Source organism: Campylobacter sp. JH23, from assembly GCF_017846595.1.
GTDB lineage: Bacteria > Campylobacterota > Campylobacteria > Campylobacterales > Campylobacteraceae > Campylobacter_D > Campylobacter_D coli.
Window position 1 is genome coordinate 1 of record NZ_JAEQBP010000009.1, and the last position, 45,754, is coordinate 45,754.

Annotated in this window: 52 protein-coding genes, 1 tRNA gene and 1 pseudogene; 37 read left to right on the forward strand and 17 right to left on the reverse strand. The window is 30.8% G+C overall.

Features of this window, described 5'->3' with window-relative positions:
* Nucleotides 1-124, forward strand: a pseudogene (locus KAR88_RS08320) (methyl-accepting chemotaxis protein); the annotation flags it as partial.
* Between the two features lie 117 nt (nt 125-241).
* Here the strand turns inward: KAR88_RS08320 and fliI are convergent.
* Nucleotides 242-1,627 (reverse strand): flagellar protein export ATPase FliI, encoded by a 1,386-nt coding sequence (gene fliI / locus KAR88_RS08325; RefSeq protein WP_002798073.1) that lies wholly within the window; start codon nt 1,625-1,627, stop codon nt 242-244.
* A complete protein-coding gene (gene folE, locus KAR88_RS08330) occupies nt 1,627-2,199 on the reverse strand; it encodes a GTP cyclohydrolase I FolE (protein ID WP_002792738.1) in 573 nt (190 codons plus the stop codon). The genes fliI and folE overlap by 1 nt, the downstream gene beginning before the upstream one ends.
* Before the next feature lie 120 nt (nt 2,200-2,319).
* On the opposite strand from folE, the gene tig reads away from it, so the two are divergent.
* From tig to purN, 7 genes are read left to right on the forward strand one after another with little or no spacing between them, the layout of a single operon-like run.
* A complete protein-coding gene (tig, locus tag KAR88_RS08335) occupies nt 2,320-3,645 on the forward strand; it encodes a trigger factor (protein WP_192801269.1) in 1,326 nt (441 codons plus the stop codon).
* Complete coding sequence (gene clpP, locus KAR88_RS08340) at nt 3,645-4,229, forward strand: ATP-dependent Clp endopeptidase proteolytic subunit ClpP (protein ID WP_002783575.1); 585 nt, start codon at nt 3,645-3,647, stop codon at nt 4,227-4,229. The genes tig and clpP overlap by 1 nt, the downstream gene beginning before the upstream one ends.
* Nucleotides 4,230-4,256: 27 nt before the next feature.
* The gene (gene def, locus KAR88_RS08345) at nt 4,257-4,784 is read left to right on the forward strand and encodes a peptide deformylase (RefSeq protein WP_002778535.1); all 528 of its coding nucleotides are present in this window, start codon (nt 4,257-4,259) and stop codon (nt 4,782-4,784) included.
* Complete coding sequence (locus KAR88_RS08350; RefSeq protein WP_002778536.1) at nt 4,781-6,286, forward strand: YifB family Mg chelatase-like AAA ATPase; 1,506 nt, start codon at nt 4,781-4,783, stop codon at nt 6,284-6,286. The genes def and KAR88_RS08350 overlap by 4 nt, the downstream gene beginning before the upstream one ends.
* A gap of 1 nt (nt 6,287) precedes the next feature.
* The gene (locus tag KAR88_RS08355) at nt 6,288-6,986 is read left to right on the forward strand and encodes an NYN domain-containing protein (RefSeq protein WP_002778537.1); all 699 of its coding nucleotides are present in this window, start codon (nt 6,288-6,290) and stop codon (nt 6,984-6,986) included.
* Entirely contained in the window at nt 6,970-8,340 is a 1,371-nt protein-coding gene (locus tag KAR88_RS08360) for a bifunctional ADP-dependent NAD(P)H-hydrate dehydratase/NAD(P)H-hydrate epimerase (protein WP_002783577.1), read from the forward strand. The genes KAR88_RS08355 and KAR88_RS08360 overlap by 17 nt, the downstream gene beginning before the upstream one ends.
* Nucleotides 8,331-8,906: a phosphoribosylglycinamide formyltransferase gene (gene purN / locus KAR88_RS08365; protein WP_002778539.1), complete on the forward strand. Its 576-nt coding sequence runs from the start codon at nt 8,331-8,333 to the stop codon at nt 8,904-8,906. Before KAR88_RS08360 ends, purN begins: the two co-directional genes overlap by 10 nt.
* 137 nt (nt 8,907-9,043) lie before the next feature.
* Here purN and KAR88_RS08370 read toward each other — a convergent pair whose 3' ends face one another.
* Together KAR88_RS08370 and KAR88_RS08375 are read right to left on the reverse strand one after the other, a co-directional pair.
* Nucleotides 9,044-9,280, reverse strand: a complete 237-nt coding sequence (locus KAR88_RS08370; RefSeq protein WP_002778540.1) for a hypothetical protein — start codon at nt 9,278-9,280, stop codon at nt 9,044-9,046.
* 165 nt (nt 9,281-9,445) lie between these two features.
* Nucleotides 9,446-10,162: an ankyrin repeat domain-containing protein gene (locus KAR88_RS08375; RefSeq protein ID WP_002778541.1), complete on the reverse strand. Its 717-nt coding sequence runs from the start codon at nt 10,160-10,162 to the stop codon at nt 9,446-9,448.
* Nucleotides 10,163-10,302: 140 nt separating this feature from the next.
* Here KAR88_RS08375 and KAR88_RS08380 point away from each other — a divergent pair, with 140 nt between their 5' ends.
* From KAR88_RS08380 to KAR88_RS08390, 3 genes are read left to right on the forward strand one after another with little or no spacing between them, the layout of a single operon-like run.
* Nucleotides 10,303-11,043, forward strand: coding sequence for a TerC family protein (locus tag KAR88_RS08380; RefSeq protein WP_002778542.1), 741 nt, complete (start codon nt 10,303-10,305; stop codon nt 11,041-11,043).
* 49 nt (nt 11,044-11,092) lie between these two features.
* Complete coding sequence (locus KAR88_RS08385) at nt 11,093-11,302, forward strand: alkylphosphonate utilization protein (protein ID WP_002780086.1); 210 nt, start codon at nt 11,093-11,095, stop codon at nt 11,300-11,302.
* A gap of 8 nt (nt 11,303-11,310) precedes the next feature.
* Nucleotides 11,311-12,495, forward strand: coding sequence for a serine/threonine protein phosphatase (locus tag KAR88_RS08390; protein WP_002790604.1), 1,185 nt, complete (start codon nt 11,311-11,313; stop codon nt 12,493-12,495).
* 11 nt (nt 12,496-12,506) lie between these two features.
* Here the strand turns inward: KAR88_RS08390 and KAR88_RS08395 are convergent, their stop codons facing one another.
* Complete coding sequence (locus KAR88_RS08395) at nt 12,507-13,868, reverse strand: hemolysin family protein (protein WP_192801268.1); 1,362 nt, start codon at nt 13,866-13,868, stop codon at nt 12,507-12,509.
* 117 nt (nt 13,869-13,985) lie between these two features.
* Between KAR88_RS08395 and KAR88_RS08400 the strand changes: the two genes are divergently transcribed.
* Nucleotides 13,986-15,113, forward strand: a complete 1,128-nt coding sequence (locus KAR88_RS08400) for an MFS transporter (protein ID WP_002793771.1) — start codon at nt 13,986-13,988, stop codon at nt 15,111-15,113.
* Here KAR88_RS08400 and KAR88_RS08405 read toward each other — a convergent pair.
* From KAR88_RS08405 to KAR88_RS08430, 6 genes are read right to left on the reverse strand one after another with little or no spacing between them, the layout of a single operon-like run.
* Complete coding sequence (locus KAR88_RS08405; protein WP_002778553.1) at nt 15,104-16,324, reverse strand: putative transporter; 1,221 nt, start codon at nt 16,322-16,324, stop codon at nt 15,104-15,106. The two genes, KAR88_RS08400 and KAR88_RS08405, sit on opposite strands and share 10 nt — an antisense overlap.
* A 55-nt stretch (nt 16,325-16,379) precedes the next feature.
* Nucleotides 16,380-17,126 carry an energy transducer TonB gene (locus tag KAR88_RS08410; protein WP_002785466.1) on the reverse strand — a complete coding sequence of 249 codons (747 nt, stop codon included), beginning with the start codon at nt 17,124-17,126 and terminating at the stop codon, nt 16,380-16,382.
* 2 nt (nt 17,127-17,128) lie between these two features.
* Nucleotides 17,129-17,539, reverse strand: coding sequence for a biopolymer transporter ExbD (locus tag KAR88_RS08415; RefSeq protein ID WP_192801267.1), 411 nt, complete (start codon nt 17,537-17,539; stop codon nt 17,129-17,131).
* Nucleotides 17,526-18,287, reverse strand: a complete 762-nt coding sequence (locus KAR88_RS08420; RefSeq protein ID WP_002826911.1) for a MotA/TolQ/ExbB proton channel family protein — start codon at nt 18,285-18,287, stop codon at nt 17,526-17,528. Before KAR88_RS08420 ends, KAR88_RS08415 begins: the two co-directional genes overlap by 14 nt.
* A gap of 12 nt (nt 18,288-18,299) precedes the next feature.
* Nucleotides 18,300-20,576: a TonB-dependent receptor gene (locus KAR88_RS08425; protein WP_002788768.1), complete on the reverse strand. Its 2,277-nt coding sequence runs from the start codon at nt 20,574-20,576 to the stop codon at nt 18,300-18,302.
* 9 nt (nt 20,577-20,585) lie between these two features.
* Nucleotides 20,586-21,428 (reverse strand): ChaN family lipoprotein, encoded by an 843-nt coding sequence (locus KAR88_RS08430; protein WP_002826909.1) that lies wholly within the window; start codon nt 21,426-21,428, stop codon nt 20,586-20,588.
* Between the two features lie 244 nt (nt 21,429-21,672).
* Between KAR88_RS08430 and KAR88_RS08435 the strand changes: the two genes are divergently transcribed.
* The 5 genes from KAR88_RS08435 to KAR88_RS08455 are packed head-to-tail and all read left to right on the forward strand — an operon-like array spanning nt 21,673 to nt 26,549.
* Nucleotides 21,673-21,795, forward strand: coding sequence for a hypothetical protein (locus KAR88_RS08435; protein WP_002778566.1), 123 nt, complete (start codon nt 21,673-21,675; stop codon nt 21,793-21,795).
* Entirely contained in the window at nt 21,796-22,800 is a 1,005-nt protein-coding gene (locus tag KAR88_RS08440; protein ID WP_002778568.1) for a Fe(3+) ABC transporter substrate-binding protein, read from the forward strand.
* Nucleotides 22,800-24,416 carry an iron ABC transporter permease gene (locus KAR88_RS08445; RefSeq protein ID WP_002778571.1) on the forward strand — a complete coding sequence of 539 codons (1,617 nt, stop codon included), beginning with the start codon at nt 22,800-22,802 and terminating at the stop codon, nt 24,414-24,416. The genes KAR88_RS08440 and KAR88_RS08445 overlap by 1 nt, the downstream gene beginning before the upstream one ends.
* A complete protein-coding gene (locus KAR88_RS08450; protein WP_072212050.1) occupies nt 24,400-25,308 on the forward strand; it encodes an ABC transporter ATP-binding protein in 909 nt (302 codons plus the stop codon). The genes KAR88_RS08445 and KAR88_RS08450 overlap by 17 nt, the downstream gene beginning before the upstream one ends.
* Nucleotides 25,309-25,343: 35 nt before the next feature.
* Nucleotides 25,344-26,549, forward strand: a complete 1,206-nt coding sequence (locus KAR88_RS08455) for a saccharopine dehydrogenase family protein (protein WP_002778575.1) — start codon at nt 25,344-25,346, stop codon at nt 26,547-26,549.
* 26 nt (nt 26,550-26,575) lie between these two features.
* On the opposite strand, the gene sodB is transcribed toward KAR88_RS08455, so the two are convergent.
* The 4 genes from sodB to KAR88_RS08475 all read right to left on the reverse strand — a co-directional run bounded on the left by sodB (nt 26,576) and on the right by KAR88_RS08475 (nt 28,410).
* Nucleotides 26,576-27,238, reverse strand: a complete 663-nt coding sequence (gene sodB, locus KAR88_RS08460; protein WP_002778576.1) for a superoxide dismutase [Fe] — start codon at nt 27,236-27,238, stop codon at nt 26,576-26,578.
* Nucleotides 27,239-27,343: 105 nt separating this feature from the next.
* A complete protein-coding gene (locus tag KAR88_RS08465) occupies nt 27,344-27,610 on the reverse strand; it encodes a hypothetical protein (protein ID WP_002833342.1) in 267 nt (88 codons plus the stop codon).
* Nucleotides 27,611-27,767: 157 nt separating this feature from the next.
* Nucleotides 27,768-28,175 carry a membrane protein gene (locus tag KAR88_RS08470; RefSeq protein ID WP_002778581.1) on the reverse strand — a complete coding sequence of 136 codons (408 nt, stop codon included), beginning with the start codon at nt 28,173-28,175 and terminating at the stop codon, nt 27,768-27,770.
* A 160-nt stretch (nt 28,176-28,335) separates the two neighbouring features.
* Nucleotides 28,336-28,410, reverse strand: a tRNA-Glu gene (locus KAR88_RS08475).
* Nucleotides 28,411-28,582: 172 nt separating this feature from the next.
* Between KAR88_RS08475 and KAR88_RS08480 the strand changes: the two genes are divergently transcribed.
* Entirely contained in the window at nt 28,583-29,146 is a 564-nt protein-coding gene (locus KAR88_RS08480) for a manganese efflux pump MntP family protein (protein ID WP_002778585.1), read from the forward strand.
* On the opposite strand, the gene miaA is transcribed toward KAR88_RS08480, so the two are convergent.
* Nucleotides 29,132-30,001 carry a tRNA (adenosine(37)-N6)-dimethylallyltransferase MiaA gene (miaA, locus tag KAR88_RS08485; protein ID WP_002781500.1) on the reverse strand — a complete coding sequence of 290 codons (870 nt, stop codon included), beginning with the start codon at nt 29,999-30,001 and terminating at the stop codon, nt 29,132-29,134. The two genes, KAR88_RS08480 and miaA, sit on opposite strands and share 15 nt — an antisense overlap.
* Before the next feature lie 71 nt (nt 30,002-30,072).
* Between miaA and mqnP the strand changes: the two genes are divergently transcribed.
* The 19 genes from mqnP to trxB all read left to right on the forward strand — a co-directional run bounded on the left by mqnP (nt 30,073) and on the right by trxB (nt 43,538).
* Nucleotides 30,073-30,957, forward strand: a complete 885-nt coding sequence (gene mqnP / locus KAR88_RS08490) for a menaquinone biosynthesis prenyltransferase MqnP (protein WP_002778589.1) — start codon at nt 30,073-30,075, stop codon at nt 30,955-30,957.
* Nucleotides 30,948-31,448, forward strand: a complete 501-nt coding sequence (locus tag KAR88_RS08495; RefSeq protein ID WP_002778591.1) for a hypothetical protein — start codon at nt 30,948-30,950, stop codon at nt 31,446-31,448. Before mqnP ends, KAR88_RS08495 begins: the two co-directional genes overlap by 10 nt.
* Nucleotides 31,441-31,959 (forward strand): hypothetical protein, encoded by a 519-nt coding sequence (locus KAR88_RS08500; protein WP_002778593.1) that lies wholly within the window; start codon nt 31,441-31,443, stop codon nt 31,957-31,959. The genes KAR88_RS08495 and KAR88_RS08500 overlap by 8 nt, the downstream gene beginning before the upstream one ends.
* Before the next feature lie 15 nt (nt 31,960-31,974).
* Nucleotides 31,975-32,937, forward strand: a complete 963-nt coding sequence (gene moaA / locus KAR88_RS08505) for a GTP 3',8-cyclase MoaA (RefSeq protein ID WP_002778595.1) — start codon at nt 31,975-31,977, stop codon at nt 32,935-32,937.
* A gap of 2 nt (nt 32,938-32,939) precedes the next feature.
* Nucleotides 32,940-33,683 (forward strand): 7-carboxy-7-deazaguanine synthase QueE, encoded by a 744-nt coding sequence (locus KAR88_RS08510; RefSeq protein WP_002781502.1) that lies wholly within the window; start codon nt 32,940-32,942, stop codon nt 33,681-33,683.
* Nucleotides 33,680-34,261 (forward strand): 6-carboxytetrahydropterin synthase, encoded by a 582-nt coding sequence (locus KAR88_RS08515; protein ID WP_002778599.1) that lies wholly within the window; start codon nt 33,680-33,682, stop codon nt 34,259-34,261. The genes KAR88_RS08510 and KAR88_RS08515 overlap by 4 nt, the downstream gene beginning before the upstream one ends.
* On the forward strand, nt 34,261-34,683 hold the full coding sequence (locus KAR88_RS08520) for a c-type cytochrome (RefSeq protein ID WP_002778601.1): 423 nt from the start codon (nt 34,261-34,263) through the stop codon (nt 34,681-34,683). The genes KAR88_RS08515 and KAR88_RS08520 overlap by 1 nt, the downstream gene beginning before the upstream one ends.
* Nucleotides 34,684-35,091, forward strand: a complete 408-nt coding sequence (locus KAR88_RS08525) for a hypothetical protein (protein ID WP_002778609.1) — start codon at nt 34,684-34,686, stop codon at nt 35,089-35,091.
* Nucleotides 35,092-35,745 (forward strand): 16S rRNA (uracil(1498)-N(3))-methyltransferase, encoded by a 654-nt coding sequence (locus KAR88_RS08530; protein WP_002781505.1) that lies wholly within the window; start codon nt 35,092-35,094, stop codon nt 35,743-35,745. It abuts the gene before it with no gap.
* A 78-nt stretch (nt 35,746-35,823) separates the two neighbouring features.
* Nucleotides 35,824-36,024 (forward strand): 50S ribosomal protein L31, encoded by a 201-nt coding sequence (gene rpmE / locus KAR88_RS08535; protein ID WP_002778612.1) that lies wholly within the window; start codon nt 35,824-35,826, stop codon nt 36,022-36,024.
* A 2-nt stretch (nt 36,025-36,026) separates the two neighbouring features.
* Complete coding sequence (rsmI, locus tag KAR88_RS08540; RefSeq protein WP_002778615.1) at nt 36,027-36,851, forward strand: 16S rRNA (cytidine(1402)-2'-O)-methyltransferase; 825 nt, start codon at nt 36,027-36,029, stop codon at nt 36,849-36,851.
* Between the two features lie 12 nt (nt 36,852-36,863).
* Nucleotides 36,864-37,547, forward strand: a complete 684-nt coding sequence (rlmB, locus tag KAR88_RS08545; RefSeq protein ID WP_002778617.1) for a 23S rRNA (guanosine(2251)-2'-O)-methyltransferase RlmB — start codon at nt 36,864-36,866, stop codon at nt 37,545-37,547.
* Nucleotides 37,540-38,487, forward strand: coding sequence for a membrane protein (locus KAR88_RS08550; RefSeq protein WP_002781509.1), 948 nt, complete (start codon nt 37,540-37,542; stop codon nt 38,485-38,487). Before rlmB ends, KAR88_RS08550 begins: the two co-directional genes overlap by 8 nt.
* Nucleotides 38,481-39,287, forward strand: a complete 807-nt coding sequence (locus KAR88_RS08555; protein WP_002778620.1) for a hypothetical protein — start codon at nt 38,481-38,483, stop codon at nt 39,285-39,287. The genes KAR88_RS08550 and KAR88_RS08555 overlap by 7 nt, the downstream gene beginning before the upstream one ends.
* Nucleotides 39,288-39,299: 12 nt before the next feature.
* Nucleotides 39,300-40,505: an LL-diaminopimelate aminotransferase gene (locus KAR88_RS08560; RefSeq protein ID WP_002790597.1), complete on the forward strand. Its 1,206-nt coding sequence runs from the start codon at nt 39,300-39,302 to the stop codon at nt 40,503-40,505.
* 1 nt (nt 40,506) lies between these two features.
* Nucleotides 40,507-41,757, forward strand: a complete 1,251-nt coding sequence (locus tag KAR88_RS08565) for a homoserine dehydrogenase (RefSeq protein ID WP_192801266.1) — start codon at nt 40,507-40,509, stop codon at nt 41,755-41,757.
* The gene (locus tag KAR88_RS08570) at nt 41,757-42,095 is read left to right on the forward strand and encodes a YraN family protein (RefSeq protein WP_002831454.1); all 339 of its coding nucleotides are present in this window, start codon (nt 41,757-41,759) and stop codon (nt 42,093-42,095) included. Before KAR88_RS08565 ends, KAR88_RS08570 begins: the two co-directional genes overlap by 1 nt.
* A 54-nt stretch (nt 42,096-42,149) precedes the next feature.
* Nucleotides 42,150-42,464 carry a thioredoxin gene (gene trxA / locus KAR88_RS08575; protein ID WP_002778629.1) on the forward strand — a complete coding sequence of 105 codons (315 nt, stop codon included), beginning with the start codon at nt 42,150-42,152 and terminating at the stop codon, nt 42,462-42,464.
* A gap of 135 nt (nt 42,465-42,599) precedes the next feature.
* Nucleotides 42,600-43,538, forward strand: a complete 939-nt coding sequence (trxB, locus tag KAR88_RS08580) for a thioredoxin-disulfide reductase (protein WP_002785476.1) — start codon at nt 42,600-42,602, stop codon at nt 43,536-43,538.
* Between the two features lie 124 nt (nt 43,539-43,662).
* Here the strand turns inward: trxB and KAR88_RS08585 are convergent, their stop codons facing one another.
* Nucleotides 43,663-45,444, reverse strand: a complete 1,782-nt coding sequence (locus KAR88_RS08585) for a PhoX family phosphatase (RefSeq protein ID WP_023362246.1) — start codon at nt 45,442-45,444, stop codon at nt 43,663-43,665.
* Between the last annotated feature and the right edge of the window lie 310 nt (nt 45,445-45,754).

Here is a 45,754-nt window from a genome sequence, read left to right on the forward strand (position 1 = left end):
AGCTCAAATTGATCAAACCACTAAGGATAATGTAGAGATTGCTAATGAATCAGCTATTATTTCTAGTACAGTAAGTGATATAGCTAATAACATACTTGAAGATGTGAAAAAGAAAAGGTTTTGATTAGAAATTGATGTGTAAAATTTAGATTGATATGCAAGTATCAATCTAAAGATTTTGATTTGTTGATGAAATTTACATTTCTATATTTATTGAAATTATTTTTAATACAAAAAAAGATTATTTAAGATTAGGATTAGGTAGTGTTGCGTTAGAACTTCCCATATTGATATTTTGCTGCACTGCACTAGGGGCAACATTAGCATCAATTTGACTTAAAAGTCTTATAGTTTCTTCAAATTCAAAGCTTTCTTCGGGATTTTGTCCTAAAAATTTTTGCATAAATTCCTTTTTAGCTATAGCTTCATCAAGCTCCTTATCACTACCCTTTTGATAAGCACCGATACGAAGTAATACTTCATTTTCTTTCAAAAGCGAATTTAAGCGTTTAAATTTTCTAGCCCAAAGTTTGTGTTCAGGACTTATGATATCGCCCATTACCCTTGAGGCTGAATTTTGTATATTAATAGGAGGATAAATTCCAAAATCCGTAAGCTCACGACTTAAAACAATATGCCCATCTAAGATAGAACGACTTTGATCGGCGATAGGATCACTCATATCATCTCCATCAACCAAAACAGTAAAAAACGCCGTTATGGTTCCTTTACCTTCTTCTTTTCCCGTTCTTTCCATGAGCTGAGGCAAAAGACTTAAAACACTTGGAGGATAGCCTTTTGTAGTAGGAGGTTCGCCAAGGGCAAGTCCTATCTCTCTTTGTGCCATGGCAAACCGCGTTACGCTATCCATGATAAAAAGTACATCTTTGCCTTGTTCTTTAAAATATTCGGCCACGCTCATAGCGCAAAATGCTCCATATTTTCGCATTAAAGCACTATCATCACTTGTTGCAACGATAATTACCGTATCATCAAGCTTTCCACCTAAATTTTTTTGTATAAATTCAGGAATTTCGCGCCCTCTTTCGCCTATAAGTGCGACTACTTTGATAGGAGCTTTTGAATTTTTAACTATCATACCCATAAGAGTAGATTTTCCTACGCCACTTCCTGCAAAAATGCCTAATTTTTGCCCCACGCCACAAGTTAAAAGCGCGTCTATGGTTTTAACTCCCACAGGAAAAACCTCTTCTATAAGTCCTCTTTTCATCGCATCAATAGGTGCACGCATGATAGGCATATATTTAGTCGCCTCTATAGCACCCTTGCCATCTTTAGGGCGCATAAAAGGATCCACCACTCTTCCTAAAAGCTCATCACTAACGCCTATTTGCATTCCTGCATCACTTATAAAAGCGCGGTCGCCTATTTTAAAACCTTCTATGAAAGAAAAAGGACTTAGATAGCTAAATTGCTCTTTAATTTCAACAACCATAGCTAAGGTGTTTAAATTTTCATTTTCATTTGAAACAAGTTTAATGATGTCACCCACACCCGTTTTAAGTCCTCGAATTTCTATACTTGTAGTAGAAATTTTAGTGATCTCTCCAAAAACAGCACTTAAATTTTCTTTGCCAAGCTTAGAACGAAGTTTTTCTAAATTCATTAAAAACGAACTTGCTTAGGAGAATTAATGAGTGAAAAAAATTCTTCGCGTGTTTTTTCATTTTTTAAAAAAAGTCCACGAAGAGCCGAAGTGGTAGTAGTAGAATTTGCTTTTTGTACCCCACGCATTTCTACACACATATGTCTTGCTTCTATAACCACACCAACACCTTTTGCACCAACATTTTCCATCAAAGCTTCAGCAATTTGTTCGGTAAGTTGTTCTTGAATTTGAAGTCTTCTCGCATATACTTCTACAAGACGTGGAATTTTGCTAAGCCCAACCACTTTTTGGTCAGGGATATAAGCCACATGCACGCGGCCAAAAAAAGGTAAAAGATGGTGCTCGCAAAGACTGTAAAATTCTATATCACGCACTAGAACCATTTCGTTATTTGAGCTTTCAAATAAAGCATTATTTAGTATTTCCTTGACATTTTTTTTATATCCACTTGTTAAAAACTCATAAGCTTTAAAAACACGATTAGGCGTCTTTACGAGTCCTTCTCTAGTTGGATTTTCCCCCATAATTTCAAGCATAGTTTTTACGCAATTTTTAAATTTTTCTTGCAAATTATTCTCCGTATTTTTTTCTTGGCTCATTTTAACATAAAATGCTTTAAAATTTTATGCAACTAATAAGGAAAAATTTGCTATGATTAAAGCAAATTTTATTTTATAAGGAAAAATGTTATGGAAGTAAAAGCAAAGCAATTAGACTCTGTTAATGCGACTGCTAGTGTAAAAATTCCTTCAGGGATGATTAAAAGCGAAGTAGAAAATTTAGCTAAAAAAGCTTCTAAAAATGTAAAAATGGACGGCTTTAGACCAGGAAAAGTTCCTGTTGCTGCTGTACTTAAAAGATATCAAAAAGAATTGACTCAAGATGCGGAACAAAATCTTTTTAAATCTGCTGTTGATAGCGCTTTAAAAGAATTAAAAAAAGAAGCAAAAGAACTTGTAGGTGAGCCATATTTTGAAAAATTTGATCGTAAAGATGGAGAAATTGTTGCTGAATTAGCTCTTTCTTTTAAGCCTGAATTTAAACTCGATGGCTATGAAAAATTGATTCCTGAGTATCAAACTCCAAAAGTAACTAAAAAAGAAATCGATGAGAAAAAAGAAGAATTATTAAAACGCTTTGCTACTCCTGAAGCTATTAAAACCAAAAGAGCTTTAAAAGAAGGTGATTTTGCAAAATTTGATTTTGAGGGTTTTGTAGATGGGAAAGCTTTTGATGGAGGTAAAGCTGAAAATTATGTTTTAGAAATAGGTTCTAAACAATTCATACCAGGTTTTGAAGAAGGTATGGTAGGAATGAAAAGCGGAGAAGAAAAAGATGTAAAAGTAACTTTTCCTAAAGAATACGGCGCAGCACATTTAGCAGGAAAAGATGCGGTATTTAAAGTAAAATTGCACGAAATTCAAGAATTAAAATTGCCTGAGCTCGATGAAGGAATGTTAAAAAATCTTTTACAAAATGAAGAAAAACCAACAGTTGAACTTTTGGATGAAAAACTTAAAGAGCGAATCAAAAACGAAAAACTTTTCAAGCTTGTAAATGATGAGCTAAAAGCTAAATTTGCTGATGCTTTGATTGAAAAATATAATTTTGATTTACCTAAAGGCATAGTAGAACAAGAAACTGATATGCAGATGCGTGCGGCTTTTAATACTTTTAGCGAAAAAGAAATTGAAGAACTTAAAGCAAGTAAAGAAAAATATCAAGAAAAACGCGATTCTTTCAAAGAAGAAGCGCAAAAAAGCGTAAAACTTACTTTTATCATTGATGAGCTTGCAAAACTTCGTAAGATTGAAGTAAATGATCAAGAATTGATTCAAGCGATTTATTTTGAAGCTTATCGTTATGGAATGAATCCAAAAGAACATTTAGAAAATTATAAAAAACAAGGGGCTTTACCTGCAGTAAAAATGGCTTTGATCGAAGAAAAACTTTTCAGCGATATTTTTATGCCAAAAACCGATAAAGCAAGTAAAAAAGAGAAAGAAGATAAATAATGTACATACCTTATGTAATCGAAAAAACAAGCCGCGGTGAAAGAAGTTATGATATTTATTCGCGTCTTTTAAAAGATAGAATTATTATGCTAAGTGGCGAAATTCATGATGAACTTGCCGCTTCTATCGTAGCACAGCTTCTTTTTTTAGAAGCTGAAGATCCACAAAAAGATATATATCTTTATATCAATTCTCCAGGTGGTGTGATCACAAGCGGTTTTAGTATCTATGATACTATGAATTATATCAAGCCTGATGTTTGTACGATTTGCATAGGTCAAGCTGCATCTATGGGTGCATTTTTATTGAGTTGTGGAACAGAAGGCAAGCGTTTTGCTTTGCCTAATTCACGCATCATGATACATCAGCCTTTAGGTGGTGCAAGAGGACAAGCTACGGATATAGAAATTCAAGCCAAAGAAATTTTAAGATTAAAAGCTATACTTAATGATATCTTGGCAAAAAATACTAAGCAAAAAGTCGCTAAAATAGTAAAAGACACAGAAAGAGATTTTTTCATGTCAGCACAAGAAGCTAAAGAGTATGGTTTGATCGATAAGGTTTTAGAAAAAAGTTTTAAATGAGTAAAATCATTTAAATAAAGGTTGTTTATGGTTAGAAAAATTATCACTTATCCTAATTCTAGACTTTTTTTAAATTCTGAACCTGTAAAGCAATTTGATCAAGAACTTCATACCCTGCTTGATGATATGTATGATACTATGATTGCTAGTCAAGGAGTGGGTTTGGCTGCTATACAAGTAGATATCCCACTTCGTGCATTGATCGTAAATATTTTAGATGAAAATGAAGAGCAGAAAAAAGAAGACTTACTAGAAATTATAAATCCGCAAATCATTCCTTTAGGTGAAGAAAAAATCACCTGCACTGAGGGTTGTTTAAGCGTGCCTGACTTCTTTGAAGAAGTGGAGCGTTATAATCATATCTTGCTTAAATATCAAGATCGCTTTGGAAATTTTAAAGAATTAGAAGCTCAAGGATTTTTAGCTGTGGCCATCCAGCATGAAAATGATCATCTTAATGGTCATTTATTTATAGAAAAGATTTCTTTTTTAAAAAGACAAAAATTTGATAAAGAATTTAAAAAGAAACTTAAAAATCAAAAAAAATCTAAATGAAAAAATTAAAATGTGTAAGCTTTGATGAGAATTTAGATATCATCGATGTAGAGTCTACATTTACAAGAGGCTTACCTAATTTAAGCATAGTCGGACTTGCAAATATTGCAATTAAAGAAAGTATCGAGCGTATCAAAGCCACACTTTTAACTTGCAATTTTTCATTTCCTGCTAAAAAAATCACCATCAATCTTAGCCCTTCAGGAATTCCAAAAAAAGGTTCTCATTTTGATTTAGTTATCGCTACGCTTATATTGTTGCAAAATGAAGACTTTGATGATTTTTTTGTGGTAGGCGAGCTTGGTCTTGATGGAAGTATCAAAAGCACCAATGAGCTTTTTTCTTTACTTTTATTTTTATCCACAAAGGTAAAAAGTGCAAAAGTTGTAGTCCCAAAAAATATAGCTCTAAAAGCTTCTATGATACCCAATCTAGAAATTTATGGACTTGAGCATTTAAATGAAGTGATTGAATTTTTTAAAGAAAAAAACTATGAGAAATTCAAATTCACCCAAAGCCATCCTTTATTTGCAAATCCTTTGATTATAGAAAATGAAATTTTTATTAAAAATCATCATTTTGAACTTGATTTTAAAGATATCAAAGGACAAGAAAAAGCTAAAAGAGCTTGTTTGATAGCAGCACTAGGTATGCACAATATACTTTTTGAAGGAAGTCCAGGAAGTGGCAAAAGTATGTGTGCAAAACGCCTTGTTGAAATCATGCCTCCACAAAGTTTAAATGAGGTTTTAATGCAAAATGCTTATATGTCTTTAAATTCTAAAGATTGCGAATTTACGCAAAAAAGAGCCTTAAGACACCCTCATCATACCTCTACAAGAGCTAGTATTTTTGGTGGTGGAGCAAAAAATGCGAAGATAGGTGAAATCGCTCTAGCTAATGGTGGAGTTTTATTTTTTGATGAATTTCCTCATTTTAACAAACAGATTATCGAAAGTCTAAGAGAACCTCTAGAAGATCATAAAATTCATATTTCAAGAGTCAATTCAAAAACCACTTATGAAACCAAATTCAGTTTTGTTGCCGCTCAAAATCCTTGTCCTTGTGGAAATTTATTTTCTAAAAATCTGTCTTGCGTTTGTAGTGAAAATGAGATTAAAAGGTATAAAAATCACATTTCAGCCCCTATTATGGATAGAATTGATCTTTATGTAGCTATGGATGAGATCAGCAAAGATGATAAGTCAAGTATAAATTCAAAAGAAATGAGTGAAAGAATTTTAAAGGCTTTTATCTTTGGCAAAAAACGCGGCCAAAAAGAATTTAATGGCAAATTAAATGATACAGAATTGCAAAAATTTTGTATTTTAGAAAAAGATGCCAAGGATACTTTGGATTTAGCCATTTCGCGTTATAATCTTTCACAAAGAGCTTTAAATAAAATTTTAAAAGTTTCAAGATCTATTGCAGATTTTGAAGAAAAAGAACTTCTTAGTAAAAATCATATTTTAGAAGCTTTGAGTTTTAGGATGAGGAGTTAAATTGGAAAATAAAAGCATAGCTATTTTTATCGATGCGGAAAATATACCCGCAAAATACGCAAAAAGTATTTTTGATATCGCTTCGGATTATGGTGAAATAATTATCAAGCGTATTTATGGAGATTGGACTCAAAAAAATATTCAAGCTTGGAAAGAGCAAATTGCTGAGTATTCTTTAATCGCTATGCAGCAGTTTAATTTCGCAGCAAATAAAAATTCAAGTGATATGTATTTAATCACTGAAATTATGAGTATATTTTATGAGAAAGATATTGATATTTTTGTCATTGTTTCTAGCGATAGTGACTATACCTCGCTCATTCAAAAGCTAAGAGAAAACAAAAAACAAGTTATAGGAATGGGTCTTGAAAAGTCTATAAAATCTTATGTAAACGCTTTTAGTGAGTTTTTTTACCTTGATCAAGATGAAAACAAAAAAGAAGATATTTTAAGCAAGGATTATTTAAGAGCTTTGATCAATATCACAGAACAACTCATCGATGAAAAAGGACGCGCCGAATACGCGCAAATTCGCACCAATATGAACCGCAAATATTCTGATTTTAATCCGCAAAATTATGGCTTTAAAAATTTTCGTGCTTTAATTCAGAAATTTTTACCCAAAATGAAAAAATTTGAAGAAGAGCGAGAAAAAAATATTTATTTTCTGGTGAAAAAAGATTATGAAAACTATTACTGATGATATTAAAACTTTAGAACAAAATGCTATAAATAAAGGCTTAGATGAGCTTATTTTAATGGAAAACGCAGGATTAAATTTAGCTAAGCTTATTAAAAAAGAAGCAAAAAAAATTCGCAAACAATACAAGATAAAGAAAGTAAAAATACTTTTTTTATTGGGCGGAGGCAATAACGCTGCTGATGGCCTAGTAGCTTTAAGAAATTTAAAGCATGCAAAAGCTTATAAACTAGGCTTTAAAGAAAATGAAATTTTTAAAAAACAAGAGCAAATTTTAAAAAATTTTGGTTTTAAATTTGCAAAAAAAGAGCCTAAATTTAAAAAATTTCATATTATTGTTGATTGTATCTTAGGCACAGGAACAAACCGCGAAGTAGATGAAAAAACAAAAGAAATTTTAGAAAAGGTAAATCAAAGTAAAGCTTTAAAAATAGCTTGTGACATACCTACAAATTTGGGTTTTACTCCTTGTTTTAAAGCTGATATCACGCAGTGTATGGGAGCTTTAAAAGAAATTTTGCTTGAGGATTTTGCTAAAGAATTTGTAGGCAAAATCAAACTCGCAAACCTAGGTATTAATGCTAAAAAATTTAGTCTTGATTCCAAAGCTTTTTTACTTGAAGAAAAAGATTTAAAAACCATAGAAAGAAATACAAGCTCCAATAAAGGAAATTTCGGTCATATCTATATAATAGCTAGTGCAAGTGCAGGAACCCTAGCAGGACTTGGAGCTTTAAATTTTGGCAGTGGGCTTGTATCCTTAGTCGCAAAAAAAAGTTTTTCACCTCTTTTAATGCTAAAAGAAAAGATTGAAAACAATGCAAGTGCCATTGCCTTAGGTATGGGACTTGAAAATTTAGATATTTTAAAAGATGAGATTTTGCAAAATATTCCTTTGGTTTTGGATGCAAATTGCTTTTTAAGTGAAGCTGTGCTTTGGTATCTAAGTAGAAAAGATGTAGTCATCACCCCACATCCAAAAGAATTTATAAGACTTTATAAAATGTGTTTTGATGAGGATTTAAGTATAGAAGATTTGCAAAGAAATCGCTTTTTTTATGCTAAAAAATTTGCACAAAATTATGATTGTGTTCTTGTTTTAAAGGGTGCAAATCCTATCATCATACAAAAAGAAAAAATCTTTGTTGTAAATCTGGGAAATGAAGCTTTAGCAAAAGGCGGAAGTGGCGATGTTTTAAGCGGTATGATAGCTACGCTTTTAGGGGTAAAATTCAGCGCTTTGGAAGCGGCTAAAAATGCTTGTTTAGCACACGCTCTTGTGGCTAAAAAATATAAATTTAACAAAAACAGCTTTGATGCAATAAAACTTATAAAAGGATTAAAATGCTTGTAAAATTAGCGGTACTTTTTAGTGGAAATGGAAGTAATTTACAAAATATCTTAGAAAAACTTCATAAAAAAACTATAGGTAAAAACACTTATGAAGTCGTGCTTTGTCTTTGCAATAAAAAAGATGCTTATGGGATACAAAGAGCTAAAAACTTTGACCTTGAAAGCGTGATCATTGAACACAAAGATTATAAAAACAGAGAAGAATTTGACGAAATTTTGGTAAAAAAAATCAAAGAAAGCGGAGCAGATCTTACTATCTTGGCTGGATTTATGCGAATTTTAAGCCCTGTTTTTACAAAAAATATCAAAGCAATTAATCTTCATCCATCTTTACTACCCCTTTTTAAAGGAGCTCATGCTATCAAAGAAAGCTATGAAAGCGATATGAAAGTAGCTGGAGTGAGTGTGCATTGGGTAAATGAAGAATTAGATGGAGGGAAAATCATCGCTCAAAAGGCTTTTGAAAAACAAAATTTAACCTTTGAAGAATTTGAAGCAAAAATTCATGGCCTAGAGCATGAAATTTTACCCTTAAGTGTAGTAGAAATTTTTGAAAATTGTCATTAAGTTAAGATATTTTATCGCTAAATTTTAGAAAATTAAATTTACTTGAGTGTTTTATCGGTATTTACTTTTAAAATTTTTTAAAGCATATAAAAAATCTCTAATATCGCTTACTTGATCTGTTACCCATTCATCTACACTCATTTTTTCATCATCTTCATCATCTTCATATCCCTCCTCATCTTCATCATATCCATAAAGTGAGGATCATCATAAAGCTCAATTTCCCAATCACTTAACTCACATTCTACATCATCAATGAAATTTTTAAGAGTTGCACCTTCAAAATCTTTTTTATCGTATTCTAAAACAGTGATTAGATTAGGCGGTAAGGTAACTTTATATTGTTCATCAACTTTTAAATTACCATTTTCCACTAGATTTTTATATTCGTAGCTTAAAACATTGCCTATAAAAGCTCTTGCTTCATGTTTTTTTAAGCCATCTATGGCACCTTTTAATAACTATCATTTTTAAGATAGTATTCAAATATTTGTTGCATATCTTCATCTAATAAATTTTTATTTTCCATTGTTGCTCCTTTAATTTTTTTGTAGGTTTTCTTTTTCCTTATCCTTTCTTATAGCTTCATTTAATAAATCACAATATTCATTACGATCTTCATAATCCTTATAAAAGATATTAAATTTCTTTTCAAGTTGATCGGAAGTCATTGCACCTGCAGCTTTTAAAAGTTTTCTATTTCTAGCTCCTTCGGCTTGATCTAAAGGTGTCGTTAAATAGGGAACAAAATTAACATTAGCTCCAAGCTCTATTAGAAGTTGCACGGTTCTGTAATTTCCTGACTCTTTCACTGCTTCAAATAAGGGTGTATCCTGATATTTATAGATTGATTCAAACTCATATTCTTCCATATCCACATTAGCCCCTCCTTTGATGGCAAGCTCTAGAAATTTATAATCATTATTACTAGCCCAAAAATGTATAGGAGACCAGCCTGTATCTTCGCGATACACTTCAAATTTAGCTCCATGATTTGCTAGGTATTGGATAATTTGGGGGTTTGGATTTCTAACTTTTAGGATATACCTATAGATTAAAGCTTCTTTGTAAATGCTAGGATTATCTTCCATATATCTTACTACAATATATTTATCATTAGCTTCTTTGATATATTTCATATCTGCAAAGCGAAAATTATATTTAGGATCTTTTAGACTTAAGCCATACTCATCAAATAAATAATCTAAAATAGAAAAATCATTATTATTTGCTCCACAAGTGCGAGCTGCTCTCATAACTCATAGCCTTAATATCTTCTAATGTTTTCATTGTTTTTCCTTGTAAAAATTTAATTATATGTTATATCAAAATATTTAATATTTGCTTTGAAGTTATAAAATTACACTTTAAAAAATTTCAAATTTTAAGGAAGCTTATGTTCGAGTGGATTTTTAGTGCTGAAATGTGGATCGCTCTAGCGACTTTGATTGGCTTAGAGATTGTTTTAGGGATAGATAATATCATTTTTATCGCTATTTTGGTAGGAAGACTCCCTAAGGAAAAAAGACAAAGAGCAAGAATTTTTGGTTTAAGTTTGGCGATGATTACGCGTTTGTTATTGCTCCTTTCTTTATTTTGGATTATGAAACTTACAACTCCGCTTTTTAGCGTATTTTCACAAGAAATTTCAGGAAGGGATATTATTTTGATCTTAGGTGGATTATTTTTGATAGCAAAATCCACACTAGAAATTCATCATGATATCGATAATGCCGGAGAAAAAAGCGATGAAGAGGTTTTAAAAGAGGGAGCTAAAAGAGGATTTTTTAGCATATTGATACAAATTGCTGTTTTAGATATTGTTTTTTCACTCGACTCGGTTATTACTGCTGTAGGTATGGTTAATAATATAGAAATTATGATGATTGCAGTGGTTGTAGCTGTTTTTGTAATGATGCTTGCAAGCAAAAGTATCTCAAATTTCGTTGATGATAATCCAACGATTAAGATTTTAGCTCTAGCATTTTTGATTTTAGTTGGTGTAACTTTAGTTGCCGAAGGTTTGGATTTTCATATTTCAAAAACTTATGTATATTTTGCTATGGCTTTTTCTTTGGGTGTAGAATCCATCAATATCTATATCAAAAAGAAGCGCTTAGCTCAAGAAAAATCTTAGAAAATGATGATAAAATATACAATGATATAAAAATTTAAAAAGGAAAAAAATGCCTAAAGATGCAAATGGAACAGAATTAAATGCTGGAGATAGCGTAAGCGTGATAAAAGATTTAAAAGTTAAAGGTGCTAGCACTACTTTAAAACGCGGAACAACGATAAAAAATATCAAACTTACTTCTAAAGAAAATGAAATTGAAGCTAAAGTAGATAAATTTGGCGTTATTGTACTAAAGACTGAATTTTTAAAGAAAATTTAGGAAAGAATTTGCGTATTTTACTTATTTTAAGGGGGAATTACTACGCAGGACAAGAAGAATTTATCAAAGAAAATCGCTTAAAAGATTACACTCTTGATCTAAATTCTTTGCGTTTGCTTTCAGGAAGTGTAAGTAAAATCGTAAGTAAATATAAAAATTTAAATCTAAAAAATGATGAAGAATTATATAAAATTTTACTTCAATTTTTAGAAATGCGTATGCAAAAAGGTGAATTTTGCATCATTAACGCTTATAATGAAACCCTTAAGGTTTATAAAGAACTAGCTAAGCAATATCGCTATGATATTTATATTATAGATTTTAAAAGCTCTTTAGAAGAATGTCTTAGAAAAAACGAGCAAAAAGCCAAAGAGCGTGGCTATATAGTCTCACAATCACTTTTAAAAAAAACCCATCACCTGCTTGAAAGAATTCCTAAAAAATATACGATTTTAAATCCTAATGATTGGAAAAAATGCCTTTATCAAATGCCTAATCTTAGTAAGTATAGGAAAATTCACCACATAGGCGATATTCAAGGCTGCTTTAGCATCTTAAAAGAATATCTACAAGAGCTCGAAGATGATGAATGCTATATCTTTTTAGGGGATTATATCGATAGAGGCATAGAAAATGGCAAGGTCTTAAAATTCTTGCTTAAAATTTGTGAAAGAGAGAATGTATATTTACTTGAAGGAAATCACGAAAGACATTTGATAAAATGGGCCAATGGAGAACTATCAAGCTCTAAAGAATTTAACGAAAATACACTCAAAGATTTTAGAAAAGAAAAACTCACGCCTAGGGATGCTAGAAAGTTTTATCCTTACTTAAAAGAATGTCTGTACTATAAATTTCATGAAAAACAAGTTTTTTGCTCGCATGGCGGGGTAAATCTTTTACCTTCTAAGGCTTATCAAATAAGCTTTATGCCAAGTTATGATTTTATTTATGGCGTAGGAAATTATGAAGAGAGTCAAAAAGTAGCAAGTCAGTTTTGTGAATTTACAAAAGACAATGTTTATCAAATCTTTGGACATAGAAACCGCACAAAATTGCCTGTGCAAATAGAAAAAAGAGTATTTTTGTGCGAAGGTAAAGTAGATGATGGGGGACATTTGCGTATAGTAACTTTAGACAAAAAAGGTTTTGAGTGTATAGAACTTAAAAATAAAGTTTATAGAAAGAAATAAGCCAAAAAGGCTTATTCTTCATCTTTGTTGGTTTTTTTAACCACCTTAACACGCTCTATAGAATTACCATCCATTTTTTTAACTTCATAGTAACAAAGCTCATCTTCAATGCGATCACCCGCTACGGGCAAGCGCCCCAGAAGATTAAACACATAGCCACCTATCGTTACTTGCTCTAAATCCTCATCATAGCTTATCAAAAGCATTTCTTCAACGGTTTCTATATCGCAACGACCTTGGAATTCATAGATGTTTTCAGCAAGTTTTTTATAGCTGTCTTCCTCATTTTCACTTTTAATCTCACCGATAATTTCTTCCATGATATCTTCCATGGTTAAAATTCCAGCTGTTCCACCGTATTCATCAATCACAAGTGCAGTGTGAGAACGCTCTTTATTCATCATCACAAGAACTTTTGAAATGCTAATATTTTCAGGAACTAAAATCAAAGGCTTAACAAAAGTATCTAAATTTTCACTCTTATCACTAAGCTCATTTTGCACTATATCTCGTATATGTATCATACCTAAAATAGTATCTTTAGAACCATCTATATATGGAAAACGCGTATGCTTATGATCGCAAATGATTTGTATATTTTCAGCATAAGTTTTTTGTTTATTTAGACAAATCATATCTTTACGAGGCGTCATCACTTCTTTTGCAACAGTATCTGAAAAATCAACCGCATTGCGGATAATTTCAGTTTCAAATTCATCCAAAACACCGCCTTTTTGGCTTTCACTTGCTATGATTTTAATCTCTTCTTCACTATGAGTTAACTCGCTTTCTTTGGCAGGCTTGATGCCAAAAAGCTTCAAAGTCATGGCCGCAAGAAAATCGAAAATTTTAATACAAGGCAAGAAAAGTATCCAAAACCAATGAAGAGGCCTTGCTACCCAAAGCACAGCTTTATCTGCAATAGCAATTGCAATGCTTTTTGGAACAAGCTCGCCTAAAACCACATGCAAAAGAGTGATGATACTAAAGGCGATAATAAAAGCTATAGTATGGATAATAACTCCATTAAATCCAAGATTTGCAAGAGGAATTTCCAACATTTTTGCTATAGCAGGCTCACCTATCCAACCAAGGGCTAGCGAACTTAAAGTAATTCCTAGCTGACAAGCACTAAGATAGGTATCAAGTCTTGAAGTAACTTCTAGTGCTTTTTTAGCACCTACTTTTTTTTCCTTAACCATTTCTTCAAGTTTTGAACGACGCACTTTAACAATACTAAATTCAGACAAAACGAAAAAGCCATTTAAAAGCACTAAAGCTAGTGCAATGACAACCATAAGTATAGAATATCCTGCATCAAAAGACGCTGTAGGTAAAGTTTGGTTTAAATCTAAAACCTGACTGGGGTCCAATAAAAGCTCCTTATAAATAAAATATTTAATTATACACAATTAAAAGTAAAATTTTAGCTTAAAAATGGTTTTTAAGCTAAAATTAATTTGCATTGGAGTTTAATTTAAAGCATGAAAATGCTTAAAATTCTGATTATTTTTTGTGCTACATTAACCCTATCTATTGTCTATGCTCCGCAACCTATAGCACCCTTATTGTCTAATTATTTTCATGTAAATTTGCACCAAATTTCTTGGATAATCAGTGTTACGCTTATTCCCTTAGCAATCGCACCTTTGGTTTATGGTTATTTACTTGAAATTTTTTCCTTAAAGAAAATTCTTGTTGTTTCTTTGTTTTTATGTTCTATTTTTGGTATTATTGGAAACTTAAACGATAATTTTTATTTTTTTCTATTTCTTAGATTTTTACAAGCTCTTTGTATACCTGCTATACTGACAGCACTTCTTACCTTGCTTAGTCGTTTAGAAAGCGACAATATACAAAAAAACATAGCCATTTATGTAGGTGCTACAACTTTTGGTGGTTTTGTTGGGAGGGTTTTTGGAAGTTTTTTGAGCGATCTTTTTTCTTGGCATTTTGCCTTAAATTTTTTTAGTATTTTAATGATGGTTTGTGCTTTTTTATTTTTGTTTTTTAAAGAGCATCCTATAAGCTTAAACACTCAAACTTCCTTGAGGGATTTTTTACCCTTTATCAAAGAACTTAGATTTATGGTGATATTATTTTGTGTTTTTACTATCTTTTTCTCTTTTCAAAGCATAGTAAGTTTTTTACCTTTTCATCTTAAAGAAAGTATAAAAGATATCACTCAAACACAAATTGGACTTGTTTATTTGGGATTTTTAACCGGAGTAATAAGCTCACTACTTATAGGTAAAACCATAGAAATTTTAGGCTCAAAAATTCGCACAGCTATATTTGGGTTTTTGGTTTTTATAGCGGGTTGTTTTTGTATGATAGTAGGGAATTTTTATTTTGCCTTTTTTGCTATGTTTGTATTTTGTAGCGGAATGTTTATAAGTCATTGTATATTTTCAGGGATTTTAAATTCGATTGCGGATAAAAAGGGCTTGGCTAATGGAATTTATTTGACATTTTATTATAGTGGGGGTGCTTTGGGTTCTGTATTGCCAAGTTTTTATTATGAAAGTTTTGGCTGGGAATTTTTATGTATTTTCACAGCCTTTTTACTTTTCATCGCTTTGATAATTTTTAGCAAATTTAGACATTTTTATAAATGATTTTTGTTTTTATTTTTCGCGTATTCGATATTTTTTTCAAATTCTTTTAAACGCTTATGTATACTTCTAAGTTGGGTGATAGTTGTCCAATTTGTGATAAAAACACTAAAAGAACTTCTTACTTGATCAAAAGCATTATTAATTTGCATTACAATACCAAGTCCTATAGCTCCCGCAAAAAGTCCTGGAGCCATGATTAAAAATGGAACGATAACTATCATTTGCTCAAATAAAATTAACCAAATATTAAAATATCCATAGTGCAAAAAAAGTCTTTTATAATTGAATTTAAGTCCTGTAAAAAGCTCTATCATGGTTTCATTTTTAGCGTATTCTTTGCGGTTATCTTCAGCATAAACAAGCTCTTTTCTAAAAGCTGCTTCGGCTTTTTGATTGTTGTATTCAAGTCCTGGAAGTTTAATTCCTACAAACCACGATACGATTAATCCTCCTAAAGAAATCAAAAGTGCAACATAAACAAGCAAACCATCGATGTTTTTTAAAAAATAAAAGCTAGAATTCTCACTTAAATTTGCAAATAAAGCCTTGCTTACAACATCGCTTAAAGTCCATAAAATCGGTATAAAAGCTACAAGAGTCATTAAAGCTCTTATAAAACTAAGTCCTAAGCTTTCTACAATTTTAGAAAAATTATAAGTATCTTCTTGAATTCTTTGCGAACTTCCTTCTATGTTATCATCTTTATTTTTCCAAAATTTCAAATAAGAAAAAGTCATAGCTTCACGCCACTTAAAGGCGTAAACACTAGCAAAATAAATATTAATCGTTGCAATTAAAACATAAGGAATAGCAATAGCTAAAAATACTAAAATCAAAGCATAAAAATCACTCGCAGAATAGCTTTCTTTTTCAATCATAGCCCTAGAATTAAAAAAATATTCCAATAAACTTTGATAATAATAAAGTGCGCCTTTATTGATAAAATTAGCTTTTTGGAAATTTTCTTGTGCTTTTTGATTGGCCTCTTGGATTAAACTTGCATTGTTTTCAAATTTCTCTTCCGCCTTTTGCGTTGTATTAGAATCTAAAAGCTCTATTTTTGGTTTTTGTAAAACATTATAAAAATCACTATACCATGAATTGATCGCAACATTTAAGCTTGTTTGCATATATAAGAAAAATAAAAGCAAAAAAAGCCCCAAATAAGCCCATAAAGCCCATTTTTTACTTGCAAAAAACGAAGAAAACATACCACCGCCTTAATCTCAAAACGAAAATTTTAATCAATTTTATTTAATCAAGAGTTTATTTTTTACCTAAATAGTCTTTAATATTGTAATCAATAGGCATAACAAAACTGATTTTTTCACCATCTTTCAACATTTCTTTAGGTGGTTTTGGCAAGGGAGAAGCTCTTTTAAATAAACTTAAAACTTCATCATTAAGCACTGCATAAGGGCAGGATTTTTTAAGCTCTTTACTTAAGACATTTCCACTTTCATCAATGCTTACGCGAATTCTTACAACACCTTCTTGCTTTTGCATTATCGCTTCTTGAGGATATTTTTTAAATTTAGCCAAATGAGCCATAAGCAAGGCTTGATAGCTTTTAATTTGTTCTTTAGCATTGCCACTTACTATAGTCTGTGTTTTATCTTCATTACTTTGTAGCGGAGCACTGAGCGATTCATTTTTAAATTTTGAATTTTCACTTGCATTAGCTATTTCTTTTTGGGCTTGATTTTCATCTTGTTTTTCTATCTTTTTTTGAGCTTTTAATACAGCATTTTTATCTTGGGAGTTAAGACTCATTTTTTCATCTTGTTTTTTGTTTTTATCTTGAGAATTGCTCTTTTTTTGATCGATTGAAACTTCTTTTAATTCTCCAATAGGAAGCTCTGATACCATCATAATGGAAGTAAATTCCACTCCTTGTTTAAAATCAACACCGCTTGATTTTTCTTGAGTATAGAAAGAAAAAAGAAAAAACATTAATACCAAAGCATGCAATATTAAACTCGACACCAATCCAAAAATCATACCAGATTTCATAATTAATCCACCTTCTTACTTGAAAGGGCTATTTTTCCATAGCCATTCTCTTTTAATTTTTGCATTACTTGCATAATATCTTCATACTTTACACTTTTATCAATATGAAAATAAATAATTTCTTCTTTATTACCTTTGGTTTTTATATCTAAAGCATTTGCAAGATTTTCTAGGCTTAATTTATCATCATTAATAGCCAAAGTATTATCGGTATTTAAATAAAGTATGATGGGATTTTTAAGCTTATCCTCTGCTTGCTGCGAACTCTTAGGCAGTTCTATCTTAATAGAACTTGTAATAAGAGGAGTAACAGCTATAAAAACGATCAATAATACAAGCATAATATCTATAAAAGGAGTTATATTGATCTCACTTAACTCCTCTTCTTTGTGAGCCATTTCAGTTTTTATCATTAAAATAACTCCTATGAAAAAGTATATAGACAAAATTTGCAAGCTCATCTAAATGGTGCATAAGTTTTAAATTTTTTCTTGTAAGATAATTATAAAAAAGCACCGCAGGGATAGCAGCTATCAAGCCAAAAGCTGTAGCAAACAAGGCTTCAGCTATACCAGGCGCAACGACTGCTAAGGAGGCATTACCAAGATTGGCTATACCTATAAATGCATTCATAATCCCCCAAACTGTTCCAAAAAGCCCTATAAAAGGTGCACTAGCGCCTATGCTTGCAAGCAAGCTCAAGCCATTTTTGCTTGCTGTGATTTGTTTTGAGATGGTATTTTGCAAGCGCAATTCTATACGCTCTTTTATATGATCATTTTTATATTCACTTTTTTCAAGCTCATCTTGAATTTCTAAAGATAAAACACCTGCAAAACCTTTTGTCTGATCTAATTCATTGAGATTTTTTAATTCTTTTATCTTGTGTATAGAGAAGTCTAAATTTTTCTCCATAAAATAAAATTGCATAAGCTTAGAAATAAAAACCGCCCATGCTAAAACAGAAAATAAAACCAATATATAAATAACACCTTTTACCACCTCATCAGCGTTTTGATAAAGACTAGAAAGAGAAAGCTCTATTTTTGGTACTTCGGCTTCTATTTTAGGAGAATCAAAAGATAAATTTGTATCTGTTACATTCACTTCAGCATTTAAATTTAACAATAAAAAACAAAATAAAAATATTTTTTTTAGCATTTATATATTTCCTTAATATTTATATTCAAAACTTACTATAAAGGTGCGACCGCGAGCAGAGTTGTTATAAATATAAATAGGATCAAATAACCCTCCAGCATTTTGGTTTTCCCCTGTGTTGTAAGAGTAAAGTGCATCCATATAGTTTTTGTCAAATAAATTTTGTACTTCTGCTTTGATTGTAAAGTTTTTCAAAATTTTATAATTTGCATAAAGATCAACAATAGTTGGTATTTTTGGCAATTCATCTGTAGTTTTAAGCGGAGCCATAGCATCAGGATTGCTTGGATCATCATCTAAGCTACCTACAGGAACTATTCTCTTTGCTTTTCCTGTGTATTTAGCAAGAGCTCCTAGAGTTAGCTTTTCTTCAAATAATCTTACACCCATATCAAGATTAGCATAATGCTCTGGAAGTTGGGCAAATTGACTTTGGCCTGATTGTGCACCCCCAAATTCTAAAGATTCTGTATCTGAAAATTTATGCTTGGATTTTTGATAAGTATAAGATAGTATAGAATAAAAAAATCCCGTATCGTATTTAAATTCAAGTTCAACCCCGTGAAATTTAGCTTTTTCATCATCATTTAATTGCATAAGAAAGATAGCATCGTCAGCTTTTTGCCAATATCTTCTATTGTAAATATAATTTTTTACCTTAGTATCATAATAAAGCATTTTAAAACCTAAAGTATCGCTATCATTTAAAATTTCATGTGTAAAAGAATTAAAACCGATTTGATAAGTATCTGCACTTTCAGCCTTTAAAAATGTGTTCATATTATGCTCAAAACTTGCATCATGGGTGAAAAAATACTCTTGGACATTTGGAATTCTATGGCTTTTAGAATAAGAAATAAAAGGATTAAAAAGCGGATGGATATCTGCTGAAAGCATCAAAGAATAATTAAAATTATTGTAATCCTTTTCTAAATTTGTCGCATTTTTTGGCTGGCAATAAGGATTAGCCATGCTACAAATTCCTTTATATCCACTTAATTGCGCATTAGTCCAATTGATATTAGAATTTAAGGTGAAAATTCCTTTTGTAAAACTCGTATCCAAATAAAGGGTTTTGATATCTTGTTTTCCTTTAGGATAAAAACTGGTTAAAATATAAGGCAAAAGCACTCTATCTTGTGGAAAATCATTACTATAATGATTGTTTAAAATATTAACCCCATAAGTAAAATACAAATTTGAATCTTGTGAAAATTCTTTATTCATGGTATTACTAAGATCAAAAGTTACCGCTCGATTTTTAGTCTTAACTCCACTCATATCGTGATAACCCCAAGTGCTGCCTTGATTATACTTTTGCTTTCCATCATTGTAAGCAAATAAAAACTTTAGATCCAAAAGATTAGAATCAGGATTTAAACGATAATCAATTTGATAGGTATCATTTGTAATCTTTCTACCCGCAAGATTGTTCTTATAAGCTCTATAGTTTAAAATCGCCTCACTAATATCGGATTTGTATTCTACTTTAAAGAGTTGACTTCTAGGCTGATTATAAAGATTATTTGGGTTTATAGGTGCTGCTAAATTATCATCTGGAATGCCATCATCATCAGTGTCAAATGGGGGTTTTTGATCGCCTATATAGCCTCCACCTCCAATTTTATAATTTTGAGAAACATTTTGCCCACTATAAGCAAATAAAATGCCTAAATTAGCATTATTTTCTAACATAGTTTTTCCTGCTATAGCACCCATAAAATTAGGTCCTATAGCATTGCTACCATAAGAGTATTTTCCCAAAAAACCAAAAACTCTTCCTTCTTGTACTATATCATCTACGCCTATAGTTCTAAAATTAGCCGAACCCATTAAAGCATTAGCTCCATTTGCCCCGCTAAAAGTTCCACGATTAACATCTAAGGCGACTAAAAAATTTTTATCTATTGGGGCTGTAAAACTTGAAGTTCCAATTTGTCCATGGAAGCTATCATCGCTTGCAGAGCCAAAAAAAGTCTGAGTTACACCATCAATTTGGGTATTTACCCTTCCAAGTCCTGTCATACCGCGAATATTTACCGAAACTCCCCCTTGTGCTTGATCTACTTGAGTATAAGCACCAGGAACACTACGCACTATAGAATCTATACTTTGAGTGTTTGAATTTAAATTATCTCTTGTGCTTGTTGCTCCGGGAGTTACAAAGGGTTTTTCATCGTTTTTGATTTTTGAGCCTGAAATTTCAAGACTATCAAATTCTAATTCTTCGGAAAAAGCAAAATTAGCAAAACATAAACCCATAACACAAAATAAACTTAATTTTTTCATTATTCTCCTTTAATAATAAATAAAAGTATAATCACTGTCTTTTAAATCTCTTTCTCCATAGTTTAAATTCACCACGACTATTTTTTTATCACTTTTAAAATCTTGTATATGTAAAGGAATTCCTATTTTCTTGCTTGTATGATAGCTCCCAGCTAACAATAAAACCTTGTTTGTATGATGAACCAATACATCAGCCATTCGCCTGTCTTTAAATTGTTGAATTTCTACTAATTTATCTAGTAATTCTTTATTTTCTTGAGGATTTAGCTTATGACTTAAAGATATAATGTCAAAAATTTGTTTTTTTACTTCATTTGTGGTTGAAACATAGCCCTTTAAAGGCTGAACTCCATTATAAATACTTGTAATTTCTGAGCGTGAAAGATTTGCGCCTAATATTTTTGCTCTTGAATAAAAAACTGCATTAACAAACTGATCATAATCTTTCCATTTCCAGCCCTTATCCCAATTTAACGCATTAGTAAGTTCATTGGTTTTAATGGTTTTTTTATTTTTAAAAGCTTTATCTAAGTGATTTTGCTCTGTGCTTGCTAGCATTTCTAAAGCTACATCAAAACTTATATTTTGAGAACTTAAATTTCCTTCTAAGGCATTAAAAATCATAACTTGGCTTATCTTGTGCTTTGCTTCATCGTGTTTTTCGCCAAGCAGTATCACATCTGCTTTTAATAATTCTACAATCATATCTTCAAAAGAAATCTTTTTTTGAGTATGAGTATCAAGTATATAAAAATCTTTGTTTTCTTGAAGTGGAGATGGTTTTTGCAAAACAGCACAAGCACTTAACATAAAGCTTATAAATAATGTGCTTAACATGGTATAAAATTTCATTATTATTTCTACTTTCTTTGTGGTTTATTTTTGATATTGAATATTAATATTTTATATATAAAAATACTCTTAAATATTTATATTAAATTTAATTATTTATAATTAATATCAAAATTAATTATAATAAAATGAAAATACTTATCATTAGAAAAATCATTAAGTTACTTTATATTTACTTTTTAATATTAATATCCTTTATCAAAAATTAGTCTAATTTTAATCACAAAAAAAAAGGGGAGAAATAATGAAAAAATTAGTTTTATTTTTATTTTGCTTAGGTTTTGCATTTGCGTGCTCTGAACACTCTAATGCTGATTTTAAAGATCATGATAAAACTAAATATAATTCTCAATATAAGGACAAATAAATGAAAAAAATCTTTTCTTTATGTTTATTAGGTTTTTCTTTACTAGGTGCTGCAGAACTTAACATTTACTCGGCAAGACATTATGATGCTGATTTTCAGATTATAAAAAAATTTGAGGAAAAAACAGGCATTAAAGTTAATCATACTCAAGCTAAAGCTTCAGAACTCATCAAAAGACTTTCGCTTGAAGGAAGCAATTCGCCTGCTGATATTTTTATAACAGCCGATATATCCAATCTTACAGAAGCAAAAAATTCTGGACTTTTAAGCCCTGTTAAATCAAAATATTTAGAAGATACTATACCCGCTCATTTAAGAGATAAAGATGGGGAATGGTTTGCGATTACAAAAAGAGCAAGAATTATTGCTTACAATAAAAATGCAAACACTGACATTAGCAAAATGAAAAACTATGAAGATTTGGCTAAGCCTGAATTTAAAGGACAAATCGTTATGAGAAGTGCTACAGCTCCTTATAGCAAAACTCTTTTAGCTTCTATTATAGCTAATGATGGAGATGAAAACGCTAAAGTATGGGCTAAGGGTGTGCTTGACAATCTTGCAACCAAACCAAAGGGTGGAGATAGGGATCAAGCCAGACAAGTTTTTGCAGGTGAGGCTAAATTTGCTGTTATGAATACTTATTATATAGGGCTTTTAAAAAATTCTAAAAATCCAAAAGATGTAGAAGTTGGAAATTCCTTAGGTATTATTTTTCCAAATCAAGACAATAGAGGAACTCATATAAATATCAGCGGTATTGCTATGACAAAATCAAGCAAAAATCAAGAAGCAGCTAAGAAGTTTATGGAATTTATGCTAACTCCAGAAATTCAAAAAATTCTCACTGATAGCAATTATGAATTTCCTATAAGAAACGATGTAGAATTAAGCCAAACGGTAAAAGATTTTGGAACTTTTAAAGAAGATCAAATACCTGTGAGTCAAATAGCAGAAAAGGTTAAAGAGGCTGTTAAAATTTATGATCAAGTCGGTTTTAGATAATGCTTAAAACCCTAAAGTATTACAAGATAGGGGCAATTTTACTTGCCCTTTTTCTTACTCTACCTATTTTTGGCATCTTTGCTGAGCTTTTTTATATTCTTTTTCAAAATTTCAATACAAGCAATTTGGCTGAAATTTCATCCATTAAAGAAAATTTGAGTCATTTTTTTGATTATTTGTTTTTAAAATTCATCAAAGATACTTTGATAGTTAGTATAGGGGTGTTATTACTAAGCTTGATTTTAGGTGTAAGTAGTGCTTATTTGATGGCAAATTATAATTTTTACTTTTGTAGGATTTTAGAAAAATTACTCATTTTACCCTTGGCAATACCTGCTTATATTTTAGCTTTTGTATATGTTGGAATTATGGATTTTCAAGGATTTTTTCACGAAAATTTTGGCTTTAGGATAGATTTTTTCAATCATTATGGTGTTATTTTTGTTTTGGCCATTTCTTTATATCCTTATATTTATTTATTTGCTAAAACAGCTTTTAAAAGTGAAGCTAAAGAGGCTTATGAAGTAGCTAAAATCATGAAATATTCTGAATTTAGAATTTTTACACGCGTGGCACTTTTGAGCGCAAGACCTGCCATTTTTTCTGGAGCTTTATTGGTTTTAATGGAAACTTTGAGTGATTATGGTGCAAGTGCTTATTTGGGAGTGGATACTTTTTCGGCTGGAATTTTTAAACTCTGGTATGATTTGAATGATTCTTATTCATCTAGTATTTTGTCAGGAATTTTGATGATTTTTGTTTTTTTAATCATGTATATAGATTATTATTATAAAAACAAGCATCATTATAGTTTTAATCAAAATTTAACTCTTTTTATCAAAAAAAGGAAATTAAGTCATATAAAGCAAATTTTAGCCTGTTTTTATTGTTTTATCATCGCTTTATTAGGATTTATCTTGCCTTTTATATGGCTTGTTTATTGGGGGCTAAAAGATTTTAAACTTTTTGAAGCAGAATTTTATATCATTAGTTTTCAAACCATTATATTGGCTTTCATCACAGCTTTGATTACGACTTTACTGGCTTATTTTTTAATGTTTAGCTCAAGAATCATAAAAAATAACTTTTTCAGCCTATGTATTCTTAAGCTAAGTTCTTTGGGTTATTCTATACCTGCGGCTGCCTTAGGAATTAGCATGATTGTCCTTTTCGTGTTTTTAGATAAAATTTTTCATCTTAATTTATTAGGCACTTCATTGATTATTTTAGTTTTTGCTTATATTATTCGTTTTCTAGCGAGTGCAATTTATTCTTTAGAAGGGGGTTATAATAAAATCCATCTTAACACCGATGAAGCAAGTTTAAATTTAAGGCCGAGTTATTTGATTTTATTTTTTAAAATTCATACTCCTTTAATGAAACATTTTTTATTTTTGGCTTTTATCATTGTTTTTATCGATACCATAAAAGAGCTTCCTTTGAGTAGAATTTTAGCTCCTTTTGGTTTTGAAACTCTAAGTGTAAAAGCTTTTTGGTTTGCAAGTGATGAGAGAATTTATGATGCTGCTTTGCCTTCGCTGCTCATTGTTTTACTTTCTTTAATAGTTGTTATTTGGATGGATAAAATCACAAGGAAAGATGATGTTAGAAATTAAAAACCTATCAAAAAATTTTGGCAAAATACAAGCTTTAAAAAATATCAATCTTCATGTTAAAGAAGGAGAATTTTTAAGCATTTTAGGAGGGAGCGGAAGTGGTAAAAGTACACTTTTAAGAATCATCGCCCAACTAGAACAAGCGAGCTCTTGTGAATTTTTAAAATGCAAGGGCGAAGTGGCGATGATGTTTCAAAACTATGCTTTATTTCCCCATTTAAATGTTGAAAAAAATATACTTTTTGCACTCTATGATAAAAAAGATAAAAAACAAATTTTAGAGGATTTGTTAAAAACCTTTGAAATTGAAAATTTAAGATATAAGAAAATTGATGAAATTTCGGGCGGACAAGCGCAAAGAGTGGCTTTTGCTAGAGCAGTAGCAAGAGGCTGTAAACTTTTGCTTTTAGATGAACCTTTTTCTAATTTAGATCAGAATTTAAAACAAGACTTAAGAAGAGAGCTAAAAAAACTCATACAAAAACAAAAAATTACAGCCATTATGGTAACTCACGATATCGAGGATGCTTATTGTATGTCTGATAAAATCGCCTTTCTTGATAAAGGAGAAATTCTAGCTCATGCAGATCCTAAAGAGCTTTATTTTAAGCCTAATCATAAAAGTGCTAGAATTTTACCTGATTTAAATATCATAGAAGAAGAGCTTGATTTAGAAGATGAATTTTTTCAGTGGATTGCTTCAAAAAATTATACTTTTGGCTATGCAGAACTTAAAATAGGAAATCGTTTTGAAGCTACAATTTTGCAAAAAGAATTTTTAGGAGCTTTTTATAGACTCAAAGTAAGATATAAAAATATAGATTTTTTTATGTTGCTCAGCTCAAATTACACGCTAAAAGAAAAAATAAATTTTGATATTATCAATTTTTAGCTAAAATTCCTAAAATTTCTTTAAGGACACGACCAATGAAAAATCTTTTAATTATAGGCGCAGGCGGGGTAAGTCGCGTAGCTACCGTAAAATGCGCAATGAATTCAGATACCTTTAGTAAAATCACTCTAGCAAGTAGAACCAAAAGCAAATGCGATGAAATTGCTAGTTTTATCAAAGAGCGTCTAGGAGTAGAAATTCAAACCGCACAAATTGATGCAGATGATAGCGATGCGGTTGTAGAGCTTATTAAAAAAACAGGGGCGCAAATTTTGCTTAATGTAGCTTTGCCTTATCAGGATTTAAGCTTGATGGATGCTTGCATAAAAGCAGGAATTGATTATGTTGATACAGCAAACTATGAGCATCCAGATCTAGCTAAATTTGAGTATAAAGAACAATGGGCAAGAAATGATAAATTTAAAGAAGCAGGAATTTTAGGACTTTTAGGAAGTGGGTTTGATCCTGGCGTTACAAATGTTTTTTGTGCTTATGCGCAGCAAAATTTATTTGATGAAATTTCTTATATAGATATTTTAGATTGTAACGCAGGCGATCATGGCTATGCTTTTGCGACTAATTTTAATCCCGAAATCAATCTTAGAGAAGTTTCTGCTAAGGGACGCTACTGGGAAAAAGGCGAGTGGATAGAAACACAACCGATGGAAATAAAAATGGAATGGGATTATCCTGAAGTAGGCGTAAAAGATAGTTACTTACTTTATCACGAAGAGCTTGAAAGCTTGGTAAAAAATATCAAGGGCTTGAAGAGAATTCGCTTTTTTATGACTTTTGGACAAAGTTATTTAACTCATATGAAATGCCTTGAAAATGTTGGAATGCTAGGTATAAAACCTGTGATGCATCAAGGTAAAGAAATCATTCCTATAGAATTTTTAAAAACCCTACTTCCTGATCCTGCAAGTTTAGGTCCTCGCACAAAAGGTTATACCAATATAGGTTGTGTAATCCGTGGTATAAAAGATGGCAAAGACAGACAAGTTTATATTTATAATGTTTGCAATCACGAAGAATGTTATAAAGAAACCGGCGCACAAGCGGTAAGCTACACTACAGGAGTTCCTGCGATGATAGGTACAAAACTAATCGCTAAAGGAATTTGGCAAGGAAAAGGTGTGTTTAATATGGAAGAATTTGACGCAAAACCTTTTATGGATGAGCTTAATTCTCAAGGACTTCCATGGAAGATTATCGAAATGACTCCAAGTTTAGGAGAGTAAAAAGGCATCTTTTAAGATGCCTTGTATTATTTTACAGGATGAAGTTCGTTTGCGTAAAAGCTAACTGATCCCATACCTTCTTTTAAAGCCCATTCATAAGCTTTTGCTACAAATTCCCAGTTAATATGAGCATAGAATTTTTCTAAATACGCAGGACGCGCATTACGATGATCTACATAATAAGCATGCTCCCAAACATCCACAACAAGTAAAGGAACTTTATCTTCAGTGATAGGTGTAGCTGCATTTGAAGTACCCACAAATTCTAATTTTTGATTTTTAGTATTATAAACTAACCAAAACCAACCTGAACCAAAAACCCCTGTCGCACCTTTGATAAATTCAGCTTTGAAATTCTCTAAAGAACCAAATTCTTTTTCTAAAGCTGCTTGTAAATTAGCATCCATACTTTGGCATGAGCCACCACAGCCACAGCCTGTGATCGGTTTAATGCAATCAAAATAAAAATCATGATTATAAACTTGAGCAGCATTGTTAAATACTCCACCACTTGAACTTTTAATAATGCTTACAAGATCTTTACTTGCAAATTCAGTATCTTTGATAAGATTATTAAGATTTGTTACATAAGTATTGTGGTGTTTTCCATGATGATAACTAAAAGTTTCAGCACTTAAAAAATCACCAAAAGCATTGGTATCATAAGGTAATTTTCTTAATTCAAACATAATTTCTCCTTTAATTTAGTAGTTTGACAAAATATTGTAGCATAAAAATTATATAAAAAGACTAAGAAAGTCTTTAATTATTTCTTTAAATTTCCAAGACATTTTTTAAGAGAAAAAATTAAGAATTTTATGAAAATTATCTTTTTTAATACCTACAAAAACAAGATAAATATCTACAAGCTTCCAAATGCTAGCAACAACAAACATTAAAGCAAAAATGGCAAAATAATCTATAAAAATCGAATGGCTCTCATCTAACAATGCTATAAAAGCAGCAAAAGTAGCAAATAAAGGTATTATAAAAAAAGCTAATTTAATACAAGCTAACAAGATATCGCCCTTATAAAATCTATCAACCCCAAATAATCCCACAGTTATACTTAATACAAGGCCAACCAAAGGATTTTTAAGAGAGATAGCATAAAGAGCACTTAGATCTTTTTGGCTTTTTTTAATTCTTCCTCTAAGATAAATAGCCTTTCTTCGGGAATCTTATCTTTAAATATGAGCAATATCGTTTTATCTTGCTTCATTGTAAAACTTCAAAAATTTTTTTAAGATTATTTTGACAAATATCTTTCCATACCAAAAAATAATCCAAAATCACCCAAACACTTAGTATGAAAAATAAATTTATAAAAATCAGCATAGTGCTTTCATCATTTTTATCTTCTGCTATTATTAAACCTATAGAAACAAGTATTGCTGATATGATTTTAAGTATACCTAAAATTATATTGCCATTATAAATTCTATCTAAACCAGGAAGCAAAAAAGCAAATAAAAGTCCATATAGGGGATTTTTCAGTTTGGTAAATAAAAGCTTTTCTTTTTGTTCTTCGCTTGCTTTTTCTAAACTTTCCTTAAGAAAAATTAAAGAATCCTTTGGAATTTTATCTTTAAAATATAACAAGAAAAAATTGGTATCATGGCTCATTTGTTTATTAATCCTCATCATTCTAATAAAACAAAAAATTCTACAAATAAAATTCTTATAAGTTTATAAATCCATTTTTATGAAAAACAATAAAAATATTAAGCAAAAATCCTAAAGAACATCTATGATTGATTTCGGAAATATTAAAAAAGGATTTAAGTGGTGACCCATACGAGACTCGAACTCGTGTTACCGCCGTGAAAGGGCGATGTCCTAACCGCTAGACGAATGGGCCACTTTTAAAAGGAGTAAAAATAAAAACGAAGTTGAATTATATATTTTTTATTCTTAAAGTTTAATTAAATATAATCCACTGCTATAAATTTTTAATCATAATTTCATTAAAAAAATTAATTAAGAAATTTTTATTATAATTCTCAACTTTTACATCTTTCATAGGAGTTGTCATGGATTTTTATAGTCTTATTCTTTTATCCTGTGCACTAGCGATGGATGCTTTTGCTGTATCTTTATGTAAGGGATTTAGTGTTAAAAAATTGAATTTAAAACACTATATTATTACAGGAGTTTATTTTGGTGGTTTTCAAGCTTTAATGCCAGCTATTGGATATGCTATAGGCATCACTTTTGCATCTTTTATTGCAAGTATTGATCATTGGATAGCCTTTGTTTTACTTTCTTTAATTGGGCTAAAAATGATTAAAGAATCTTTTGAGAATGAAAATTGCGACACCAATTCAAATCAATTTGGATTTAAAATCATGTTTGCCTTAGCTGTAGCTACAAGTGTTGATGCCTTAGCTATAGGAGTTAGCTTTGCCTTTTTAGATGTTGATTTGTTTTTGGCATTATTTTTAATAGGCTCTATTACTTTTATCTTATGTGCTATTGCTTTAGAATTAGGCAATAAATTTGGCACTCGCTTTAGAAACAAAGCTGAATTTTTAGGGGGAGCTGTTTTGATAATCTTAGGGATAAAAATTTTAGTTGAGCATTTATTCTTTAGCTAAAAATTTATTTCTAAGTAACTCTAGGGCTTTAGAAAATTCCAAAGGAGTGCTTTGGAATTTTTTATTAAAAGTTCTTTGACGCTTGGCAAGCTGTGATGTATGTATACTAATCAAACTTTCAAGCTCTTTTAAAGAAATTTGATTTTCTAAATACTCTTTGCATTCCTTAAGCCCTATAGAATTTAATGCTTTAAGATTGTTATCAAAATTTGAAAAAAGCATTCTTGCTTCTTCTATAAGCCCATTATCAATCATTTCTTTTGTTCTTGCTTCTATGCGTTTTCTTAGAATTTCTCTATCCCATACAAGCTCATAAATTTCAATATCCTTAAGCACCCCATCTTTTTGTGTCTTTTTTAAAAAATCACTAGGAATTTCATTTGTACTTTCATAAATACTTAGCCATTTTTTAAGACGATAAGTATCATTTTTTTCTATTTTATAAGCCGGATCAATTTTTAATAAAAGAGCATAAATTTCATCATTACTTAAAGTGCTAGTCGTATCTTGAATTTTTTGACTTAAACCATCTATCATCGTTTTTAGATAAAAACCCGTTCCACCTACTATAATCAAAGGCAAATCATTTATAAGAGCAAATTCTTTTGCTTTTTGGTATTCTCTTATAAATAATTCTACATTAAAATGCTCATCAACACTTAATAAATTTACTCCAAAATAGTTTAAATTTGCAAGCTCATCTTTAGATGGCTTGGCATTGGCTATATTGATTTCTTTATAAACACAAAGACTATCAAGGCTTAAAACCACTGCATTAAATTCTTTAGCTAAGGCATTTGCTATATAAGTCTTTCCACTGGCAGTGGTTCCTATAAGTGCGATTTGAAAAAACATGTGATAATTTATCCTAAAATTTATGAAAATTTTAGTAAAATCATAGCAAAAAATATTTTAAAGTGAAAAACATGAACACAATTTGGAATAAATTTAAAGATATTTTGGAACTTGTGGTATTTAAGCATTCTATTTTTGCCTTGCCCTTTTTATTTTCATCTATGATAGTGGCTTCAAAACTCGTTAATGATAGCGCTTGGTTTGGTTTTAAGGCTTTGATTTTGGGTATTATTTGTGCTGTAAGTGCAAGAAATTTTGCTATGGCGACCAATCGTTTAATGGATGAAGATATCGATAAAGACAATCCTCGCTGTGCAAATCGCCCTAATGTCAGTGGAAAAATAGGACGCAAAAGCGTTTGGATTTTTATTATCCTTAATGCGATTATTTTTATATTGTGTTCTTATTTTATCAATACTTTGGCTTTTTATCTTTCTTTTCCTGTGCTTTTTGTATTGGCAATTTATTCTGCTTTTAAACGCTTTAGTTCTTTAGCGCATTTAGTTTTAGGATTTTGTTTAGGACTTGCACCTATTGCAGGCAGTGTGATAGTCATGGGTGAAATTCACATTTATAGTGTGATTTTATGCTTAGGGGTAACTTTTTGGACGGCTGGATTTGATTTGCTTTACTCTTTACAAGATATGGAGTATGATAAAAAAGTAGGACTTCATTCTATCCCTGCTAAATTTGGCTCTAAGGCGACTTTATTTATCTCGGCTTTTTGCCATGTATTAGCAGTATTATTTTGGCTACTTTTTGTTTGGCAGGTTTGGGGAGTAGCGCTTGGAAATATTGCATTATTTGGAGTGATTATCAGCGGTATTATTTTGGCTTTTGAACATAAAATTGTACATAAAAATTTTGCTCACATTGATAAAGCGTTTTTTACTTTAAATGGATATTTAAGTATAATATTTTTTATTTTTATTTGGGTTGATTTAGTATGGAAATAAGTCTTTTTAAGGCAGGATTTGAAGCTTCTTTAGAGTGTTGTGATATTGAAAATAACCATTTTTTACAAGAATATCTAAAATTAGGTGCCATTTCTCAACTTTCAAAATGGAAAAAACTCGCCTTGCGTGTGGATTTTGATGAGGGCGAGAAAATCATTTTCGATTTACTTTTGAGCTTAAAAGAAGATATTTTAAGACTTGAGGATTCTTTGGATAAAAATAAAGATCTTTTAGTACTCAAACAAAAAGGCGTGGTTGAATCTTTAAATTTTGAATATTTAAATTTTTTAGATGAGATTTTAGAAGAAGGAAAAGAGTATTACATAAGATTTGATCTTAATAATCAAAAAATGGCCATTTTTGCTAAAGCTCAAAATAAAAAATTAGCTCAAATTATCAAAATAAAACCCGAAGATAGAATAGCTTTTGATGCTTTCGTGGTTCAATTGCAAAGAGATATGATAAGAAATAAAAAGGACAAAAATGAGTAATGATGTGCTTTATTTAGTTTTTATGATCGTACTTTTGGTTGCAATATTAGCTTATATGAATATCAAAGATAAAGAAAGTAGTGCAAAAATAAACAAACTCCAAGGCGTGGTTGAAGATATTACAAAAGAACTTCATTATTTACGCAAAGAATTAGGCGTAAAAGATGAGGGCGATCAAGAGGAAGAGGACTATAAAATTACTCTATTGAAAGAAGAAATTCAAATCACGCTTGAAAAACAAATCAGTGCAAAAATTACCCCCGTTTTAAGAACTTTAAAAACCATGGAGCATATTATAGAAGATTTTCAAAATGAGCAACAAAATCGTATTTTAAATTTGGAACAAAAAGCACAAAGTATGACAAAATTAACACCAAATTATGATACCGAAGAGCAAAAAATTGTGGATTTATTTAAAGAGGGAAAAAGTATAGAGCAAATTGCAAAAGATTTGCGTATAGGCACTGGAAATGTTGAGCTTGTTTTAAAATTTAAACAACTTATCAAATAATCACTAGGAGAGGCAATGCTTATTGATCAGTTTGGCAGAAAGATTAATTATCTTAGAATATCAGTAACCCAAAGATGTAATTTTCGTTGTCTTTATTGTATGCCAAAAATTCCTTTTAATCATCAACCTAAAGAAAATTTACTGAGCTTTGAAGAGCTTTTTTTGTTTGTTAAAGTGGCTATTGATGAAGGGATCGAAAAAATTCGTATCACTGGAGGAGAGCCTTTACTGCGTAAAGATTTAAGTGTGTTTATAAAAATGATAAATGATTATAAAAAAGATCTTGATTTAGCCATTACAACGAATGGTTTTTTATTAAAAGATTTTGCTAAAGATCTTAAAGATGCTGGACTGAAGCGTTTAAATATCTCTCTTGATACCCTAGAAAGCAAAAAAGCAAAAATTCTCGCGCAAAAAGATGTTTTAGATAGTGTCTTAGCGGGGATTGATGAGGCCTTAAGCGTAGGTTTAAAAGTCAAGCTAAACACTGTTGTGTTAAAGGGTTTAAATGATGATGAGTTGATACCTCTTTTGGAATTTGCAAAATCTAAAAACATTCAAATTCGCTTTATTGAATTTATGGAAAATATACATGCTTATGGAAAATTACAAGGTCTAAAAAGAGATGAAATCATACAAATTCTAAGTCAAAAATATCAAGTAAAACTCATTAAAAAAGCTGAAAAAGCTCCTGTGAGTATTTATAGTGCGGATGGTTATGAATTTGGGATTATAGATCCACATAGCCATGAATTTTGTGATTCTTGCAACCGCATTCGCTTAAGCGCTGAAGGTTTACTTATACCTTGTCTTTATTTTGATGAGGCTTTAAGCATTAAAGAAGCAGTGAGAAAAGGTGATATTAACGCTGCTGCAAACATTTTACAAGAAGTATTACGCAATAAACCTGAAAAAAATAGATGGAGTGTGGTAGATAACGAAACTTCATCTCGCGCTTTTTATCAAACCGGAGGTTAAATTTGCAACTTGTTGAAAGTTTTTTAAGTATACAAGGAGAAGGCAAATATAGCGGAAAACTAGCCATTTTTATGCGTTTTGCAGGATGTAATTTTAATTGCTCAGGCTTTGGGGTAAAGCTTATTAAAAATGGAAAAACTCTTAAAGGTTGCGATACTATAAGGGCAGTTTTTACTAAAGAATTTAATGAAGAATATGAAATTTTAAATGCAAGTGAACTTTTTAAACGCGTGCTTGATTTAAAAAAAGATTTTAATCCTATTGTGGTGATTACTGGAGGAGAACCCTTAATCCATCATGAAAATCCAGAATTTATCGATTTTATCCAAGCTTTATTGAAAAATAATTTTGAAGTGCATTTTGAAAGCAATGGAAGCATAGAGCTTGATTTTGAAAAATATCCTTTTTATAAAGAATGTGTTTTTGCTCTAAGTGTCAAGCTTCAAAATAGCGGGATGGGTAAAGAAAAAAGATTAAATTTCAATGCCCTTAAAGGCTTTAAGCATTATGCTAAAGATAGCTTTTACAAATTTGTTTTAAATTCCAGTCAATTAGAAAGTTTGTCACTAGAAATTTTAGAAATTTTAGAAAAAGCGCCTAATGAAATTTTTTGTATGCCTATGGGAGAAAATGAGCAAAATTTAAAACAAAATGCTTTAAAAATAGCCGAGTTTTGTATTAAAAATGGTTATAATTATTCTGATAGAATCCATATTCGTCTTTGGAATGATAAAGAGGGTGTATGATTATAAGAAAATTATTTGAATTTGAAAATGCTCATATTGTTAGATTTTGTTCTTCAAGTCGTTGTAAAAGTAGTATTCATGGACATTCTTACAAGGTTGAGGTTTTACTTGAAAGCAAGTATTTAGATAATGCGGGAATGGTTTATGACTTTGGGCTTTTAAAAACCCATATGCGTCAAATTATTGACAGCTTTGATCATGCTATTACACTTTTTAATCAAGATGATGAATCTTATTTAAATGAAATGAAAAAATACTCGCAGCGCTGGATAAGCTTGCCTGTTAATGTCAGTGCTGAAAATTTTTGCCGTGTATTTTTTATTTTAATCGATGCTTTATTAAAACAAACCAAGATGATAAATGGCGAACAAGGTGTAAATTTGCAAAGCATTATAGTACATGAAACAAGAACAGGCTATGCACAAGGGTTTAAAGAAGATGCTTATAGTCCTACTATGCCAAAAATCACACTTGAAGATATAGAATTTTCACCTGCTATAAAAGCAGAATGGAATGATATAGAATTTTATGATAAGTTGAAAAATTTACACATTTTTACAAATCCTAAGGAGGTTTAATGGGTAAAAACTTAAGTATTTTAATAAGCTTATTTGCAGTTTTATTTTTAAACGCTTGTAGTGATGATAAAGAATTTAATCACAAAAACCAAAATACTACCGAAGAAATAGTACAAATTGAACAAAATGATGAAAAAACCGAATTTAGCGATACGAATTTGCCCTTACCGGTTGATGATGAGGCCAGTATCAGCGAAGACTATGATGTAAATCCAAGTGTTATTAATTCTTTATATAAACAAAAATGCGCTACTTGTCATGGAGAAAAAGGAGAAGTTAAAACCAAAAAAGGTATTGCAATTAAAAATTTAAGCAGTGAAAAATTTATTCAAAGACTTCAAAATTTAAAAGATGAAGCTCATAATTTCTTAACCCAAGAACAAAGAGAAAATTTAGCAAAATATATCAGCAAGGAGAAATAAATGGATAAAAGTTATGAATTTTTTTTAGCTCTACATCTTTATAGTCTTTATGCTAGTGGATTTTTAATGTTTTTTTATCTTGTCTTGACTCAAGGAAATTTTAAAACCGAATTTATATTTATCCGCAGAATCCGTTTGTTTTTACCTATATACTATGTTTTTTTAGCCTTGATGCTTTTTACAGGTTCTTTGCTTTTAGCGATTAAACAATTTCAAACACATTTAAATCTTTGGCTCATGATTTTTTCTTGGATTTTTATTTTTGCTTTAGCTATTTTTCATTTTATACAATTTAAAAAAGCTCGTAGATTAAGACGCTATATAACTTTTAGACGCATTAGTTTTATGATTTTATTTTGTGAACTTGTCCTTTTAATCTTACCTTTTTTAACAGGTAAATATTTATAAATGCAATTTTTATACCACAAGCAAGCAGGGGAAGAAATTTTAAAACTTAAGGGCGAAGAATTTGCTCACTTGAAAGCAAGAAGAATTAAAGAAAATGAAATTTTATCTTTAAGAAATTTAGAGGATGATTTTATTTATGAATATAAAATTTCAAATTTAGATCGTAATTCTTGTTTGCTTTATTTTTTACATAAGCATTTTAAGTCTCATCCACAAAGCGAACTTGATTTAGCCTTGGCGGTTATTGATACTAAAATTTTGGAAAAAACACTTCCTTTTTTAAATGAACTTGGAGTTAAAAAATTACACCTTGTTTTTACTGAATTTTCTCAAAGAAATTTTAAACTTGATTTTGAGAGATTAGAAAAAATCATCATTTCATCTTGTGAGCAGTGCGGAAGAAGTCACAAAATGCAAATTCAAAGCTATAAAAATATACAAGAATTTAGCAAGGTTTTTCCTGATGCTGTTTTGGTTGATTTTGAAGGTGAGGTAAAGGAATTTGATAAAACTCGACTTTATTTTATAGGTCCAGAGGGTGGATTTAGCCCCAAAGAAAAACAAATGTTTAAAGAAAAAATTTGCCTTAAAGTTCCTAATATTTTGAGAAGTCAAAGTGCTGCCATTGCAGTGGCTGCAAAAATATTGCTTTAATTTTACTTAAATTAATGTTTTTTTTATATTAAATTTAATATAATCACCGCTTATTGTTTTAATTTTAAGGAAAAAGCTATGAAAAAAGAAATTCATCCAGAATATGTAGAATGCAAAGTTAGCTGCGCTTGTGGCAATACTTTTGTTACTAAATCAAACAAAAGTGAGTTAAGAGTTGATATTTGTTCAAGCTGCCATCCTTTCTTCACAGGTAGCGAAAAAATCGTAGATGCAGCAGGTCGTGTAGAGAAATTTAAGAAAAAATACGCAATGCAATAATTATGCTTTATTTTATTCCTACACCCATAGGAAATTTAAGCGATATTTCTTTTCGTGCTTTAGAGCTTTTAAAGACTTGCGATATTTTTTTTTGTGAAGATACAAGGGTAAGCAAGTCTTTACTTTCTTTACTTTCTTCTAAATTTGAAATCGATTTTGGAGATAAAAAATTTATATCTTTTCACACCCACAATGAAAAAAAAGTTTTAGAAAATTTAGACTTGGAATTTTTTAATCAAGACATTGCTTTTTTGAGTGATGCGGGTATGCCAGGGATTAGTGATCCTGGGCAATTTTTAATTGATTTTGCTTTAGAAAATGATATCCAATTTGAAGTTTTACCCGGTGCTAATGCAGCTTTGGTGGCACTTGTAAGCTCGGCTTTGTGCGAAAAAGAATTTATTTTTATGGGTTTTTTAGCCAATAAAGGCAAAGAACGCCAAAAAGATATCCAAAAAATACTCAATCATCCTTATCCTAGTGTTATTTACGAATCTCCTAAACGCATTTTGTCTTTAATAGAACAAATAGCTATTTTAGATAGTCAAAGAGAAGTTTTTGTGATTAAAGAAATTTCTAAAAAATTTGAAGCCAAATTTAAAGGCAAGGCTATAGATCTTTTTAATGAATTAAAACAGGTAAATTTAAAGGGTGAGTGGGTTGTTGTGTTGGCTAAAAATGATAAAGATAACATTAGTCATTCCTTGTGTGAAAATGATATTTTAGAACTTGAAATACCTTTAAAAACAAAAAGCAAGCTTTTGGCAAAGATGAATGGAAAAAATCCAAAAGAAATTTATCAAAAACTGCTTTTAAGTCAAAGTTAGGTAAAATTTAGAATGATAGTTTATGGAAAACAGATATTTTTTTATATTTTAGAACGACATAAAGAGCTTATAAATGAGCTTTATTTAGCTAAAGAGTGCGACAAAGAAACTTTTAAAAAAATTGCTAGTTCAGGCTTTAAGATCAAAAAACTTGATTTTAAAACAGCCCAAGCTTATGCTAAAGGTGGAAATCATCAAGGTTTTTTACTAGATATTAAAGAGTATGAATTTAAAGATTTGCACACTCTTAAAAAGGGTGAATTTATAGCTATTCTTTATGGTATCAGTGATGTTGGAAATATAGGAGCTATCGTAAGAACAGCTTATGCTTTAGGAGTGGATGGACTTATTTTTATCGGCGAAAGACTCGCGATGGAAGGCGTTATCCGCACGAGCAGTGGAGCGGCGCTAGATCTTGAAATTGCTTTAAATAATGATATTTTTACCGTTTTAAATGAGCTTAAACAAGTAGGATTTAAGCTTTTTGCTAGTGCAAGTGGAGGTAAACAAATTCATCATTATAAAGTCGATAAGGGTAAAAAAGCTTTGATTTTAGGAAGTGAAGGTTTGGGATTAAGTGCTAAAATAATAAAAAAATGCGATGAATGTGTAGGCATAGAAATGAAAAATAATTTCGACAGCCTTAATGTCAGTGTAGCTTTTGCAATACTTTGTGATAGGATGATAAATGCTTAATTGGAAAAAAATTGAAGATTTAAATTTAAAAGAAGTTGCTGCTAGAACAAAAATCGAATTGGAATTTTTAGAAGCTTTAGTTAAAAAGGATTTTGCCACCTTAAATCGTTTTAATGTCCGTGGTTTCGTAAAAATTTTAAGTCGTGAATACGAACTTGATTTTACGGATTTTAATGAAGAATTTGAAACCTATCTCAATGAAAATAATCTTAACGATACAACCACCAAGCCTAAGATGATAACCCCTAAATTAGATGCTTATAGCCAAAAGTCAACTAGTTTTGTATCTTTTATAATTATAGTTATAATTATAGCACTTATAGGTTTTGGGATTTATTATTTTGATTATATTAAATCTTTTTTTCAAAAGGATCAAAACAACTCAAGTGCGGCCGTTGTAGATATTATCGGAAAAGCACAATCTAATCTAAAAGCTTTAGAAAATAATGTAGTTGTGATTGACAATCAAGCTGAAGAAAATGAAACAGAAGCCAATTTAACTCAAATACAAAATACAGAACTTAACAATACAAAAGAAGAAATAAAACAAATTTCTACCACACCAAATAATACAAATGCCAATGAAGAAAATTTAAGCACAAATGATTCTTTAGCAACAACAAATCAAGAAGTTGCAGAAGTCTCAAAAGCTCTCAATAAAGAAGCTCATTTTAAAGCTTCGGGTAAAATTTGGATAGGTTTGATTGATTTATCAAATTATAGAAAAACTAGTCTTGTAAAAGAAAATGATTTTAATCTTTCTTTAGAAGTAAATCGTTTGGTTTTAACAGGAGCTGCGGCTTTAAGTGTTTTTGATGAAAATGGAAAAGAACAAAAATTTCCTGCAGGAAATTCAAAGCGCTTTTTGATTAAAGATGGAAAAATTACAAGTATTTCGGCGGCTGAATTTATGAAGTTAAATAAAGGTAAAGAATGGTAAAAAAAATCTTTATTTTTTTATTTTTAGCTAATTCTGTTTTTGCTGTTTCTAGTTTAGAGCTAGTGAAAAATTTAGTTGCTAATCCTTCTAAAGATTCTCAATTGCGTCTTTTGTTTCCTAGCTCCAGCTATATGGATAATAAAGGCAATCCAGACATAGCTAAAATTTCAAGAATTTTAAAAACCAATTCTTTAATCAACCTAACTCTACCAGAGCCTCGAACTTTAAAGCTTAATTTTAAAGCTAAAGCAGATTCTGTTGTATTTTTTAAGATTTTAACTGACGCACTTACAAATCTTGGATATATATATTTTATTCCTACGGATATGATTTTACGCGATGGCAATATAGACTATACCATACAAGTAGAATCTCAATACATTTTAGATCCAGGTGCCTTATACGCTCTTTTAAAAGATAATTCAGTTTATATAGACAATATCAAGCGCATAGGTACTTATGACTATGAGTATGATTTAAATTTTGAAAATGCTCAGCTTAATACTAATATTGATTTAAAACTTAATTCCACACAAGCTTTAGAAAGACCGCTTAAAGATTATGTATTTACTCTTCAAGGGGCTTCAAATTTGATGATTGATGCTCATGATGCTGATTTTTGGTTTCCTAAAGTGTTATTTTTAGATAAAAATTTAAATCTTATTAAAGCAGTCAAGAGTCAAGCTCAAAATAATCATTTTTCAGAGCTTATTCCAAGCGGTGCAGTTTATGCAATTGTAAGTGATATGTATAGTTTAGACAATATCCGAAGAGGTTTAAAAATCACCCTAAAAAAATAAAAAGGAAGAGAAATGTTTGATGAAATTCGTTTCAATACCATAGAAAGGCTTCCAAATTATGTTTTTGCAGAAGTAAATGCGATCAAAATGGCAGCAAGGCGTGCTAGAAAGGATATCATCGATTTTTCTATGGGAAATCCCGATGGTAAAACCCCTCAACATATCATTGATAAACTTTGTGAAAGTGCCAATAAAGACAAAACTTCGGGGTATTCTACCTCTATGGGGATTTATAAACTTCGCCTAGCTATTTGCAATTGGTATAAAAGAAAATACGGAGTAAATTTAGATCCTGAAAGTGAAGTAGTAGCGACTATGGGCTCTAAAGAGGGTTTTGTCAATTTAGCAAGAGCGATTATCAATCCAGGAGATGTGGCTATAGTGCCAGCTCCAGCTTATCCTATCCATACTCAAGCTTTTATCATAGCAGGAGGAAATGTAGCTAAAATGCCTCTTAAATATAATGAAAAATTTGAGCTTGATGAAAACAAATTCTTTGAAGATTTGGATAAAACCCTGCATGAAAGCATTCCGCGTCCAAAATATGTAGTGGTTAATTTTCCACACAATCCAACAACGGTAACTTGTGAAAAAAGTTTTTATGAAAGATTGGTTGCAACTGCAAAAAAAGAGCGATTTTATATTATTTCTGATATCGCTTATGCGGATTTAACTTATGATGATTATAAAACCCCTTCTATTTTAGAAGTAGAGGGCGCAAAAGATGTTGCTGTAGAAACCTACACTCTTTCAAAATCTTACAATATGGCAGGTTGGCGTGTGGGATTTACAGTTGGAAATAAACGCTTAGTAGCTGCTCTTAAAAAGATAAAATCATGGTTTGATTATGGTATGTATACTCCTATACAAGTAGCTGCTACTATAGCTTTAGATGGGGATCAAAGTTGTGTAGATGAAATTCGTGCTACTTATGATAAAAGAATGCATATCTTGCTAGAAGCATTTGAAAATGCGGGTTGGAAACTTCACAAACCAAGAGCTAGTATGTTTGTTTGGGCAAAACTGCCTGAAAGTAAAATGTATTTAAAAAGCTTGGAATTTTCTAAACAACTTTTGCAGCACGCAGAAGTAGCTGTGAGTCCAGGTATTGGTTTTGGTGAAGCTGGAGATGAGTATGTAAGAATTGCTTTAATAGAAAATGAAAACCGCATTCGTCAAGCTGCACGCAATATTAAAAAATACTTGAAAGAAGAATAAAATGAAGGTTGCTATTTTAGGATATGGGGTTGTAGGGAGTGCTGTTGCTCGTGTTTTAATTCAAAATAAAGAAATCATTCGTGCAAGATGCGGACAAGATATCATTCCTGTTGTTGCTCTTGCTAAAAGCCAAAAAGAAAATACCCTGATTCCTATCGTTACAAATGTAGATGAAATTTTGCAACGAGATGATATAGATGTTTTTGTGGAATTAATGGGTGGGGTTGAAACACCTTTTAAAATTATCAGTGAAATTCTTAAAAAAAATAAGCCTGTAGTCACTGCAAACAAAGCTATGCTTGCTTATCATCGCTATGAGCTTGAAGAGTTAGCTAAAAATACAACTTTTGGCTATGAAGCAAGTGTTGCGGGCGGAATTCCTATTATCAAAGCTTTAAAAGAAGGACTAAGCGCAAATAATATCTTGAGTATTGAAGGTATACTCAATGGCACGAGCAATTATATTTTAAGCGCTATGAATAGCAAGGGTTTAAATTTTGATGATGTGCTAAAAAAAGCGCAAGAACTTGGTTATGCAGAGGCAGATCCGACCTTTGATATAGAAGGGCAAGATGCTGCGCACAAGCTTTTGATTTTAGCAAGCATTGCTTATGGTTTACGCGCTAAACCTGAAGATATTTTAATCGAAGGTATCAGTAAAATTTCTGCTGAAGATATGTATTTTGCAAAAGAATTTGACTTTACTATCAAGCTTTTAGGCATAGCTAAAGCCCAAAATTCCATAGTAGAATTAAGAGTGCATCCTACTATGATCAGTAAAGATAAAATGATAGCAAAAGTCGATGGGGTGATGAATGCTATTAGCATAGTCAGTGATATACTTGGCGAAAGTCTTTATTATGGAGTAGGTGCAGGAGGAAATGCTACAGCAAGTGCTGTTATCGCTGATCTTATGGATATAGCAAGAAATGAACCCAAGGGTCCTATGATGGGCTTTGAAAATAATTTAAATTTTAAACTTTTAAATAGAGATGAAATTTATACAAAATATTATTTAAGATTAAAAGTAGAAGATAAAACAGGAGTTTTATCTAAAATTACTCAATTTATGAGCGAAAATAATATTTCGATAGACAGCTTTTTGCAAAAACCAAAACAGGGTGAAACTTACAGCACTTTATTTTTTACCACTCATCATACCTTTGAAAAAAGTATTCAAAATTTACTTTCTATCTTGGAAAAACAAGATTTTATCAAGGCTAAGCCTTTTATGATGCGCATAGAAGAATAATGGGATTTGCATCATATCTTAGTGGAATTTTAGGCGAAGATAAGGCTTGTGAATTTTTAAAAAAACAAAAATTTGAAATTTTAAAGCGTAATTTTCGTTCAAAATTTGGCGAGATTGATATCATTGCGAAAAAAGATGGAATTTTACATTTTATCGAGGTTAAATTTACTCAAAATAATTATGAAGTTTCTGAACGCTTAAATGTTAAAAAATATGAAAAAATTTTAAAAACTATAGAATTTTATGGATTAAAACATGGGATTTTAGATGATTTTCAAATGGATCTTATCTGTATTAGTGATGATATGATACAATTTTTTGAAAATATCAGTTTTTAAGCTAATATTTAAAAAAATAAAATACAATTACAAAAATTAGTGAAAGGAAAAATTATGGGAAAATATATCGAATTAACAAGTGATAATTTTGCACAAGCAAAAGAAGGTGTTGCTTTAGTTGATTTTTGGGCTCCATGGTGTGGACCTTGCAGAATGCTTGCTCCAGTAATTGATGAACTTGCGAATGACTTTGACGGTAAAGCAAAAATTTGTAAAGTAAATACAGATGAGCAAGGCGATTTAGCAGCTGAATTTGGCGTTCGCTCTATCCCTACTCTTATCTTCTTTAAAAATGGTGAAGTGGTAGATCAATTAGTTGGTGCTCAATCAAAACAAGCAATCAGCGATAAATTAAATTCTTTACTATAAAAATCTTCAAGGCTAGTTTTACTAGCCTTTTATTCAAAAATTTCAAATTTATACTAAATAATAATTTTTATTAACTACTATTAAGAATAATTTGTATATCATTCTTAATAAAATTCAAATTACAAAGGAAAAAGAATGTTAGATGTAGCAATTATAGGTGGAGGACCTGCAGGACTTAGTGCTGGACTTTACACAACTAGGGGTGGTCTTAAAAATGTAGTAATGTTTGAAAAAGGGATGCCAGGAGGGCAAATTACTTCTAGTTCGGAAATTGAAAATTATCCAGGTGTTGCACAAGTTATGGATGGAATTTCTTTTATGGCACCTTGGAGTGAGCAATGTATGCGTTTTGGCTTAAAGCATGAAATGGTAGGTGTAGAACAAATTTCAAAAAATGAAGATGGAAGTTTTACCATTAGACTAGAGGGCGGTAAAACAGAACTTGCAAAAGCAGTGATAGTTTGCACTGGTTCTGCTCCAAAAAGAGCAGGTTTTAAAGGTGAGGATGAATTTTTTGGCAAGGGTGTAAGCACTTGTGCAACTTGTGATGGTTTTTTCTATAAAAATAAAGAAGTAGCGGTTTTAGGTGGTGGTGATACTGCTTTAGAAGAAGCATTATATCTAGCCAATATTTGCTCTAAAGTTTATCTAATCCACCGTAGGGACGAATTTAGAGCTGCGCCTTCTACAGTAGAAAAAGTGAAGAAAAATGAAAAAATCGAACTTATCACTAGTGCAAGCATAGATGAAGTATATGGTGATAAAATGGGTGTTACAGGCGTGAAAGTAAAATTAAAAGATGGTAGCATTAGAGATTTAAATGTGCCAGGAATTTTCACCTTTGTGGGACTTAATGTAAGAAATGAAATTTTAAAACAAGACGATGGTAAGTTTTTGTGCAATATGGAAGAAGGCGGGCAAGTAAGTGTCAATCTTAAAATGCAAACTAATGTTCCTGGGCTTTTTGCAGCAGGAGATCTTAGAAAAGATGCTCCAAAACAAGTTATTTGTGCCGCAGGCGATGGAGCCGTAGCAGCGCTTAGTGCTATGGCTTATATAGAAAGCTTGCATTAATCTAGGAATTTGTCCTAGATTTTTTAAGACTTAAAACAATCTAAATAAAGAAGAACTTATAATTTTGATCTTATTTAATCTTTGGGATAAAAGAGATATTATTATAAGTTCTTTAGATCTTTAATTAAGCTCCTATAACTCCACCATCAAGTTTTCTTATCATTACTATACTTGATCTTGGTGTTTTTCCATAAGGAAAAGTACTACCCTTAAGTCCTTCTCCTGGATGTTGTATACCTACAAACATAGTAGTATAATCCTCATCAAAAGCAATTCCTGTTATCTCACAAGCTATAGGCCCTGTTAAAAAGCGTTTGATTTCACCTGTTTTTGGATTGGCCGCTAGCATACAATTATTTCCCATTCCCGCATATTCGCCTTTATTAGAATAAGAACCATCTGTTTGTATCCAAAGTCTTCCATCTCTATCAAATTTAAGTCCATCAGGAGAATTAAATTTATTTTCACTAGTGATATTATTTGACCCTTTGTTTAAACCTTTTTGATTATCAGGATTGCCCACAAGAGTAAAAATTTCCCAAGTAAATTCATCATCCTTGTGTGAATTTTTTGGTATCCATTTTAAAATTTGCCCATAAAGATTTTTTGTTCTAGGATTAGCTGCATTAGCTTGTGTACGGTTTTTGTTATTGGTTAAAGTAGCAAAAACTTCCCTAGAGCCACTTTCTTTATGGCTTGCTATCCACTCGCATCTATCCATAGGAGTTGCACCCACTACACTTGCAGCAAGGCGGGTATTGATAAGTATATCAGCTTGTGATTTAAATCCTTTACTTTCATCTAAGCCGTTTTTACCATACTCTAAAGCTATCCATTTTCCACTGCCTCTAAAATCCCCTACATTGCCATTAAATTGGCCTACATACAAAGTTCCTTCATCTAAAATTTTACTTGTATCTCCACCTTTTACATATTTGTGCTTGCTAACAAATTTATAAATAAACTCATCGATTTCATCATCGCCCATATAAACGATAACCAAACCATCTTTTTCTACTATAAATTCTGCGTTTTCATGTTTAAAGCGACCTAAGGCTGTTCTTTTAATTGGAGTGCTTTTTGCATCAAAAGGATTGATTTCTACTATCCAACCAAAACGATTTGCTTCATCTAAATTTTTAGCTAGATCAAATCTTTCGTCAAATTTTTCCCAGCCGTATTCGCTTTTTGTTTTAAAGCCATATCGCTTAAAATTTTCATCAAATTTTAAATTTTCATCAGAACTTCCAAAATAATCATCAAAATTTTCTTCACAGCTAATATAAGTTCCCCAAGGAGTTTGGCCATTTGCACAGTTTGCAAAAGTTCCATAAGCAAATTTTTTATCTTTTAAAACTTCTTTTTTAGCTGCTCCGCTTACTTCCATTTTAGTATTTGCATCAATTCTACGATTGTATTTAGAATCCAAAACTACAGCCCATTCATTACCCTTTTTTTGAATTTCTAATACACTTACACCCACACTTGCTTGCTCATATAAAACATTTTCTTTGCTCAAGTTTTTACCCTGATGATTAAACATAATTTCAGGATTAATGTATTCATTATTTATGGCTAAAATTCCTCTATTTTTTGAAAGTGAAAAAAAACTCATACCATCATTATTATCTCCAAAAACAAAGCGAGCATTATCCACTGCATTCATATCGATATTTTTACTTTCATCATAGGCTTTTGCTTTGCTAAAAAGTGGATCTCCCCACGATATCAAAACTTTAGCCTCGTAGCCCTCAGGCACTATGACTTCATCTTTTGTGCTTGCACTTACAGCTTTAAAACCTAACAACTCTTTATCCTTAAGTACCGCAGCACTTAAATTTGAACCTCCAAAAAAAGCCACCATAGAACCTAAAGCTGAACCTTTTAAAAATACTCTTCTTTGCATTTGTTTTCTACTCCGTATTGAAATTAAAACAATGAAAGTATAGAAATGTTTGGAAACTTTTTAGAAACTTTCAAATAAGTAAGATAAGAAATATATAAGAAGAATTTGTAAATAAATTTCATCAACACCCAACCTATCTAGGTATTGGTGAATAATGAATTAAAGATATCAATGAGTAATAAATAAAAGTATCAACAAATCAAAATCTTTAGATTGATACTTGCATATCAATCTAAATTGTATATATTAGCCAACATATAAACTAATATGTAAAATCAATATTTCATATTAGTTTAATCAAAACCTTTTC

Coding starts and splice junctions, on each gene's coding strand:
- fliI (WP_002798073.1), bottom strand. CDS start 1,627: ATGAATTTAGAAAAACTTCGTTCTAAGCTTGGCAAAGAAAATTTAAGT.
- tig (WP_192801269.1), top strand. CDS start 2,320: ATGGAAGTAAAAGCAAAGCAATTAGACTCTGTTAATGCGACTGCTAGT.
- clpP (WP_002783575.1), top strand. CDS start 3,645: ATGTACATACCTTATGTAATCGAAAAAACAAGCCGCGGTGAAAGAAGT.
- def (WP_002778535.1), top strand. CDS start 4,257: ATGGTTAGAAAAATTATCACTTATCCTAATTCTAGACTTTTTTTAAAT.
- KAR88_RS08350 (WP_002778536.1), top strand. CDS start 4,781: ATGAAAAAATTAAAATGTGTAAGCTTTGATGAGAATTTAGATATCATC.
- KAR88_RS08360 (WP_002783577.1), top strand. CDS start 6,970: ATGAAAACTATTACTGATGATATTAAAACTTTAGAACAAAATGCTATA.
- purN (WP_002778539.1), top strand. CDS start 8,331: ATGCTTGTAAAATTAGCGGTACTTTTTAGTGGAAATGGAAGTAATTTA.
- KAR88_RS08375 (WP_002778541.1), bottom strand. CDS start 10,162: ATGAGAGCAGCTCGCACTTGTGGAGCAAATAATAATGATTTTTCTATT.
- KAR88_RS08380 (WP_002778542.1), top strand. CDS start 10,303: ATGTTCGAGTGGATTTTTAGTGCTGAAATGTGGATCGCTCTAGCGACT.
- KAR88_RS08385 (WP_002780086.1), top strand. CDS start 11,093: ATGCCTAAAGATGCAAATGGAACAGAATTAAATGCTGGAGATAGCGTA.
- KAR88_RS08400 (WP_002793771.1), top strand. CDS start 13,986: ATGCTTAAAATTCTGATTATTTTTTGTGCTACATTAACCCTATCTATT.
- KAR88_RS08405 (WP_002778553.1), bottom strand. CDS start 16,324: ATGTTTTCTTCGTTTTTTGCAAGTAAAAAATGGGCTTTATGGGCTTAT.
- KAR88_RS08410 (WP_002785466.1), bottom strand. CDS start 17,126: ATGAAATCTGGTATGATTTTTGGATTGGTGTCGAGTTTAATATTGCAT.
- KAR88_RS08415 (WP_192801267.1), bottom strand. CDS start 17,539: ATGATAAAAACTGAAATGGCTCACAAAGAAGAGGAGTTAAGTGAGATC.
- KAR88_RS08420 (WP_002826911.1), bottom strand. CDS start 18,287: ATGCTAAAAAAAATATTTTTATTTTGTTTTTTATTGTTAAATTTAAAT.
- KAR88_RS08425 (WP_002788768.1), bottom strand. CDS start 20,576: ATGAAAAAATTAAGTTTATTTTGTGTTATGGGTTTATGTTTTGCTAAT.
- KAR88_RS08430 (WP_002826909.1), bottom strand. CDS start 21,428: ATGAAATTTTATACCATGTTAAGCACATTATTTATAAGCTTTATGTTA.
- KAR88_RS08435 (WP_002778566.1), top strand. CDS start 21,673: ATGAAAAAATTAGTTTTATTTTTATTTTGCTTAGGTTTTGCATTTGCG.
- KAR88_RS08440 (WP_002778568.1), top strand. CDS start 21,796: ATGAAAAAAATCTTTTCTTTATGTTTATTAGGTTTTTCTTTACTAGGT.
- KAR88_RS08445 (WP_002778571.1), top strand. CDS start 22,800: ATGCTTAAAACCCTAAAGTATTACAAGATAGGGGCAATTTTACTTGCC.
- KAR88_RS08450 (WP_072212050.1), top strand. CDS start 24,400: ATGATGTTAGAAATTAAAAACCTATCAAAAAATTTTGGCAAAATACAA.
- KAR88_RS08455 (WP_002778575.1), top strand. CDS start 25,344: ATGAAAAATCTTTTAATTATAGGCGCAGGCGGGGTAAGTCGCGTAGCT.
- sodB (WP_002778576.1), bottom strand. CDS start 27,238: ATGTTTGAATTAAGAAAATTACCTTATGATACCAATGCTTTTGGTGAT.
- KAR88_RS08470 (WP_002778581.1), bottom strand. CDS start 28,175: ATGAGCCATGATACCAATTTTTTCTTGTTATATTTTAAAGATAAAATT.
- KAR88_RS08480 (WP_002778585.1), top strand. CDS start 28,583: ATGGATTTTTATAGTCTTATTCTTTTATCCTGTGCACTAGCGATGGAT.
- miaA (WP_002781500.1), bottom strand. CDS start 30,001: ATGTTTTTTCAAATCGCACTTATAGGAACCACTGCCAGTGGAAAGACT.
- mqnP (WP_002778589.1), top strand. CDS start 30,073: ATGAACACAATTTGGAATAAATTTAAAGATATTTTGGAACTTGTGGTA.
- KAR88_RS08495 (WP_002778591.1), top strand. CDS start 30,948: ATGGAAATAAGTCTTTTTAAGGCAGGATTTGAAGCTTCTTTAGAGTGT.
- KAR88_RS08500 (WP_002778593.1), top strand. CDS start 31,441: ATGAGTAATGATGTGCTTTATTTAGTTTTTATGATCGTACTTTTGGTT.
- moaA (WP_002778595.1), top strand. CDS start 31,975: ATGCTTATTGATCAGTTTGGCAGAAAGATTAATTATCTTAGAATATCA.
- KAR88_RS08515 (WP_002778599.1), top strand. CDS start 33,680: ATGATTATAAGAAAATTATTTGAATTTGAAAATGCTCATATTGTTAGA.
- KAR88_RS08520 (WP_002778601.1), top strand. CDS start 34,261: ATGGGTAAAAACTTAAGTATTTTAATAAGCTTATTTGCAGTTTTATTT.
- KAR88_RS08525 (WP_002778609.1), top strand. CDS start 34,684: ATGGATAAAAGTTATGAATTTTTTTTAGCTCTACATCTTTATAGTCTT.
- KAR88_RS08530 (WP_002781505.1), top strand. CDS start 35,092: ATGCAATTTTTATACCACAAGCAAGCAGGGGAAGAAATTTTAAAACTT.
- rpmE (WP_002778612.1), top strand. CDS start 35,824: ATGAAAAAAGAAATTCATCCAGAATATGTAGAATGCAAAGTTAGCTGC.
- rsmI (WP_002778615.1), top strand. CDS start 36,027: ATGCTTTATTTTATTCCTACACCCATAGGAAATTTAAGCGATATTTCT.
- rlmB (WP_002778617.1), top strand. CDS start 36,864: ATGATAGTTTATGGAAAACAGATATTTTTTTATATTTTAGAACGACAT.
- KAR88_RS08550 (WP_002781509.1), top strand. CDS start 37,540: ATGCTTAATTGGAAAAAAATTGAAGATTTAAATTTAAAAGAAGTTGCT.
- KAR88_RS08555 (WP_002778620.1), top strand. CDS start 38,481: ATGGTAAAAAAAATCTTTATTTTTTTATTTTTAGCTAATTCTGTTTTT.
- KAR88_RS08560 (WP_002790597.1), top strand. CDS start 39,300: ATGTTTGATGAAATTCGTTTCAATACCATAGAAAGGCTTCCAAATTAT.
- KAR88_RS08565 (WP_192801266.1), top strand. CDS start 40,507: ATGAAGGTTGCTATTTTAGGATATGGGGTTGTAGGGAGTGCTGTTGCT.
- KAR88_RS08570 (WP_002831454.1), top strand. CDS start 41,757: ATGGGATTTGCATCATATCTTAGTGGAATTTTAGGCGAAGATAAGGCT.
- trxA (WP_002778629.1), top strand. CDS start 42,150: ATGGGAAAATATATCGAATTAACAAGTGATAATTTTGCACAAGCAAAA.
- trxB (WP_002785476.1), top strand. CDS start 42,600: ATGTTAGATGTAGCAATTATAGGTGGAGGACCTGCAGGACTTAGTGCT.
- KAR88_RS08585 (WP_023362246.1), bottom strand. CDS start 45,444: ATGCAAAGAAGAGTATTTTTAAAAGGTTCAGCTTTAGGTTCTATGGTG.